The organism is Pseudomonas sp. HMSC065H01 (assembly GCF_001815235.1).
In the GTDB taxonomy this organism is placed as follows: domain Bacteria; phylum Pseudomonadota; class Gammaproteobacteria; order Pseudomonadales; family Pseudomonadaceae; genus Pseudomonas; species Pseudomonas aeruginosa.
On record NZ_KV819858.1, the window covers coordinates 54,061 to 106,210 of the forward strand.

At 66.5% G+C, this 52,150-nt stretch carries 49 protein-coding genes (1 of these 49 cut by a window edge); 25 read left to right on the forward strand and 24 right to left on the reverse strand.

Going from position 1 to position 52,150, the window contains the following annotated elements; translation table 11 throughout:
* On the reverse strand, positions 1-265 hold the 5' portion of the coding sequence (locus tag HMPREF3014_RS07465; RefSeq protein ID WP_003096551.1) for a cupin domain-containing protein. Its footprint begins 98 nt before the window's first position; the window shows 265 of its 363 coding nt (coding positions 1-265); it begins with the start codon at positions 263-265; its stop codon lies off the left edge, out of view.
* 65 nt (positions 266-330) lie between these two features.
* On the reverse strand, positions 331-1,665 hold the full coding sequence (locus HMPREF3014_RS07470) for an omega-aminotransferase AptA (protein ID WP_023087913.1): 1,335 nt from the start codon (positions 1,663-1,665) through the stop codon (positions 331-333).
* Positions 1,666-1,894: 229 nt separating this feature from the next.
* Between HMPREF3014_RS07470 and HMPREF3014_RS07475 the strand changes: the two genes are divergently transcribed.
* Positions 1,895-3,388, forward strand: a complete 1,494-nt coding sequence (locus HMPREF3014_RS07475) for an aldehyde dehydrogenase (RefSeq protein WP_003098285.1) — start codon at positions 1,895-1,897, stop codon at positions 3,386-3,388.
* A 146-nt stretch (positions 3,389-3,534) separates the two neighbouring features.
* A complete protein-coding gene (locus HMPREF3014_RS07480) occupies positions 3,535-4,698 on the forward strand; it encodes an MFS transporter (protein ID WP_003114355.1) in 1,164 nt (387 codons plus the stop codon).
* A 3-nt stretch (positions 4,699-4,701) separates the two neighbouring features.
* Here HMPREF3014_RS07480 and HMPREF3014_RS07485 read toward each other — a convergent pair whose 3' ends face one another.
* The 3 genes from HMPREF3014_RS07485 to dadR all read right to left on the reverse strand — a co-directional run bounded on the left by HMPREF3014_RS07485 (position 4,702) and on the right by dadR (position 8,362).
* Complete coding sequence (locus HMPREF3014_RS07485) at positions 4,702-6,291, reverse strand: phospholipase D family protein (RefSeq protein ID WP_004347289.1); 1,590 nt, start codon at positions 6,289-6,291, stop codon at positions 4,702-4,704.
* Positions 6,292-6,376: 85 nt separating this feature from the next.
* Positions 6,377-7,696: an NAD(P)/FAD-dependent oxidoreductase gene (locus tag HMPREF3014_RS07490; protein WP_003098280.1), complete on the reverse strand. Its 1,320-nt coding sequence runs from the start codon at positions 7,694-7,696 to the stop codon at positions 6,377-6,379.
* Between the two features lie 177 nt (positions 7,697-7,873).
* Entirely contained in the window at positions 7,874-8,362 is a 489-nt protein-coding gene (dadR, locus tag HMPREF3014_RS07495; RefSeq protein ID WP_003096535.1) for a transcriptional regulator DadR, read from the reverse strand.
* Between the two features lie 153 nt (positions 8,363-8,515).
* Between dadR and HMPREF3014_RS07500 the strand changes: the two genes are divergently transcribed.
* The 9 genes from HMPREF3014_RS07500 to HMPREF3014_RS07540 all read left to right on the forward strand — a co-directional run bounded on the left by HMPREF3014_RS07500 (position 8,516) and on the right by HMPREF3014_RS07540 (position 18,199).
* Complete coding sequence (locus HMPREF3014_RS07500; RefSeq protein WP_017001886.1) at positions 8,516-11,083, forward strand: intermembrane phospholipid transport YdbH family protein; 2,568 nt, start codon at positions 8,516-8,518, stop codon at positions 11,081-11,083.
* A 20-nt stretch (positions 11,084-11,103) separates the two neighbouring features.
* Positions 11,104-11,295: a YnbE family lipoprotein gene (locus HMPREF3014_RS07505; protein ID WP_003096523.1), complete on the forward strand. Its 192-nt coding sequence runs from the start codon at positions 11,104-11,106 to the stop codon at positions 11,293-11,295.
* Positions 11,296-11,307: 12 nt separating this feature from the next.
* Complete coding sequence (locus tag HMPREF3014_RS07510; protein ID WP_003098276.1) at positions 11,308-11,652, forward strand: YdbL family probable chaperone protein; 345 nt, start codon at positions 11,308-11,310, stop codon at positions 11,650-11,652.
* A 356-nt stretch (positions 11,653-12,008) separates the two neighbouring features.
* The gene (dadA, locus tag HMPREF3014_RS07515; protein WP_003098274.1) at positions 12,009-13,307 is read left to right on the forward strand and encodes a D-amino acid dehydrogenase; all 1,299 of its coding nucleotides are present in this window, start codon (positions 12,009-12,011) and stop codon (positions 13,305-13,307) included.
* Positions 13,282-13,635, forward strand: a complete 354-nt coding sequence (locus HMPREF3014_RS07520) for a RidA family protein (RefSeq protein ID WP_003098273.1) — start codon at positions 13,282-13,284, stop codon at positions 13,633-13,635. Before dadA ends, HMPREF3014_RS07520 begins: the two co-directional genes overlap by 26 nt.
* Before the next feature lie 90 nt (positions 13,636-13,725).
* The gene (gene alr, locus HMPREF3014_RS07525) at positions 13,726-14,799 is read left to right on the forward strand and encodes an alanine racemase (protein WP_003096515.1); all 1,074 of its coding nucleotides are present in this window, start codon (positions 13,726-13,728) and stop codon (positions 14,797-14,799) included.
* 150 nt (positions 14,800-14,949) lie between these two features.
* Positions 14,950-15,498, forward strand: a complete 549-nt coding sequence (locus tag HMPREF3014_RS07530) for a cupin domain-containing protein (protein WP_003096513.1) — start codon at positions 14,950-14,952, stop codon at positions 15,496-15,498.
* A 203-nt stretch (positions 15,499-15,701) separates the two neighbouring features.
* Positions 15,702-16,130 (forward strand): c-type cytochrome, encoded by a 429-nt coding sequence (locus HMPREF3014_RS07535; protein WP_003096511.1) that lies wholly within the window; start codon positions 15,702-15,704, stop codon positions 16,128-16,130.
* Between the two features lie 209 nt (positions 16,131-16,339).
* A complete protein-coding gene (locus HMPREF3014_RS07540; protein WP_073647833.1) occupies positions 16,340-18,199 on the forward strand; it encodes an acetyl-CoA hydrolase/transferase C-terminal domain-containing protein in 1,860 nt (619 codons plus the stop codon).
* A 7-nt stretch (positions 18,200-18,206) separates the two neighbouring features.
* Here HMPREF3014_RS07540 and HMPREF3014_RS07545 read toward each other — a convergent pair whose 3' ends face one another.
* From HMPREF3014_RS07545 to rep, 3 genes are all read right to left on the reverse strand, one after another.
* The gene (locus tag HMPREF3014_RS07545; protein WP_003096508.1) at positions 18,207-18,779 is read right to left on the reverse strand and encodes a xanthine phosphoribosyltransferase; all 573 of its coding nucleotides are present in this window, start codon (positions 18,777-18,779) and stop codon (positions 18,207-18,209) included.
* 163 nt (positions 18,780-18,942) lie between these two features.
* Complete coding sequence (locus HMPREF3014_RS07550; RefSeq protein WP_003098265.1) at positions 18,943-20,661, reverse strand: thiamine pyrophosphate-dependent enzyme; 1,719 nt, start codon at positions 20,659-20,661, stop codon at positions 18,943-18,945.
* A 133-nt stretch (positions 20,662-20,794) separates the two neighbouring features.
* Positions 20,795-22,804, reverse strand: coding sequence for a DNA helicase Rep (rep, locus tag HMPREF3014_RS07555; RefSeq protein ID WP_003110454.1), 2,010 nt, complete (start codon positions 22,802-22,804; stop codon positions 20,795-20,797).
* A gap of 187 nt (positions 22,805-22,991) precedes the next feature.
* Between rep and HMPREF3014_RS07560 the strand changes: the two genes are divergently transcribed.
* Entirely contained in the window at positions 22,992-24,668 is a 1,677-nt protein-coding gene (locus HMPREF3014_RS07560) for a putative bifunctional diguanylate cyclase/phosphodiesterase (RefSeq protein WP_003121292.1), read from the forward strand.
* Here HMPREF3014_RS07560 and HMPREF3014_RS07565 read toward each other — a convergent pair.
* Entirely contained in the window at positions 24,580-26,046 is a 1,467-nt protein-coding gene (locus HMPREF3014_RS07565; RefSeq protein WP_003098258.1) for a NorM family multidrug efflux MATE transporter, read from the reverse strand. The genes HMPREF3014_RS07560 and HMPREF3014_RS07565 overlap by 89 nt on opposite strands.
* Before the next feature lie 148 nt (positions 26,047-26,194).
* On the opposite strand from HMPREF3014_RS07565, the gene HMPREF3014_RS07570 reads away from it, so the two are divergent.
* Both HMPREF3014_RS07570 and pchP read left to right on the forward strand, forming a co-directional pair.
* Positions 26,195-27,112, forward strand: coding sequence for a LysR substrate-binding domain-containing protein (locus HMPREF3014_RS07570; RefSeq protein WP_003098255.1), 918 nt, complete (start codon positions 26,195-26,197; stop codon positions 27,110-27,112).
* Between the two features lie 150 nt (positions 27,113-27,262).
* Complete coding sequence (gene pchP, locus HMPREF3014_RS07575; RefSeq protein WP_003110458.1) at positions 27,263-28,312, forward strand: phosphorylcholine phosphatase; 1,050 nt, start codon at positions 27,263-27,265, stop codon at positions 28,310-28,312.
* A gap of 42 nt (positions 28,313-28,354) precedes the next feature.
* Here the strand turns inward: pchP and betT are convergent, their stop codons facing one another.
* From betT to HMPREF3014_RS07590, 3 genes are all read right to left on the reverse strand, one after another.
* Positions 28,355-30,340, reverse strand: coding sequence for a choline BCCT transporter BetT (gene betT, locus HMPREF3014_RS07580; RefSeq protein WP_070734467.1), 1,986 nt, complete (start codon positions 30,338-30,340; stop codon positions 28,355-28,357).
* Positions 30,341-30,464: 124 nt separating this feature from the next.
* Positions 30,465-31,958: a YifB family Mg chelatase-like AAA ATPase gene (locus tag HMPREF3014_RS07585; protein WP_003098248.1), complete on the reverse strand. Its 1,494-nt coding sequence runs from the start codon at positions 31,956-31,958 to the stop codon at positions 30,465-30,467.
* 40 nt (positions 31,959-31,998) lie between these two features.
* Positions 31,999-32,259, reverse strand: coding sequence for an accessory factor UbiK family protein (locus HMPREF3014_RS07590; protein WP_003096478.1), 261 nt, complete (start codon positions 32,257-32,259; stop codon positions 31,999-32,001).
* Positions 32,260-32,698: 439 nt separating this feature from the next.
* Here HMPREF3014_RS07590 and glnK point away from each other — a divergent pair, with 439 nt between their 5' ends.
* From glnK to HMPREF3014_RS07615, 5 genes are all read left to right on the forward strand, one after another.
* The gene (glnK, locus tag HMPREF3014_RS07595) at positions 32,699-33,037 is read left to right on the forward strand and encodes a P-II family nitrogen regulator (protein WP_003096476.1); all 339 of its coding nucleotides are present in this window, start codon (positions 32,699-32,701) and stop codon (positions 33,035-33,037) included.
* 39 nt (positions 33,038-33,076) lie between these two features.
* Positions 33,077-34,405 (forward strand): ammonium transporter, encoded by a 1,329-nt coding sequence (locus HMPREF3014_RS07600; protein ID WP_016562483.1) that lies wholly within the window; start codon positions 33,077-33,079, stop codon positions 34,403-34,405.
* Between the two features lie 260 nt (positions 34,406-34,665).
* Complete coding sequence (locus tag HMPREF3014_RS07605) at positions 34,666-35,091, forward strand: secondary thiamine-phosphate synthase enzyme YjbQ (RefSeq protein ID WP_003096441.1); 426 nt, start codon at positions 34,666-34,668, stop codon at positions 35,089-35,091.
* 77 nt (positions 35,092-35,168) lie between these two features.
* Positions 35,169-35,486, forward strand: a complete 318-nt coding sequence (sutA, locus tag HMPREF3014_RS07610) for a transcriptional regulator SutA (protein WP_003098240.1) — start codon at positions 35,169-35,171, stop codon at positions 35,484-35,486.
* Between the two features lie 414 nt (positions 35,487-35,900).
* Entirely contained in the window at positions 35,901-36,815 is a 915-nt protein-coding gene (locus tag HMPREF3014_RS07615) for a fimbrial protein (protein ID WP_003118059.1), read from the forward strand.
* Between the two features lie 24 nt (positions 36,816-36,839).
* Here HMPREF3014_RS07615 and HMPREF3014_RS07620 read toward each other — a convergent pair whose 3' ends face one another.
* A complete protein-coding gene (locus HMPREF3014_RS07620) occupies positions 36,840-38,216 on the reverse strand; it encodes an aminotransferase-like domain-containing protein (protein WP_003098233.1) in 1,377 nt (458 codons plus the stop codon).
* A gap of 162 nt (positions 38,217-38,378) precedes the next feature.
* On the opposite strand from HMPREF3014_RS07620, the gene HMPREF3014_RS07625 reads away from it, so the two are divergent.
* On the forward strand, positions 38,379-39,548 hold the full coding sequence (locus HMPREF3014_RS07625) for an MFS transporter (RefSeq protein ID WP_003118057.1): 1,170 nt from the start codon (positions 38,379-38,381) through the stop codon (positions 39,546-39,548).
* Between the two features lie 29 nt (positions 39,549-39,577).
* Here HMPREF3014_RS07625 and HMPREF3014_RS07630 read toward each other — a convergent pair whose 3' ends face one another.
* Genes HMPREF3014_RS07630 through HMPREF3014_RS07655 form a run of 6 tightly spaced genes read right to left on the reverse strand, consistent with a single transcriptional unit; the run spans position 39,578 to position 44,175 of the window.
* Positions 39,578-40,276: an HAD family hydrolase gene (locus HMPREF3014_RS07630; RefSeq protein WP_003123715.1), complete on the reverse strand. Its 699-nt coding sequence runs from the start codon at positions 40,274-40,276 to the stop codon at positions 39,578-39,580.
* A complete protein-coding gene (gene xerC / locus HMPREF3014_RS07635) occupies positions 40,273-41,184 on the reverse strand; it encodes a tyrosine recombinase XerC (RefSeq protein WP_003096434.1) in 912 nt (303 codons plus the stop codon). The genes HMPREF3014_RS07630 and xerC overlap by 4 nt, the downstream gene beginning before the upstream one ends.
* Before the next feature lie 19 nt (positions 41,185-41,203).
* Positions 41,204-41,905, reverse strand: a complete 702-nt coding sequence (locus HMPREF3014_RS07640) for a DUF484 family protein (protein WP_003096433.1) — start codon at positions 41,903-41,905, stop codon at positions 41,204-41,206.
* A gap of 30 nt (positions 41,906-41,935) precedes the next feature.
* On the reverse strand, positions 41,936-42,766 hold the full coding sequence (gene dapF, locus HMPREF3014_RS07645) for a diaminopimelate epimerase (RefSeq protein WP_003114344.1): 831 nt from the start codon (positions 42,764-42,766) through the stop codon (positions 41,936-41,938).
* Positions 42,767-42,776: 10 nt separating this feature from the next.
* Positions 42,777-44,024 (reverse strand): diaminopimelate decarboxylase, encoded by a 1,248-nt coding sequence (lysA, locus tag HMPREF3014_RS07650; protein WP_003118055.1) that lies wholly within the window; start codon positions 44,022-44,024, stop codon positions 42,777-42,779.
* 10 nt (positions 44,025-44,034) lie between these two features.
* On the reverse strand, positions 44,035-44,175 hold the full coding sequence (locus HMPREF3014_RS07655; protein WP_003096430.1) for an LPS translocon maturation chaperone LptM: 141 nt from the start codon (positions 44,173-44,175) through the stop codon (positions 44,035-44,037).
* A 253-nt stretch (positions 44,176-44,428) separates the two neighbouring features.
* Between HMPREF3014_RS07655 and cyaY the strand changes: the two genes are divergently transcribed.
* From cyaY to rnk, 3 genes are all read left to right on the forward strand, one after another.
* Positions 44,429-44,764, forward strand: a complete 336-nt coding sequence (gene cyaY, locus HMPREF3014_RS07660) for an iron donor protein CyaY (RefSeq protein WP_023087911.1) — start codon at positions 44,429-44,431, stop codon at positions 44,762-44,764.
* A complete protein-coding gene (locus HMPREF3014_RS33195; RefSeq protein WP_003161172.1) occupies positions 44,742-44,951 on the forward strand; it encodes a DUF1289 domain-containing protein in 210 nt (69 codons plus the stop codon). Before cyaY ends, HMPREF3014_RS33195 begins: the two co-directional genes overlap by 23 nt.
* Before the next feature lie 135 nt (positions 44,952-45,086).
* Positions 45,087-45,491 carry a nucleoside diphosphate kinase regulator gene (gene rnk, locus HMPREF3014_RS07665; RefSeq protein ID WP_003096424.1) on the forward strand — a complete coding sequence of 135 codons (405 nt, stop codon included), beginning with the start codon at positions 45,087-45,089 and terminating at the stop codon, positions 45,489-45,491.
* A 43-nt stretch (positions 45,492-45,534) separates the two neighbouring features.
* On the opposite strand, the gene HMPREF3014_RS07670 is transcribed toward rnk, so the two are convergent.
* The 5 genes from HMPREF3014_RS07670 to HMPREF3014_RS07690 all read right to left on the reverse strand — a co-directional run bounded on the left by HMPREF3014_RS07670 (position 45,535) and on the right by HMPREF3014_RS07690 (position 50,726).
* Positions 45,535-46,233, reverse strand: coding sequence for a glycine-rich domain-containing protein (locus tag HMPREF3014_RS07670; protein ID WP_003096422.1), 699 nt, complete (start codon positions 46,231-46,233; stop codon positions 45,535-45,537).
* A 40-nt stretch (positions 46,234-46,273) separates the two neighbouring features.
* The gene (locus HMPREF3014_RS07675; protein ID WP_023086745.1) at positions 46,274-49,126 is read right to left on the reverse strand and encodes a class I adenylate cyclase; all 2,853 of its coding nucleotides are present in this window, start codon (positions 49,124-49,126) and stop codon (positions 46,274-46,276) included.
* A 148-nt stretch (positions 49,127-49,274) separates the two neighbouring features.
* A complete protein-coding gene (locus HMPREF3014_RS07680) occupies positions 49,275-49,508 on the reverse strand; it encodes a TIGR02647 family protein (protein ID WP_003096418.1) in 234 nt (77 codons plus the stop codon).
* 42 nt (positions 49,509-49,550) lie between these two features.
* Positions 49,551-50,318: a substrate-binding periplasmic protein gene (locus HMPREF3014_RS07685; protein ID WP_003096415.1), complete on the reverse strand. Its 768-nt coding sequence runs from the start codon at positions 50,316-50,318 to the stop codon at positions 49,551-49,553.
* Positions 50,319-50,450: 132 nt separating this feature from the next.
* Positions 50,451-50,726, reverse strand: a complete 276-nt coding sequence (locus HMPREF3014_RS07690) for a hypothetical protein (protein WP_003114340.1) — start codon at positions 50,724-50,726, stop codon at positions 50,451-50,453.
* A 101-nt stretch (positions 50,727-50,827) separates the two neighbouring features.
* Here HMPREF3014_RS07690 and HMPREF3014_RS07695 point away from each other — a divergent pair, with 101 nt between their 5' ends.
* A complete protein-coding gene (locus tag HMPREF3014_RS07695; RefSeq protein ID WP_003096411.1) occupies positions 50,828-51,808 on the forward strand; it encodes a magnesium transporter CorA family protein in 981 nt (326 codons plus the stop codon).
* 49 nt (positions 51,809-51,857) lie between these two features.
* Positions 51,858-52,049 carry a hypothetical protein gene (locus HMPREF3014_RS34320; protein WP_124014415.1) on the forward strand — a complete coding sequence of 64 codons (192 nt, stop codon included), beginning with the start codon at positions 51,858-51,860 and terminating at the stop codon, positions 52,047-52,049.
* Positions 52,050-52,150 lie beyond the last annotated feature (101 nt).

Consider the following 52,150-nt stretch of genomic DNA (forward strand, 5'->3'; position numbering starts at 1 on the left):
CGCGCACGGTCTTGGCGTTGCCGTGCCGGTCGCGCAGCACCGAGACGCCCTGGATGATCTCGCAGTACTCGTGTTCGGTGTAGTTCACCGTCCACTGGCCCACGGCGCCTTCCCAGATACCGGCGTTGAACTGCCCGCAGGGGCTGCCATAGTGGTTGCGCACGCTCTGTTTCGGGTCGCCCTTGAGGATTTTCTCCGGCGCCGGGCTGTAGTGCTCCGGGGCGCTGTTGGCCTGGGCGAAGTCGACGATCTGTTCGATGTTCATGCTGACTCTCGGTTCTTGTGGTTCTGGCCAGTTGGGGGCAGGGCGGCGCCAGCCGCCCGCCTGGATCAGACGCTGGCGCGGATGGCCTGGGCCAGGCGCTCGACGATCTGGTCGATGTGGGGCTTGTCGATGATCAGCGGCGGCGACATGGCGATGATGTCGCCGGTCACCCGGACCATCAGGTCGTGCTCCCAGAAGCAGCGCTCGAAGACGTCGTAGCCGCGCTTGCCGGGGCCGTCCGCGTGCGGCGCCAGTTGCACGCCGCCGACCAGGCCTACGGCGCGGATGTCGACCACGTTGGGCAGGTCGCGCAGGCTGAACAGCGCGTCCTGCCAGTAGCCTTCCAGTTCGACGGCCCGCTGGAACAGGTCGTCGCGACGGTAGATGTCCAGGGTCGCCAGGGCGGCGGCGCAGGCTACCGGATGGCCGGAATAGGTATAGCCGTGGAAGAACTCGATGGCGCCCTGCGGGCCTTGCATGAAGGCAGCATGGATCTTCTCGTCGACGAATACGGCGCCCATCGGGATGCTGCCGTTGGTCAGCCCCTTGGCGCAGGTCAGCAGGTCCGGGACGACGCCCCAGCGCTGCGCGGCGAAGGCTTCGCCGACGCGGCCGAAACCGGTGATCACTTCGTCGAAGATCAGCAGGATGCCATGCTTGCGGGTTATCTCGCGCAGCCGCTGAAGGTAGCCCTTGGGCGGCAGCACCACGCCGGCCGAGCCGGACATCGGCTCGACGATCACCGCGGCGATATTCTCGGCGCCGTGCAGGGTCACCAGGCGTTCCAGCTCCTCGGCCTTTTCCACGCCATGCTCGGGCAGGCCGACGGTGAAGGCGTTGCGGGCGACGTCCAGGGTGTGCGGCAGGTGGTCGACCCCCGGCAGCAGGTTGGCGGAGAAGGCCTTGCGGTTGTTGACCATACCGCCTACCGACAGGCCGCCGAAGCCGACCCCGTGGTAGCCCAGTTCGCGGCCGATCAGGCGGGTGCGGGTGCCCTGGCCGATGGCGCGCTGGTAGGCAAGGGCGATCTTCAGCGCGGTGTCCGCCGATTCCGAGCCGGAGTTGGTGAAGAACACTTTGTTCAGGCTCGGCGGGGCGATTTCCGCCAGCCGCGCGGCGAGTTCGAACGGCAGCGGGTGACCCATCTGGAACGGCGGGGCGTAGTCGAGGGTGGCGATCTGCCGGGCCACCGCTTCGCTGATCTCGCGCCGGCCGTGGCCGGCATTGCAGCACCAGAGGCCGGCGGTGCCGTCGAGGATGCGGCGCCCGCCCTGGGCGATATAGTGGATGTCTTCGGCGCTTTCCAGCAGGCGCGGCCGCGCCTTGAACTGGCGGTTGGCGGTGAAGGGCATCCAGAAGTTGTCGAGGCTGCTCGACTGCGGCTCGTTATTCATTGTCATAGGGCCACCCAGGTTGCACGCGAGGGATGAAGACGCTAGTCCGGGCGAGTCTATGTTTAAAATAATGAACGTGACAAGGGAGTTAGAGGGGTTCCTGTCAAATATATTGAAAACAGGCGCTGCTCTGGTTTAGGGTGGCGGACACCACGGGCCGCGCGCCCGCCTTGCAGAATCTGACAGCGCGCCTGTCTCCCAGGCGCCCAGAACACCAATAAGAGGACACGTTGTCATGACCACCCTGACCCGCGCCGACTGGGAAGCCCGCGCCAAAGACCTGAAGATCGAAGGCCGTGCCTTCGTCAACGGCGAATACAGCAACGCCGCCTCCGGCGAGACCTTCGATTGCCTGAGCCCGGTGGATGGCCGCTTCCTGGCCAAGGTCGCCAGTTGCGACCTGGCCGATGCCGAGCAGGCGGTCAAGGTCGCCCGCAATGCCTTCGATTCCGGCGCCTGGTCGCGCCTGGCGCCGGCCAAGCGCAAGCAGACGATGATCCGCTTCGCCGATCTGCTGCTGGAGAACGCCGAGGAGCTGGCCCTGCTGGAAACCCTGGACATGGGCAAGCCGATCAGCGACTCGCTGCACATCGACGTCGCCAGCGCCGCCAACAGCCTGCGCTGGAGCGCCGAGGCGATCGACAAGATCTATGACGAAGTCGCCGCCACTCCCCATGCCGAGCTGGGCCTGGTGACCCGCGAGCCGGTCGGCGTGGTCGCCGCCATCGTGCCGTGGAACTTCCCGCTGCTGATGTCCTGCTGGAAACTCGGTCCGGCCCTGGCCACCGGCAACTCGGTGATCCTCAAGCCCTCCGAGAAGTCGCCGCTGACCGCCATCCGCATCGCCCAGCTGGCCGTCGAGGCCGGTATTCCGAAAGGCGTGTTCAACGTGCTGCCGGGCTATGGCCACACGGTAGGCAAGGCGCTGGCATTGCACATGGATGTCGACACCCTGGTGTTCACCGGTTCGACCAAGATCGCCAAGCAACTGATGGTCTATGCCGGCGAGTCGAACATGAAACGCGTCTGGCTGGAGGCCGGCGGCAAGAGCCCGAACATCGTCTTCGCCGACGCCCCGGACCTGAAGGCCGCCGCCGAAGCCGCTGCCGGCGCCATCGCCTTCAACCAGGGCGAAGTCTGCACCGCCGGTTCGCGCCTGCTGGTGGAGCGCTCCATCAAGGACAAGTTCCTGCCCCTGGTGATCGAGGCCCTCAAGGGCTGGAAGCCGGGCAACCCGCTGGATCCGGAAACCAACGTCGGCGCGCTGGTGGACACCCAGCAGATGAACACCGTGCTGTCCTACATCGAGGCCGGTCACAACGACGGTGCCAAGCTGGTTGCCGGCGGCAAGCGGACCCTGGAAGAAACCGGCGGCACCTACGTCGAGCCGACCATCTTCGACGGCGTGACCAATGCAATGAAGATCGCCCGCGAGGAAATCTTCGGCCCGGTGCTCTCGGTGATCGAGTTCGAGGATGCCGAGGAGGCCGTGCGCATCGCCAACGACACGCCCTATGGGCTGGCGGCGGCGGTCTGGACCAGCAACCTGTCCAAGGCGCACCTGACTGCCAAGGCCCTGCGCGCCGGCAGTGTCTGGGTCAACCAGTACGACGGCGGCGACATGACCGCTCCGTTCGGCGGCTTCAAGCAGTCGGGCAACGGTCGCGACAAGTCGCTGCACGCCTTCGACAAGTACACCGAGCTGAAGGCGACCTGGATCAAGCTCTGATCGCCTAGGTCGGCCCTTCCGGGCCGGCTCTCTCGAGCCACACCCGCGGCCGGGTTTCCTTCTGGAAGCCCGGCCGCTGTGCTTCGTGCGCCGGATATATCCGCTCGCCCCGGCAAGGCTTCCGGGGTGCCAACGGGAGAATCGCAATGCGTTGGGGAAGCTATTTCGCCGTCTGTTCCGCAGTCATCAGCATCGGCCTCGCCCTTGGCCTGACCATGCCGCTGGTCTCGTTGCGCCTGGAGAGCTGGGGCTACGGCAGTTTCGCCATCGGCGTGATGGCCAGCACGCCGGCAGTGGGCGTGCTGCTCGGCGCGATGATCGCCGGGCGCCTCGCCGCGCGCGTCGGCACGCCGCGGCTGATGCAGTTGTGCCTGCTCACCGGGGCAGCCTCCGTCGGCCTGCTGGCGCTGCTGCAGAGCTACCCGGTATGGCTGTTGCTGCGCCTGCTGATCGGCGTGCAGCTCACCGTGGTGTTCATCCTCGGGGAAAGCTGGATCAACCAGTTGGCAGTGGAGAAGTGGCGTGGCCGGCTGGTCGCGCTGTACGGCACCGGCTACGCCCTCAGCCAACTGTCCGGGCCGGTACTGCTGACCTTCATCGGTACCGCCGACGACCGTGGCTTCTGGTTCGGCGTCTGCCTGCTGATTGCTGGCTCGTTGCTGCTGCTGGGCCGCAGCGGTGCGCCCAGGGTCGATCCGCACAGTGCCTCCGGGCGCGGTTTGTGGGCCTTCTGCCGGGGTCTGCCGGCGATCGCCTGGGCGGTGGTGTTGTTCGCTGCCTTCGAGGCGATGATCCTCACCCTGCTGCCGGTATACGGGTTGCGCCAGGGCTTTCCGCAAGCGGTGGCGCTGGCCATGGTCAGTACCGTGGTGGTGGGCGATGCATTGTTGCAGCTGCCGATCGGCTGGCTCGCCGACCGGGTCTCGCGCAGCGGCCTGTTCGGCGGCTGCGGCCTGGTGCTGCTGCTGAGCAGCCTGGCGATTCCCCTGCTGCTGCAGACGCCGTTGATCTGGCCGCTGCTGGTGCTGTTCGGGGCCAGCGCCGGCGGGTTGTTCACCCTGGCGCTGATCCTGATCGGCGAGCGCTACCGAGACGATGCCCTGGTCCGGGCCAATGCCCATGTCGCGCAGCTATGGGGCATCGGCTGCCTGCTCGGCCCGCTGGCCACCGGCGCCGCCAGCCAGTGGATCAGCGGTCACGCCCTGCCGTTGATGATGGCGCTCGGCGCGGCGGGCTTCGTGGTGCTGGTGCGGCTGCGCGGGGCGATTCCGGCGGACGACGAGGCGACAGGCCTGGAAGCCTCCGAGTGACCCTCAGAGCATCTTTTCCAGTCCGATCATTCCCGCGACCCAGGCGTTCAGGCGTCGCCACAGGCTGCCCGGCTCGTGGCGCAGGACCTGGGGCCGGCCGTCGCGTTCGTCGATCCAGACCAGCTTCGGCCGGCTACCGCTGCGGTCGATGCGCACCTGGTAGCTGACGCTCGGCGCCATGCCCTCCAGCGCCAGTTGGCGGACCTGCTCGGCCAGCAGCGGACTGTCGACGATGACCCCGACTTCGGTGTTCCACAGGATCGAGCGCGGATCGAAGTTGAACGAACCGATGAATACCTTGCGCCGGTCGAAGACCATCGCCTTGCTGTGCAGGCTGGCGCTGCTCGATCCGTGCAGGCGCCAGGGCGCGCCGCTCAGCGGCTGGTCGGGATTGGCGCGCAGCTCGTAGAGCTTAACGCCATGCTCAAGCAGCGCCATCCGATAGGGCGCGTAGCCGGCATGCACGGCGGGCACGTCGGTGGCTTCCAGGGAGTTGGTCAGCAGGCGCACGCGGACGCCGCTGTCGGCCTTGCCGGTGAGGTAGTTGAGACCGTCCTTGGCCGGAACGAAATACGCCGAGACCAGGATCAGTTCCTTCTGCACGCCCTTGAACAGGCCCGCCAGGTGCGGACTGAGCAATAGGTGCGGGTCGGGCTCGCCGCGGCTCAATACCTTCAGCGGCGCATCCCAGATCGCCTCGGCGCGGGCCCAGGTGAGATTCTCCAGCCAGTTGCCCAGGCGTGGCTGGTCGCCGCGGTCGAACAGGTGGCGGATGTAGCCGGACTCCTTCACCGACTCCTTGCGCAGGTAGCGCTGCAACTTGCGTCGGGCCGACTCCAGTTCGCCGGGATAGGGCGCGCGCCAGAGGAAATCCTCGATCGGCCGGCTGATGGCGCTGTTCCAGTACTGGTCGAAGCTGTGCGAGAGCTGGTTGGCGATGGGGCCGACGCCGAGCAGGTCGAGGTCGGTGAAGTTCATCTCCGGCTTGGCGTTGAAATACTCGTCGCCGAGGTTGCGTCCGCCTACGATGGCCGCCGTGCCGTCGGCCAGCCACAGCTTGTTGTGCATGCGCCGGTGTTGCTGGGACAGGTTGAACAGGCGGCCGACGCCTCGCGTGATGCCGGTGGCGCGGCCCAGGTGCAACGGGTTGAACAGGCGCACCTGGATGTTCGGATGGGCGGAGAGCACACCGATCTCGTAGTCCCAGCCATCGCTGGCGGTGTCGTCGATGAGGATGCGTACCCGCACGCCACGGTCGGCTGCCTTGAGCAACTCGTAGGCGAGGGCGCGCGTGGTCAGTCCGTCGTGGACGATGTAGTACTGGATGTCGAGGCTGCGCTGGGCTGCGCGAATCAGCGCCGCGCGGGCGACGAAGGCATCCTCGCTGGCGCCCAGGAGGTGGAAGCCGGACTGGCCGGGGTGGTCGCGTCCCTGGATTTCGGCCTGCCTGGCCAGCCAGGTACCCTCGGCGGGCAGTGCCGACGACGGTTGCGGCGGAGGAGTGCTGGCGCAGCCGGAGAGGGCCAGGAGGGCCAGCAGGAGGAATCGGCGAAGCAAGGATATCTCCCGTGGAAACTCGAACGACCGGCTCATCCCGGTCGTGCGAATTCTAGGAGTTTTCCTCGGAAGAGCGATGCCCCGCCTGATTTTTTCAGAATCCACCGAGCCTCGGATGGGCTCAGCTACCGAGTTTTTCCTTCAGCCGGTACCAGGCCATGCCCAGCGCCAGCAGTGGCGAGCGCAGCAGCTTGCCGCCGGGGAAGGTGATGTGCGGCACCTTGGCGAACAGGTCGAAGCCGTCGCTCTGCTGGCCGCCGATGGCTTCGGCGAGCAACTGCCCGGCGAGGTGCGTGGCGTTCACCCCGTGTCCGGAATAGGCCTGGGCGAAGTACACGTTGGGCTGCCCCGGCAGGCGGCCGATCTGTGGCAGGCGATTGGCGCCGATGCCGATCATGCCGCCCCATTGGTAGTCGATGCGGACGTTCGCCAGTTGCGGGAATACCTCCAGCATCTTCGGCCGCATGTAGGCGGCGATGTCGCTGGGGTCGCGGCCGGAATAATGGCAGGCGCCACCGAACAGCAGGCGGTTGTCGGCGGAGAGCCGGTAGTAGTCGAGGGCCACGCGCTGGTCGCACACCGCCATGTTCTGCGGCAGCAGTTGGCGGGCCAGTTTCTCGTCCAGCGGTTCGGTGGCGATCACGTAGCTGCCGGCCGGCAGTACCTTGCCGCCGAGCAGCGGGTTGAGGTCGTTCATGTAGGCGTTGCAGCCCAGCACCAGGGTCTTCGCCCGCACTTTGCCGGTGGCGGTATGCACCTGGACTTCCGTGCCGTAGTCGATCCGCGTCACCGGCGAGCGCTCGAACAGGCGGACGCCCAGCGACTGGGCAGCGGCGGCTTCGCCGAGGACCAGGTTGAGCGGGTGCAGGTGGCCAGAGCCCATGTCCACCAGGCCGCCGACGTAGCGATCGGAGCCGACCACGCTGCGCATCTCCGCGGCCGGCACCAGGCGCATCTCGTGGCGATAGCCGAGGGCCTGGAGTTCCTCCATGTCCTCGCGGAAGCCCTGGTAGTCGCCGGGCTTGTTCGCCAGGTCGCAGTAGCCCCAGCGCAGATCGCAGTCGATGGCGTACTGCTCGACCCGGCGACGGACGATCTCCACCGCCTCCAGGCCCATCAGCTTGAGTGCCTTCACGCCGTCGGCGCCGATCACCGGGAGGAACTGCTCGACGTCATGGCCGACGCCGCGGATCAACTGGCCGCCATTGCGTCCACTGGCGCCCCAGCCGATCCGGTGCGCTTCCAGCAGGACCACGGAGAAGCCGCGCTGGGCCAGTTCCAACGCCGTGTTCACTCCCGAGAAGCCGCCACCGACGACGCACACGTCGGCCTGTTCTTCGCCGGCCAGGGGAGGGCACTCGATGCGTCGGTTGAGCGTGGCGGCGTAGTAGGAGGGGGCGTGTTGGGCGGTATGCACCGGCTGGTGAACGCGGGCGTTCATGTGTGAAATCCTGATTATTATGTGTGGAAAATTTGACGGAGCATAAACGTCAGTCGAGGCGCTCGCCAAGGGCGAAAAAGGAAAAAACTGCGAGGTGTTGCGGGGATCGTGTACAGAAAAGACGGTGTTTCCCGTCTATGCCGGGAGTCCTGGCGGACTCCCGGAAAGTGCCTTGGGTCAATCCGGAACCGGTAGGTCGAGCGATTCCTTGACCTCTTCCATGACGATATAGCTCTTCGACTCGCGTACGTGCGGCAGTTTCAGCAGGATGTCGCCGAGCAGCTTGCGGTAGGACGCCATTTCCGAGATGCGAGCCTTCACCAGGTAGTCGAAGTGGCCGGACACCAGGTGGCATTCCAGCACATGGGGCAGCTTGAGCACCGCCCGGCGAAACTCTTCGAAGGTATCGCCGGACTTGTAGTCCAGGCTGATCTCGACGAACACCAGCAGGCTGGCCTTCAGATGCTGCGGATTGAGCCGGGCGTGATAGCCCATGATCAGGCCTTCGCGCTCCAGGCGGCGCACGCGTTCGGTGCAGGGTGTGGTCGAGAGGCCGACGCGTTCGCCCAGCTCGGTGAAGGAAATGCGACCTTCCTCCTGCAGGATGCGGAGGATGTTGCGGTCGATCTTGTCCAGCTCGCGCTTGCTCTGATGCTGGGTACGCATGGATGGAGGCTCCCCGTCTGGCTCGGAAAATCCGGAAATTTTCCGCCAATATAACGTCGAAAGCAGGGAAAAACACTGGCCAGGGAAAACGCCTTGATCTTGCACGAGGGCCCCGCCACCCTTGGCCGGGTCGGCAACGGACAGAGGTAGGACATGCGTTTGCGCAGAAGGACGACGTTGCTGCTGGTATTTGCAGTGCTGTTGCTGCTGGCGTTCGGCTACGGCTGGCATGCCTGGCGCAGCCTGTTGCGCGAGCAGGGTGTCGAGCGCCTGGAGTGGCAAGGCCTGGGCCTGTCCGCCGAAGGCATCGGGCTGCGACGGCTGGCGCTGGAGCGGCGCGGCGCGGATGGCGCCAGCTTGCGACTGGACGTGGAACACGCGCTGCTGCGCTGGCCCGGGCTGTCGGGTTGGCGTCCGCGTCTACCCGGCCTGCGCGTGGAGCAAGTGGCGCTCGCCTGGCAACCGGCTGCCGCGAGTTCCGACGACGACTCCGCTGCGCTGGACTGGACGTCCCTGCGCGAGACCCTCGCCTGGCTGCCGGAACAGATCCACCTCGAACGCTTCCATCTCGACCTGCCTTGTCCCGCCGGCCGCTGCGAGCAGGACGGCGGGCTGGACATCGGCCGCCCGTCGGGAGCGCTGTTTCCGCTGGCTGCGCAACTGCGCCTGCAACAAGAGGCGCAGCAGGCCCAGCTCGACGCCCAGCTCTTCGAGGAGCCTACCGGTTGGCGCCTGCGGGCGCGCGCGCAACTCGACCGGCAGGCGCTGCTGACGCTGGACAGCCAGCTCGCGCCGTCCGATGGCGACGGCCTCTGGCAGGGGCGCCTGGAGGCGCCCGGCCTGCCGGACACCCGTGGCCTGGTGGTCTGGCTCAATCGCTGGTTGCCGGAAGCCCAGCGCCTGCCCGACGCACCGCAAGCCCTGCGTCTGCAAGCGGACTGGACGATCCGCCTGGCGCCTGGCAGCGACTGGCTGGAGCCGCGCCGGGTGCTCGACGGCGGTGGCTCGGCGGCGCTGCTGGTGCAGGCTCCGCAAGCCTGGCCGCTGCCCGGTCTGGGTAATGTACAGGGCGAACTGCAAGTCCAACTGGATGGAGACGAGGGCGCCTGGTTGCCACGCCAGCTGCGCAGCGACTTGCGCCTGAGCCAGTTGCACGGCGAGTGGTTGCAGGCGCTGCCGGCCGAGTTGCGGCCGAGCGCGCTGGGCTTGCGCAGCGAGCCGCTGGAGCGCGATGCCGATAGCGTCACCGCGTTGCGCCTGGCGTTCACCAGCGAGGGCGCGAGTACGCTGAAGCTGGAGACGCGGCTCGACCTGCTGGGCATCTCGCCGTGGGCCGCCAGGCTGGTGGAGGGTCGCTTGCAGGTGGACGCGCCGCGCCTGCAATACCTGGGCTGGAAAGCCGAGCGACTGGTCGCGGAGATTCCCCTGGAGGGCCGGCTGGACGGGCAGCGCGCCAACCTCTCCTTCGGCAGGGGCGCGCGGTTGCAGGCGGCGTCCCTGGCCGAGCCGTCGACGCTGCACCTTGGCCAGCCCCGCCTCGACCTCGCCGGGGCCGCTCTCGAACTGGCCTACCAGCCGCTGGCGCTGCATTTCGCCGGGCCGCTGCAGGCGCAGGTCGGACAACTCCGCCAGGCCAACCTCAAACCGTTGGCCTGGACCTTCGAGGGGCCGCTCGACACCACCCTCGAGCGCACCAGCCTGAAGGGACGGCTGAGCAACGGCGCGGGGTTGGCGGCGGACATCCAGCTGCAGCGCGACGCGAAGACGCCCCTGGCGCTCTCCGCCAGGCTGGCCGAGGTGTTCTTCCGTACCGGCAATCCGCTGGCCGCGACCCTCGCCGACTGGCCGGGGCTGCTCGAACTGGGCAATGGGCGAGCGACCGCCGCGGCCGGCTGGAAGCTCGATGCGGCGGGCGCCTCGTCCCTCGACCTGGACCTGACCCTGAAAGGCCTCGACGGTATCTACGACCGCAGCGAGCTGAAGGGGCTGGGCGGCAGCCTGGCCTTGCGCCTGCGTGGCGGTCAGTTGAGCCTGGACAGCCCCGGCCTGAGCCTGGCCGAGGCCAATCCCGGCCTGCCGCTGGGGCCGGTGAGTTTCCGCGGGCGCTATGAGGCCCCGCTTTCCGCGCCGGGCAGCGGCCGTTTGAGCTGGCAGACGTTGCAGAGCGGCCTGTTCGGCGGGCAGGCCTCGGTCCCCGCGGGGAGCATCCGCCTGGGTCAGGCTGAGCAGAAGTTCGCCTTGCGTATCCAGGGCATACAACTCGGCGAGATTTTCCGGGTCTATCCGGCGGAGGGCCTGGCCGGCGAAGGCGCCCTGGACGGCGAGCTGCCGCTGATGCTGAACCGCTGGAAGCCCAGCGTCTCCGGCGGCCAGGTCAAGGCCCGCGAGCCCGGTTACCTGCGCTTCCGCTCGGCGAAGATCGAGGCGCTGGGGCGCAGCAACCCGGGGATGAAGCTGGTCGCCGATGCCCTCGACGATTTCCACTACGACGTCCTGCAAAGCAGCGTCGATTATCATGAGAACGGCAAGCTGTTGCTCGGCCTGCGCTTGCAGGGCAGCAACCCGGACCTGGAGAAGGGGCGCCCGGTCAACCTCAACGTCAATCTGGAGGAGGATATCCCGGCACTGCTGACCAGCCTGCAACTGAGCGACCGGGTCAGCGAAACCATTCGCCAACGTGTGCAGGAGCGCATGCAGAAACGCAAGGCTTCGGCGCCATGAGCCATACAGGAGAACCCCCGATGCGCCTCTGCGCTCTATTCGCTGTCCTGCTGCTGGGCAGCCTGACGATGGCCTGCACGCCCACCGTGCAGCTGGCGGCTCCCAGCGAGCCGATCAACATCAATCTCAACGTGAAAATCGAGCACGAGATCTACATCAAGGTCGACAAGGCTCTGGACGGCATCATCAACGAGAACAGCGGCCTGTTCTAAAGGAGCGGATCCATGACAACCCGTAGCAAACTCGGTATCGCCCTGCTGGCCCTCGGCATCAGCCTTTCCGCCATGGCGATGGACCTCGGCCAGGCCATGTCGGCCCTTGGCGGCGCCAAGGCCCAGGGCCTGGTCGGCGAGCAGGCGGACGGCTACCTTGGCGTGGTCAGCAACAGCGGCCAGGCGGCGGACATCGCCGCGCAGATCAATGCCGCGCGGCGTGCCGAATACCAGAAGGTGGCCAACAGCAGCGGCGCTTCGCTGGCCGACGTGGAGGCCATGGCCGGCAAGAAGGCGATGGAGAGAACCCCTGCCGGGCAGTACGTCCAGGTCGGCGGCAAGTGGGTGAAGAAATAGCGCGAAGGCTCCGCGAGCGCTCTGGGACGCTGCTCCGGTCGCAAGGGACGGGCAGTGTCCGCGGAATTTTTCCTGTCGCGAGCGGTTCCTTCAGGGACTCCTGCCGTTTTCCATGGCTTCTGCGACAGGCTTTCCCGAAAAAGCGACTCCCGGCCTGAGTTCGATCATTTAAATATGCGGTATTTTTCCAGTTTTATGGTGGATGCGCCTCGGTAAAACCCCTAATTGTCCGGTTTTTTACCTGAGTAACCGCCTAAAATTGGTGATTATTTCTGCCTGCCTCTTCCTATACTGCGCGCATCTACACGCTCAAAATAACAAACGTCCGCGGTTCCTCCGCGACGTGGGAGGCGACAATGCGAGTTCTGGTCCTTGGCAGCGGTGTCATCGGTACCGCCAGTGCGTATTACCTGGCCCGTGCCGGGTTCGAGGTGGTGGTGGTCGACCGTCAGGACGGTCCCGCGCTGGAAACCAGCTTCGCCAACGCCGGCCAGGTGTCTCCCGGCTACGCTTCGCCCTGGGCAGCCCCGGGCATTCCCCTGAAGGCCATGAAGTGGCTGCTGGAAAAGCACGCGCCGCTGGCCATCAAGCTCACCTCCGATCCCAGCCAGTACGCCTGGATGCTGCAGATGCTGCGCAACTGCACCGCCGAGCGCTACGCCGTGAACAAGGAGCGCATGGTCCGCCTGTCCGAGTACAGCCGCGATTGCCTCGACGAACTGCGCGCCGAGACCGGCATCGCCTACGAGGGCCGCACCCTCGGCACCACCCAACTGTTCCGCACCCAGGCGCAGCTGGACGCCGCCGGCAAGGACATCGCCGTGCTCGAGCGCTCCGGCGTGCCCTACGAGGTTCTCGACCGCGATGGCATCGCCCGCGTAGAGCCGGCCTTGGCCAAGGTCGCCGACAAGCTGGTCGGCGCCTTGCGCCTGCCCAACGACCAGACCGGCGACTGCCAGCTGTTCACCACCCGCCTGGCGGAAATGGCCAAGGGCCTGGGCGTGGAGTTCCGCTTCGGCCAGAACATCGAGCGCCTGGACTTCGCCGGCGACCGCATCAACGGCGTGCTGGTCAACGGCGAATTGCTCACCGCCGACCACTACGTGCTGGCCCTGGGCAGCTACTCGCCGCAACTGCTCAAGCCGCTGGGTATCAAGGCTCCGGTCTATCCGCTGAAGGGTTATTCGCTGACCGTGCCGATCACCAACCCGGAGATGGCGCCGACCTCGACCATCCTCGACGAGACCTACAAGGTGGCGATCACCCGCTTCGACCAGCGCATCCGCGTCGGCGGCATGGCGGAAATCGCCGGCTTCGACCTGTCGCTGAACCCGCGCCGCCGCGAGACCCTGGAAATGATCACCACCGACCTCTATCCCGAGGGCGGCGATATCAGCCAGGCGACCTTCTGGACCGGCCTGCGCCCGGCGACCCCGGATGGCACCCCGATCGTCGGCGCCACCCGCTACCGCAACCTGTTCCTCAATACCGGCCACGGCACCCTGGGTTGGACCATGGCCTGCGGGTCGGGTCGCTACCTGGCCGACCTGATGGCGAAGAAGCGCCCGCAGATCAGTACCGAAGGCCTGGATATTTCCCGCTACAGCAATTCCCCGGAGAACGCCAAGAATGCCCATCCAGCGCCAGCACACTAACGAGCGTATGAGCCAGATCGTCGTCCACAACGGCACCGTCTACCTGGCGGGCCAGGTGGGCGAGGACATGTCCGCGGGCGTCGAGCAGCAGACCCGCGAGACCCTGGCGGCCATCGAGCGTCTGCTGGAAGAGGCCGGCACCGACAAGACTCGGATCCTCTCGGTGACCATCTACCTGAAGGACATCGACGCCGACTTCGAAGGCATGAACCGCGTCTGGGACCAGTGGCTGCCGCGCGGCGTCGCGCCGGCGCGCGCCACCGTCGAAGCCAAGCTCTGCGAGCCGGAGATCCTGGTAGAGATGTCGGTGGTCGCTGCGCTGCCCTGAGTTTTGTCTGGCCCGGCCGGAGAGCCGGGCTTTTTTTCGCCTGATGAAAGGTGCGCGATGCCGCACCTCGCTGAAGAGAGACCCGTCGCCATGCGCCCCGCCCGTGCCCTGATCGACCTGCAAGCCCTTCGTCACAACTATCGGCTGGCCCGCGAGGCCACCGGCGCCCGTGCGCTCGCGGTGATCAAGGCGGACGCATACGGCCACGGCGCGGTGCGCTGTGCCGAAGCGCTGGCGGCCGAGGCCGATGGCTTCGCCGTGGCCTGCATCGAGGAGGGCCTGGAGCTGCGCGAGGCCGGTATCCGCCAGCCGATCCTGCTGCTGGAGGGCTTCTTCGAGGCGTCCGAGCTGGAGCTGATCGTCGCCCACGACTTCTGGTGCGTGGTGCATTGCGCCTGGCAATTGGAGGCGATCGAACGCGCCAGCCTGGCCCGCCCGCTGAACGTCTGGCTGAAGATGGATTCGGGCATGCACCGCGTCGGCTTCTTCCCCGAGGACTTCCGCGCCGCCCACGAGCGCCTGCGGGCCAGCGGCAAGGTGGCGAAGATCGTGATGATGAGTCACTTCTCCCGCGCCGACGAACTGGATTGCCCGCGCACCGAGGAACAGCTCGCCGCCTTCGCGGCCGCTAGCCAGGGCCTGGAAGGCGAGATCAGCCTGCGCAATTCGCCAGCCGTGCTCGGCTGGCCGAAGGTGCCCAGCGATTGGGTACGTCCGGGCATCCTGCTCTACGGAGCCACGCCGTTCGAGCGCGCACATCCGCTGGCCGACCGCTTGCGCCCGGTGATGACCCTGGAATCGAAGGTGATCAGCGTCCGCGACCTGCCGGCCGGCGAACCGGTCGGCTACGGCGCGCGCTACAGCACCGAGCGTAGCCAGCGCATCGGCGTGGTCGCCATGGGCTACGCCGATGGCTATCCGCGCCACGCCGCCGACGGCACCCTTGTGTTCATCGACGGCAAGCCGGGGCGCCTGGTTGGCCGGGTATCGATGGACATGCTCACCGTCGACCTTACCGACCATCCCCAGGCCGGGCTGGGCAGCCGGGTCGAACTATGGGGCCCGAACGTGCCGGTCGGCGCCCTGGCGGCGCAGTTCGGCAGCATTCCCTACCAGCTGCTGTGCAACCTGAAAAGGGTGCCGCGCGTCTATTCCGGGGCTTGAGAAAAACTTTCCGAATTCTTTGCGCAGGCATGTCGACCGATCTGTTGTAAATACTGAACAGTGTTGCCATGATACGGCCGACTTGGGGTCGCCAGCCGTGTGCGGCCTCGTTTTGCCTTGCCTGCCAGAAGAATAAGGAGGACTCCACCCTTGGACGTCGGTGCTCGTCTGCAAACCATCCGAAAGCTCAAAGGTCTTTCCCAGCGCGAACTCGCCAAACGGGCGGGTGTCACCAACAGCACTATCTCGATGATCGAGAAAAACAGCGTGAGCCCTTCCATCAGTTCGCTGAAGAAGGTGCTGGGCGGTATCCCCATGTCCCTGGTGGAGTTCTTCTCCCTGGACCTGGAGCAGGACAGCCATACCCAGGTTGTCTACAAGGCAGACGAACTGATCGACATTTCCAGCGGCGCGGTGTCCATGCGCCTGGTGGGCAAGGCGCACCCGAGCCGGGCGATCGCCTTCCTCGACGAAACCTACCCGCCGGGCTCCGACACCGGCGAGGAAATGCTCAACCACGAAGGCGAGGAGGCCGGCGTGCTGGTCGACGGGCGCCTGGAACTGACCGTCGGCAGCGAGACCTATGTGCTCGAGCGCGGCGACAGCTACTATTTCGAGAGCAACAAGCCGCACCGTTTTCGCAATCCCTACGATGTGCCGGCACGCTTGATCAGTGCCACCACGCCCGCAAATTTCTGACCTGAAGCACAAGACCCCGCCGGGCCCGAAGGGCGCCGGCCGACAAGGGGCATGCGGGGCTGCGACCTAATGCCGCAAGGCTTTGCGAGGGTGTGCAATTGTTTCTGCCGGGCTTTCTTTGCCGTTATACTTGCGCCCGCCCGCGCGGCCCGCAGTGATCGGTATCGTGCCCGGGTGTGATAAGCCACGATGAGGGTGTAAGGGTGAACCTGATTAAAAAAATGCTGGCGGCCCAAGCTGCCGTGTTGGCCCTGTGGGCTGTAAGCGCTCAGGCTACGACCACTGACGATGCGATCGCCAAGCGCCTCGAGCCGGTAGGCAAGGTCTGCGTACAAGGCAAGGAATGCGAAGGCGTCGGCGCCGTCGCGGCAGCCGCCGGTGGCGGCGGTGCGCGTTCCGGCGAAGACATCGTCGGCAAGACCTGCAACACCTGCCACGGCACCGGCCTGCTGGGCGCGCCGAAGGTTGGCGACAAGGCCGAGTGGGGCAAGCGCGCCAAGGAGCAGGGCGGCCTCGATGGCCTGCTGGCCAAGGCGATTTCCGGTATCAACGCCATGCCGCCGAAAGGCACCTGCGCCGATTGCTCGGACGACGAGCTGAAAGCCGCGATCAAGCATATGTCCGGTCTGTAACAACGCCGGAACCGTGTCGCGAAAAGCCGCCTCCTGGCGGCTTTTTCGTATCCGCGGTGCGGGTTTTTCCCGCTGGCGGATCGTCCCGCCGGCAAACAGGGTCCAAACTTCCGGCTACCCATTCGCCGGAGGGCATCGTCTTGAGCCGAACCTGTTCCATCGACGCCGCAGTCGATCACTTGCTGCAGACCATCGAGGGCCCGATTCGCATGGGCCTGCCCCTCGGGCTGGGCAAGCCCAACCGACTGGTCAATGCGTTGTACCAGCGCCTGCGGACCCTGCCGGAGCGCCAACTGACGCTGTATACCGCGCTTTCCCTGGGGCGTCCCGCCGCTGGCGGCGACCTGCAACGGCGTTTCCTCGAGCCTTTCGCCGAACGGGTCTTCGCCGACTACCCGGAGCTGGATTACCTGCACGCCCTGCGCCGCGACGAACTGCCGGCGAACATCCGCGTCGAGGAGTTCTACCTGCAGCCCGGCAGCCTGCTGGACAGCGCGCCGGCGCAGCAGCACTACATCAGTTGCAACTACAGCCACGTCGCCCGCGACATCAATGCCAAGGGCGTCAACGCGGTGGCCCAGCTGGTGGCGCGGCATCCCGAGCGGCCGGGCAAGCTGAGCCTGGCCTGCAACCCGGATATCACCCTGGACCTCCTGCCGATGCTGGAGAAGCGTCGCGCCGCTGACGAGACCATCGTCGCCATCGGCGTGGTCCACGATGACCTGCCCTACCTGCCGGGCGACGCCGAGGTCGAGGAGTCGGTATTCGACCTGCTGATCGACGCGCCGGCGGAAAGCAGCCGGCTGTTCTCCACGCCGAACATGCCGGTCAACCTGCAGGATCACTGTATCGGTCTCCACGCCAGCGCGCTGGTGCGCGACGGCGGCACCCTGCAGATCGGCATCGGCTCGATGGGCGACGCGCTGACCGCCGCCCTGCTGCTGCGCCAGCGCGACAACGCCACCTACCGGGCGTTGATCGACGAGCTGGGTGTGCGTGCGCGCTGGGCCGAGACGATCGAGCGCGACGGTGGCCTGGAGCCGTTCCGCCGGGGGCTTTACGGTTGCAGCGAGATGTTCGTGCCGGGTCTGCTGGCGCTGGCCGAGGCCGGCGTGCTGAGCCGCCGGGTCTACCCCGACGAAGCGCGGCAGCGTGCCGCCGAGCGCGGTGAGGCGCCGGTGGAGGGCGGGGTGTGGCTGCACGGCGGCTTTTTCCTCGGTCCGTTGGCGTTCTACCGGCGCCTGCGCGAGATGTCGCTGGAAGAGCGCGCCGGGATCGGCATGACCGGCATCGGCTTCGTCAACAACCTGTACCGCCAGGAAGAGCTGAAGCGTCTGCAGCGGCGCGACGCGCGCTTCATCAACAGCGCCTTCACCGTGACCCTGCTCGGCGCCGGGGTCGCCGACCAGCTGGAGGACGGCCGGGTGCTCAGTGGCGTCGGCGGGCAGTACAACTTCGTCGCCCAGGCCCACGAGCTGGAGGGCGCACGTTCGATCCTGATGCTGCGTAGCTGGCGCGAATCCGGCGGGGAAGTCAGTTCGAACATCGTCTGGCAGTACGCCCACACCACCATTCCCCGGCACTTGCGTGACATGGTGGTGACCGAGTACGGGATCGCCGACCTGCGCGGCAAGAATGACGCGGAAGTGATCGCCGCGCTGCTGGCCATCGCCGACTCGCGCTTCCAGCAGGCGCTGGCCGAGCAGGCCCAGTCGGCCGGCAAGCTGCCGAAGGATTTCGTCCTGCCCGAACGCTATCGCAACAATACCCCGGAGCGCCTGCAGGCCTTGCACCAGGCCCACGCAGCGGCGCTGCCGGAGTTTCCCCTGGGCAGCGATTTCGACGAGGTCGAGCAGGACCTGCTGCGGGCGCTGGGTTGGCTCAAGCGCAAGCTGAAGCTGAGCGAGATCCTCGAACTGGGCAAGGCGACCCTGGATGCGCCGGAGCCAGAAGCCTACCCGGCGCATCTGCGGCGCATGGACCTGGACGATCCGCAGGGGCTTCGCGAGGAACTCTACCAGCGCTTGCTGCTGGCCGGCCTGCGAGCCAGCCAGGAAGAGCGGGGCTGAGTGGCGCTCAGTCGAGGAACTCGACCTGACCGCCGGCCAGCGATTTCACCCGGGCCAGGGACTCGACCCGGTAGCCTTCGCTTTCCAGCAGGGCGCGGCCATCCTGGAAGGATTTCTCGATGACGATGCCGAGCCCGGCGATGCTCGCGCCGGCCTGGCCGATCAGGTCGATCAGCGCCTTGGCGGCATGGCCGTTGGCGAGGAAGTCGTCGATCACCAGCACGTGGTCGTGGGCGTTCAGGTGCTTGGCCGAGATGGCGATGGTGCTCTCGGTCTGCTTGGTGAAGGAGAACACCTTGGAGATGTACAGGTTGTCCTTCAGGGTCAGCGACTGGTACTTGCGGGCGAAGATCACCGGGACGCCCAGCTCCAGGCCGGCCATGACCGCCGGGGCGATGCCGGAAGCCTCGATGGTGACGATCTTGGTGATGCCCTGGTCGCGGAAGCGCATGGCGAACGCGTGACCGACCTGCTGCATCAGCTGCGGGTCGATCTGGTGGTTGAGAAAGGCGTCGACCTTGAGTACGTGCTCGGAAAGGACGATGCCTTCCGAGCGGATTTTGTCTTTGAGAATGTCCACGGGTGGCTTCCTGCGAAGCGGCTGTCGCTGATGAAGCGCGGCATTGTACCGCCAGCCGGCGCCGCGCGCGACGTTCTCTCGGACGAGCGAACATGATCGAGCGGTCAGGAATCCGCGCCTGCCCGGCGCGGCCCCGTGGCAGGCGGGCCGCGCCGCTGCCGGCTCATTTCAGCAGGTTGTTCACCAGTAGCGTCTCGACGTCCTTGAAGCGCCCGCTGAGCACGGCCTTGGCGGCGTAGAGCGCGGTGTCGGCGACCTGGCCGAACTCGATCTTCGGCGGCATCACCAGCTCCGCAGGGTTGGTATGCACGTCCAGCAGCGCCGGACCGGGCTGGGCGAGGAACTCCTGCACCGCCGCCTCGAGCTCCTCGGAGCGCGTCACCTTGCGTCCGTGGAAGCCGATCACTTCGGCGAGACGGGCGAAGTCCGGGTTGAGCAGGTCGGTGTAGTTGTCCAGCAGGCCCTCGACCTTCTGTTCCAGCTCGACGAAGTTCAGCGAGGCATTGTTCAGCACCACTACCTTGATCGGCAGTTTTTCCTGGATGGCCGTCAGCAGGTCGCCGAGCAGCATGGCCAGGCCGCCGTCGCCGGAGATCGAGATCACCTGGCGCTCGGGGTAGGCCTTCTTCAGTCCCAGCGCCTGGGGCATGGCGTTGGCCATGGTGCCGTGGACCAGGCTGGTGAGGGTGCGGCGCTTGCCGTTGCTGTGGATGTGACGCAACAGCCAGACCATCGCCGAGCCGCCGTCGGCGGTGAACAGGGCGTCCTCGCTGGCGTGCTGGTCGAGCAGGCTGACCAGGTGCTGCGGATGGATCAGCTCGCCCTTGCCGGCTTGCTCCTCTTTTTCCAGCGTCCGCAGCGAGCGCTCGCGGTGCTCCAGGCATTCGTCGAGGAAGCTGCGCTCCTCGCGGGCTTCGAGCAACGGCAAGAGCGCCTCGAGGGTGGGGATCACGTCGCCGACCACGCCGAGATCGATGGGGTGGCGGCGGCCCAGGTGGCTGCCATCGCGGTCGACCTGGATCAGGGTGGCCTTCTGCGGATAGAACTGCGCCCAGGCGAAGTCGGCGCCGAGCAGCAGGAGGGTGTCGCACTCGGTCATCATGTGGAAGCCGGACTCGATCCCGAGCATACCGGTCATGCCCATGTTGAAGGGGTTGTCGTACTCGACGAAGTCCTTGGCCCGCGACGTGTGCGCGATGGGCGCCTTGAGGCGGTCGGCGAGGGCCACCAGCAGGTCGTGGGCGCCCTGGCAGCCGGAGCCGGCGTAGATGCCGATCTTCTTGCCGTGGGCCAGCAGGCGGGCGACGTCCTGCAGTTCGGCGTCGCTGGGGCGCAGCACCGGTTGCGGGAAATGCACCGAGAACGGCAGGTCGTCCTTCACCGTGGCCTGGCTGATGTCGGCCGGCAGGATCACCACCGCTACGCCGCGCCGGTTGAGCGCCGCCTGGCAGGCCAGGGCCACCACCCGGCGCGCCTGTTCCGGGCTGTGCACCTGCTCGCAGAACACCGAGCAGCTGGCGTAGACCGCCTTGAAGTCGACCTCCTGGGGAAACTCCATGCCCAGTTGCGGGGTGACGATCTGGCTGGCGATCAGCACCATCGGCGCGCGGTTGCGCTGGGCCTCGTAGACGCCGTTGATGAAGTGCAGGCTGCCCGGTCCGCAGGAGCCGGCGCAGGCGGTCAGGCGTCCGCTGATGTAGGACTCGGCGCCCGCGGCGAAGGCCGCCGCTTCTTCGTGGCGCACGTGGACCCACTGGATCTGGCTGCGATGGATGGCGTCGGTGACATGGTTGAGGGTGTCGCCGACGATGCCATAGCAATGGCGGACGCCGGCGGCTTCCAGGGTTTCCACGACGATCTCGGCGACTTTCTTGCTCGACATGAAGCTGTCCTCGAATGGAATTCGTTAGCTAGCTAATTTTGGTCGCGCGTGGAGCGGCAAAAGTTCCTCGCCCGAGGCTAGGCATCGGGCAAGACACTTTTGTGAAAATCGAGACAGTCGAGGCGCGGCGGGCTCAGCGCTTGAGCATGGCGCGGATGTCGGCGAGGGCGGCGTTGCCCTTGGCCGCCTTGACCTCTTGCGGGGCGTCTTCCATGCCTTCCCATTCGAGGTCTTCGGGGGGCAGTTCGTCGAGGAAGCGGCTCGGTGAGCAGTCGATGATCTCGCCGTATTGCTTGCGCTTGGCGGCGAAGGTCATCGCCAGGTTCTGCCGCGCGCGGGTGATGCCGACGTAGGCCAGGCGGCGCTCCTCTTCCACCGTGTCGGCCTCGATGCTGGAACGGTGGGGCAGGATCTCTTCCTCCATGCCCATGATGAACACGTAGGGGAACTCCAGCCCCTTCGACGCGTGCAGGGTCATCATCTGCACGCCTTCGGCGCCTTCCTCTTCTTCCTGCTGGCGCTCCAGCATGTCGCGCAGGACCAGCTTGGCGATGGCCTGCTCGATGGTCATGTCGCCTTCCTCGTCGCGCTCGAGGGTGTTCTTCAGTGCCTCGATGAGGAACCAGACGTTGCTCATGCGGAATTCGGCGACCTTGTCGCTGGAGGCGTTCTGCCGCAGCCAGTTCTCGTAGTCGATGTCCATCACCATGCTGCGTAGCACGGCGATCGGCTCGTTCTCCGCGCACTGTCGGCGGATACCGTCCATCCAGCGCTTGAAGCGTTGCAGGCGTTCGTGGAAACGGCTGTCGAGGTGCTCGGCCAGGCCCATCTCGTCGCAGGCGGCGTACATCGAGATCTTGCGCTGGGTGGCGTAGTTGCCGAGCTTCTCCAGGGTCGCCGAACCGATTTCCCGGCGCGGCACGTTGATCACCCTGAGGAAGGCGTTGTCGTCGTCGGGGTTCACCAGCAGGCGGAAGTAGGACATCAGGTCCTTCACTTCCTGGCGCCCGAAGAAGCTGGTGCCGCCAGAGAGCCGATAGGGAATCTGGTGGTGCTGGAGCTTCAGCTCCATCAGCTTGGCCTGGTGGTTGCCACGGTAGAGGATGGCGAACTCGCTGTACGGCCGCTCGGTGCGCAGGTGCAGGGTGAGGATCTCCATGGCGATGCGCTCGGCTTCGGCGTCCTCGTTGCGGCAGCGGATCACCCGGATCGGATCGCCGTGGCCCATCTCGCTCCACAACTGCTTCTCGAATACGTGCGGGTTGTTGGCGATGAGGACGTTCGCGCACTTGAGGATGCGGCTGGTGGAGCGGTAGTTCTGCTCCAGCATCACCACCTTCAGCGAAGGGAAGTCTTCCTTCAGCTGCATGAGGTTTTCCGGGCGCGCGCCGCGCCAGGCGTAGATCGACTGGTCGTCGTCGCCGACCACGGTGAACTGGGCGCGGTCCTTCACCAGCAGCTTGACCAGCAGGTACTGGCTGGCGTTGGTGTCCTGGTACTCGTCCACCAGCATGTAGCGCACCTTGTTCTGCCACTTCTGGAGGACGTCCGGATGTTCCTGGAACAGCTTCACCGGTTGCAGGATCAGGTCGTCGAAGTCCACCGCGTTGTAGGCGCGCAGGGTGCGCTGGTAATGCAGGTAGACGATCGCGGCGGTCTGCTCCTTGGGATTGCGGGCCTTTTCCAGCGCCTCCTCCGGAAGGATCAGGTCGTTCTTCCAGGCACCGATGTAGTTCTTGATCTCGTCGACGCCGTCGTCCCCGGAATACTCCTTCTGCATGATGTCGGTCAGCAGCGCCTTGATGTCCGACTCGTCGAAGATCGAGAAACCGGGCTTGTAGCCGAGCCGTTCGTGTTCCTTGCGGATGATGTTCAGGCCGAGGTTGTGGAAGGTCGAGACGGTCAGGCCCTTGCCCTCGCCGCCGCGCAGCAGGGTGCCGACGCGCTCCTTCATCTCCCGCGCGGCCTTGTTGGTGAAGGTCACGGCGACGATGTACTGGGCGCGGATACCGCACTGCTGGACGAGATAGGCGATCTTGCGGGTGATCACGCTGGTCTTGCCGGAGCCGGCGCCAGCCAGGACCAGCAGGGGACCGCCGACGTAGTTCACGGCTTCTTGCTGCCGGGGATTGAGTCGGGACATAGGAACAGGCCGGAAGAGAGGGTTGAAGCGGGGGCGTATTCTAACAGGCTGGCTGGCATCCGCGAGAATTAGCGTGCAAGCTGTGACCGATCCCGAGATCGTTCACGCCATTTTGCTGTAGATTCCCTACCGCATTAGGATGATGCCGTTCGTTCTTTACGAAGATTCTTAAAACTTTGGAGGTTGCTTGTCAGCGCCCGCAGAACCCTTGCGCCTGCTCCTTCTGGCGGATACGCCGGACTGGGCGCCACTGCTAGGTGAACGCCTGAGAGCGTTGGGGCCTGCCTTTTCGCTGAGCATCGTCACCACCTGGGAGGGCGCGGCCACCCTGTTCGCCGCCGAGCCCCGGGGGCTGCTCCTGGCCACGCCGGCCTGCCTGCCGCTGGGGACTCCCTGTCCCTGGCCGGTGATCCTGCTGTTGCAGCAGGAGCCGGCGCAGGCGCCGGTTGGGGTGGTCGACTGGCTGGCCGCCGAACAGCTCTCCGAGGACAGCCTGCGCCGCTGCCTGCGCTACGCGCGCGAGCGCCTGGGTTTGCAGGCGACCCTGCAACTGCTCGCCGAGCAGGATCCGCTGACCGGCATCGCCAACCGCCAGGGCTTCCAGACCCTGCTCGCGGCGCGCCTCAGCGAATTCGACGGGCGTGGCCTGGTGCTCGGCCACCTCGACCTGGACAACTTCCGTCACGTCAACGATTCCCTCGGCCACCAGGGCGGCGACCGCCTGATCCTGCAGGTGGTCAACCGCCTGCGCGGCTTCATGGAGAACGGCGACAGCCTGGCGCGCCTGGGCAGCGACGAGTTCGCCCTGCTGCTGGACACCCGTCGCGATCCGCAACGCGCCGAGCGGGTCGCCGAACGCATCGTCGAATGCCTCGGCGAGCCCTACTGGATCGATGGCGAGAGCCTGTTGCTGGGTTGCAGCCTGGGACTCGCCCACGCCCGTGCCGACGAAGGCGCCGACCCGCTGATGTGGCATGCGCACATCGCCATGCAGCAGGCCAAGAGCCGCCAGGGTTGCACCTTCCATGTCTTCGACGAACGCATCAACCGTGGCGTGCGCAGCCTCGCCGACCTCGAAGCCGAACTGCGCCGGGCGCTGCGTCGCGACGAGCTGGAGCTGCACTACCAGCCGCGACTGTGCCTGGACAGCGGGCGCATCGTCGGCCTGGAGGCGCTGGTGCGCTGGCGCCACGGCGAGCGGGGCCTGCTCACGCCCAGCGAGTTCGTCCCGCTGGCCGAGGAGAGCGGGCTGATCGTGCCGCTCGGCTACTGGGTCATCGCCCGCGCCCTGCGCGACATGCAGTGGCTCAACGGGCGCGGCCTGGAGCCGTTGCACATGGCGGTGAACCTGTCGTTCCGCCAGTTCCAGGACAGCCAGTTGCTGCCGACCCTGCAACGGTTGATCGAAGAGCACGGCGTCGACGCGCGCTGGCTCGAGTTCGAACTGACCGAGACCGCCGTGATGCGGCGCAGCGACCAGGTGCTGCAGACCATGCAGGCGCTCGGCCAACTGGGCGTGCGCTTTTCGCTGGACGACTTCGGCACCGGTTTCTCGTCCTTCGTCCACCTCAATAGCCTGCCGATCACCCTGTTGAAGATCGACCGCAGCTTCGTCGGCGGCATGGACCAGCGGGCGGAAAACTTCCAACTGGTGCGGGCGATGATCAACCTGGCGCACAACCTCAACCTGGAAGTGGTTGCCGAAGGCGTGGAGACCCTGCGCCAGCAGGAGCAGTTGCGCGATTTCGGTTGCGACCAGGTGCAGGGCTACTGGATCAGTCCGCCGCTGCCGTTGGCGGAACTGGCGCGTTTCCTGGGCATCGGCGAGCGCTCGGCGCACCGCGGCCAGCCGCTCGGCAATTGAGCGCCGACGCCTCGCTGGCCGTGGCTTTCGGCAGCAACCGCGCGGTCTTCCACTCGAAGGCCAGGGTCAGGCCAATGGCCGCGCAGGCCAGGCCGCCGGCCAGCCCCCACCAGACGCCCGCGGCGCCCCAGCCGGCCGCGAACGCCAGCAGGCAGGCCAGCGGCACGCCGACCAGCCAGTAGCAGGCCAGGCCGACCAGGAAGGTGGTGCGGGCGTCCTTGAGACCGCGGATCGCGCCCATGGCGACGTTCTGGGTGCCGTCGAACAGCTCGAACCAGGCGGCGATCGCCAGCAGCGAGACGGCCATCGCGGCCACCTCCCGGTTGGCCGGGGCGTCGCGGTCGAGGAACAGGCCGATGATGGCCTCCGGCATCCACCAGAAGAGCCCGGCGAAGAGCAGCATGCACAGCGCGCCGAAGCCGATGCCGACACGCCCGGCGCGGCGTGCTTCGAGCAGGCGGCCGGCGCCGAAATGCTGGCCGATGCGGTAGGTGGTGGCGTACGACAACCCCACCGGCACCATGAACGCCACGTATACCGCCTGGATGGCGATCTGGTGCGCGGCCAGGGCGTGATCGCCGATGATGCCCATGCACAGGGTGGCGACCGTGAACATCCCCGACTCCACCGCGTAGGTGCCACCGATGGGCAGCCCCAGGCGCAGTATCTCCTCGACCATCGCCCGCTGCGGCCGTCCCAGTCCGCGCAGCAGCGAGTACTCGGCATAGGCCGGCTGCAGGCGGATATACAGGGCCAGCAGCAGCGGCATGCAGTTCATGACGAGGGCGGTGACCAGGCCGATACCGGCCAGGCCCAGGCGCGGCAGGCCGAACAGGCCTTCTATGAAGGAATAGTTGAGAGCCAGGTTGGCCAGCGCGCCGAGCACGCTGATCGCCATCACCGGGCCGGCGCGGTCGATGGCGCTGGTGAAGCCGCGCAGGACCATGAAGGCCATGTAGCCGGGCAGGGCGAATGTCAGGCTGTGGAGGAACTGCATGGCGCCGTCCACCGTCTGCGGCGCCTGGCCGAAGACCAGGAGCAGCGGCCGCAGGTTCCATAGCAGCAGGCCGGCGGCCAGGGCCAGCGCGGCGCCGACCCAGAGTCCGGAGCGAGCGGCCGCGGCGGCGCCAGCGGCGTCGTCGCAGCCGTGACGGATCGCCACCAGGTTGCCGACCGCTGCCACCACGCCGACACAGAACGTCGAGACGAAGGCGTAGCTGACCGCGCCCAGGCCGCCGGCGGCCAGCGCGTCGGGGCCGAGCTTGCCCATCATCACGGTGTCGGTGAAGACCATGGCGACATAGGCCAGCTGGGCGGCGATCAACGGGCCCGCCAGGCGCAGGATGGCTTTGAGTTCGACGAGGGATGGCGAGGACATGGATGAGTAAGGCTCAGGAGGAGATGGTTGCCGCGATGGCCTGTCGGCGTTGAGAATGCGGCTATTCTCGGTGCGACTGGCATGGCTCCACAAAAGGAAAAACAAGATGCCAGGCATGAGTAAAAGTCATGAAAGAGGTAATTCTCCAATGACCCGTCGCCTGCCCCCGCTGTATGCCCTGCGCGCCTTCGAGGCTGCCGCCCGGCACGCCTCTTTCACCCGCGCCGGCGAGGAACTGGCGATAACCCAGAGCGCGGTGAGCCGGCACATCCGTACCCTGGAGGAGCACTTCGGTTGTCGTCTGTTCGAGCGCCATGGCCGCCAGTTGCAGCTGACCGAGCCGGCACGCCTGCTGCTGCCCGGGCTGCGCGACGGCTTCGATGCGCTGGAACGGGCCTGCACCGCCCTGCGTGTGGACGACGCCACCCTGCGCCTGAAGGCGCCTTCCACCCTTACCCTGCGCTGGCTGCTACCGCGCCTGAGCCGCTTCCGCCACCTGAACCCGGATATCGAGGTGCAGCTCACCAGTGCCTGGATGGATGTGGACTCGGTGGACTTCCAGCGCGAGCCTTTTGACTGCGCGGTGTTGCTGGGCAGCGGCCAGTTCAGCCCGGAATGGGAAACGGCAGCGCTGTTCGCCGAATGGCTGGTGCCGGTCTGCGATCCCGACGAGGCCGTGGAGCCCTGGACCCTCCAACGCCTGCGTGACAGCGAGTTGCTGCACCCCACGCCGGATCGTCGCGACTGGCGACGCTGGCTGCAACGGACCGGGCTGGGGGAGGAGGTGTCGCTCAAGGGCGGCCAGGTGTTCGACACGCTGGAACTGGGCATCGTCGCCGCCGCGCGAGGCTATGGCGTGTCCATCGGCGACCTGGTGATGGTCGCCGAGGATGTCGCCCAGGGCCGCATCGGCCTGCCCTGGCCGGTGGCGGTGGCCAGCGGCGAAAGCTATCACCTGGTCTGGCCTCGTGCCCGCAGGGGACAGGAACGCTTCCAGCGATTGCGCGACTTCCTCCTCGCGGAGGTGGCGGCGATGCGTCTGCCCGTCGTCGAGCGGCTGGCGTGACGCCGCCGGACAACTCCTGGCGCTGACGCGACGTTACAGGTCGCTGCCGTCGCTGGGCCGGGCGCAGGGTTTGCGCTAGGGTCGTTGGTCGTTGCCTGTCGGGAGCGGCAGGGGACGGAGCTTCCTTCCAACCGCCCAAAGGAACCCGCCATGACCTTCGCCAAAGGAATACTCGCCGCGCTGGCGCTCGCCGCCGCAGTCGGCCAGGCCAGCGCCACCGAACTCGAGCACTGGCCGGCCCCCGCCGCCAGGCAACTGAATGCACTGATCGAGGCCAACGCGAACAAGGGCGCCTATGCCGTGTTCGACATGGACAACACCAGCTATCGCTACGACCTGGAAGAATCGCTGCTGCCCTATCTGGAAATGAAGGGCGTGCTGACCCGCGACAGGCTCGACCCTTCGCTGAAACTGATCCCGTTCAAGGACCAGGCCGGGCACAAGGAGAGCCTGTTCAGCTACTACTACCGGCTTTGCGAGATCGACGACATGGTCTGCTATCCCTGGGTCGCCCAGGTGTTCTCAGGCTTCACCCTCAGGGAACTGAAGGGCTATGTCGACGAACTGATGGCCTACGGCAAGCCGATCCCCGCCACCTATTACGACGGCGACAAGCTCGCCACGCTCGACGTCGAGCCGCCGCGCGTGTTCAGCGGCCAGCGCGAGCTGTACAACAAGCTGATGGAAAACGGCATCGAGGTCTACGTGATCAGCGCGGCCCATGAGGAACTGGTGCGGATGGTCGCGGCGGACCCCAGGTATGGCTACAACGCCAAGCCGGAGAACGTCATCGGCGTCACCACCCTGCTGAAGAACCGCAAGACCGGCGAGCTGACCACTGCGCGCAAGCAGATCGCCGAGGGCAAGTACGATCCCAAGGCCAACCTCGACCTGGAGGTGACCCCCTACCTGTGGACCCCGGCGACCTGGATGGCCGGCAAGCAGGCTGCGATCCTCACCTACATCGACCGTTGGAAGCGGCCGATCCTGGTCGCCGGCGATACCCCGGACAGCGACGGTTACATGCTGTTCAACGGCACCGCGGAAAACGGCGTGCACCTGTGGGTCAACCGCAAGGCCAAGTACATGGAGCAGATCAACGGCATGATCAAGCAGCATTCCGCCGCACAGGCCAAGGCCGGCCTGCCGGTGACGGCGGACAGGAACTGGGTGATCGTCACTCCGGAGCAGATCCAGTAGGCGAAACGGCGAGGGGCCGGCATTGGCCGGCCCCCGCATCCCTCAGCGCACCACGTGCAGGAAGTGCATGTGCCGCTCGTACTGGTCGAGGATGTCGCCGATCACGCCGTCGCGGCTCCAGCCCATGATGTCGTAGTCCTGGCCGCCTTCCTGGAGATGGACCTCGGCGCGGAAATACTTGCGCGACTCGCTGCTGTCCTCGGTGTCGCGCATCACGAAGCTCGGCGTGGTGAAGGCGCGCGGACGCACCTCGTAGATGAAATCGACCTCGCCGCCGTGGCTGACTTCCAGCCGAACCCGGCCGTCCTCGCCGTCCTGCACCTGGACTTCGTAGCCCTGCTTGCGCAGTTCGGCGGCGACGTCCTCGCAGGCCGGTCGCGCCACATCGGTGATGAAGCGGTTGACGTGGCTGCGCCTTGGGAACATGGCGATGTTGCGCAGGCGGCGCTGCCAACCGTCGCCCTCGCTTGCGCCGCTGCGCGTGGTGGGGCGGGAGAAGGTCAGCGCCTGGTAGCGGATGCCGCGCTTGGTGGCATCCAGGTGCAGCGCCTTGAACAGGCCCCAGATCGACGCCAGGAGCACGATGGAGAATGGCAGCGCGCTGGCGATGGTCGCGGTTTGCAGCGCCTTGAGGCCATCGGCGAGGAGCAGGGCGATGGCCACCACGCCCATCAGCACCGACCAGAATATCCGCTGCCAGAGCGGCGAGTGGTCCTTGCCGCTGGAGGCTAGCATGTCCACCACCAGCGCGCCGGAGTCGGCCGAGGTGACGAAGAACACCACCACCATCAGCACCGCCACCAGCGAGATCACGCTGCCCAGCGGGAAGTGCTCGAGGAAGGCGAACAGCGCCACCGAACTGTCCTGGTTGACCACTTCGGCCAACTGGGTGAAGCCCTCCTGCAGGACCATGTGGATGGCGGTATCGCCGAACACCGTCATCCACAGCAGGGTGAAGCCGGCCGGGACGAACAGCACGCCGCAGACGAACTCGCGGATCGTGCGGCCGCGCGAGATACGGGCGATGAACAGGCCGACGAAGGGCGACCAGGACAGCCACCAGCCCCAGTACAGCAGGGTCCAGCCGCCGATCCAGTCGGTGGGCTCGTAGGCGTACAGGTTGAAGGTCTTGTTGACGATGTCGGACAGGTAGGCCCCGGTGTTCTGCACGTAGGTCTGCAGGAGGAACACGGTCGGCCCGAGGACCAGCACGAAGAGCAGCAGGATCACCGCCAGGCTCAGGTTCAGCTCGGACAGGATGCGGATGCCGCGGTCCAGTCCGCTGGCCACCGAGAGCGTGGCGAGGCCGCAGGTGGCGGCGATCAGGGCGATCTGCACGGTCTGGTTCACCGGCCAGCCGAACAGGTGGTGCAGGCCGCTGTTGATCTGCAGCACGCCGTAGCCGAGCGAAGTCGCCACGCCGAACACGGTGCCGATGATCGCGAAGATATCCACCGCGTGGCCGATGGGGCCGTAGATACGTTCGCCGATCAGCGGATACAGCGCCGAGCGCAGGGTCAGCGGCAGGCCGTGGCGATAGCTGAAGAAGGCCAGGATCAGCGCGACGATGGCGTAGATCGCCCAGGCATGCAGGCCCCAGTGGAAGAAGGTCAGCTTCATCTCTTCCTTCGCCGCCTGCACGGTATTCGGCTCGCCTACCGGTGGGGTGGTGAAGTGCATCACCGGTTCGGCAACGCCGAAGAACATCAGACCGATGCCCATGCCGGCGGAGAACAGCATGGCGAACCAGGTGGTGTTGCGGTAGTCGGGACGACTGTGGTCGGGGCCGAGCTTGATGTCGCCGTAGCGGCTGACGGCGAGGAACACCACGCTGATCAGGATCAGCGCCACGGCCAGTACGTAGAACCAGCTGGCGTTGGTGATGATCCATTGCTGGACGTGGTTGAACAGCGATTGCGCTTCTTCCTGGAGGAGGACGGTAAACAGCACCAGGGCCAGGATCAGGGCGGCGGAGGTATAGAAGACCGGAGGATTCAGGGTGCTCCGGGGGGTAGTGGGTGTCTCCATGTAAGCTAGCTCTCCTTGTGATCGGATTGCCCGCCGAAGGCGGAAGACGAAACAGCCTAACACATCGTGATAGCTAATTTGATTCGAAAAGCCTTAATCGATAGCTTTGCTGAATTATTACGCTTCACGTGGAGGTCATTGCCCGATACTGCAGGGCTTCCGCCAGGTGCCGGCGTTCGATGGCATCGATGCGCTCCAGGTCGGCCAGCGTCCGGGCCACCTTGAGTATGCGATGCAAGGCGCGCAAGGAAAGTTCCAGGCGCTCTCCGGCAGCCTCCAGCCAGCGGCGGTCCGCTTCGGCGAGTGCACAATTGCGGTGCATCGCCTGGAGATCGAGATGGGCATTGGCGCAGCCCTGGCGGGCCAGTTGCCGTTGCCGTGCGGCGCCCACCCGTTCGCTGACCTCGGCGGTAGCGGTTTCGCCGTGTCCTGGCTGCAGGCTGGTGCTTTCGCGGAGCACGCTGACGTGCAGGTCGATGCGATCGAGCAGCGGTCCGGACAGCTTGCCCCGGTAGCGCTGGACCTGTTCCGGGGTGCAGCGGCAGCGGCCACTGGGATCGCCGAGGTAGCCACAGGGACAGGGATTCATCGCCGCCACCAGTTGGAAGCGCGCCGGGAAACGTACCCGGCCGTTGGCCCGGGCAATGACGATCTCGCCGCTTTCCAGCGGCTCGCGCAGGACCTCCAGGACCTTGCGCTCGAACTCCGGCAGTTCGTCGAGGAACAGCACGCCCTGGTGCGCCAGGGTGATCTCGCCCGGCTGCGGGCGGCTGCCGCCGCCGACCAGGGCCGGCGCGGAGGCGGAGTGGTGCGGCTGGCGGAACGGTCGCTGCGGCCAGTGCCTGAGGGGGACGTGGCTGGCCACCGAATGGATCGCCGCGACCTCCAGGGCTTCGTCCTCGTCGAGCGCCGGCAGCAGGCCGGGCAGGCGGCTGGCCAGGAGGGTCTTGCCGGTGCCCGGCGGGCCGCTGAGCAACAGGTTGTGCGCGCCGGCGGCGGCTACCAGCAGGGCGCGCTTGGCGGCGGCCTGGCCCTGGACCTCGGCCAGGTCTGGATAAGGGAAGGGCGCGCGGAGCAGGCCGCGGGCCTGGTAGGGCGGCAGCGGGGCCTGGCCGGAGAGGTGTCCGGCGATCTCCAGCAGGTGGTCCACGGCGAACACCGTCAGCCCGCTGGCCAGGCTGGCCTCTTCGGCATTTTCCTTCGGTACCACCAGAACGCGCCTTGCGTCGCGCGCCGCCAGCGCGGCCGGCAATACGCCTCGCACTGGCCGGATCGCCCCGGACAGGGCCAGTTCGCCGAGGCACTCCAGGCCGTCGAGGGCGGTGCCGGGCAACTGGCCGCTGGCGGCGAGGATGCCGAGTGCGATGGCCAGGTCGAAGCGACCGCCGTCCTTGGGTAGGTCGGCGGGGGCGAGGTTGAGGGTGATGCGCCGCGCGGGGAAGTCGAAACCGGCATTGAGCAGGGCGCTGCGCACGCGGTCCTTGCTCTCGCGCACCGCGGTTTCCGGCAGGCCGACCAGGGTCAGCGAAGGCAGGCCGTTGGCCAGGTGCGCCTCGACGCTGACGCAGGGGGCTTCGACGCCGACCTGGGCTCGGCTGTGGACAATCGCCAGGGACATGGATCGCTCCTTGATCTCACGCCGCTCGCAGGGGGGAGGATCAGTCGGCGGGCGGCGTCAGCTTGCTTTCGAGTTCCGCCACCTTGGCCTCCAGGGCTTCCAGCCGTGCGCGAGTGCGGGCGAGGACCAGCATCTGGCTGTCGAACTCCTCGCGGCTGACCAGGTCGAGCTTGCTGAAGGCGCTCTGCATCAGGGCGCGGAACTGCGACTCCAGCTCGGCCTTGGGCAACGGCGATTCGCCGGCGAACAGGCGGCTGGCTTGTTGGCTGAGGGCTTCGAAGACGGCTTTGGGCGGCAGCATGGCGAGGGTTCCGGTAACGAGTGGGCGGCAGTCTAGCACGATGTCGGCGGCGCTCGCGGGAGGGCCATTGCACACTTTTTGCGCAACTGTCGGAGCGCGTCTGCGCCTATTTGGTGCGCCGCCCGGAGCCCGGCGTTCCGCACTATCCCCGGGTTGGCGGCTAAGAGCTTGAAATCCGGCGGATTTGCCGGAGCTGGCAAGCTTTCTGCTTTGGCCGGGGTGAGGCGTGCACTGAAGCAGTACCGGTGCGGCAGATGAGGCGGTTGCGGGAGGCCGGCAGGTTGCGGCATCGAACGGCCGCAGCAGGGCCAGGTCGGGGCGGAGGGTCCCGATCATGCTTCCCAGAGGGACCGGCGCGTTACAAAGCCAGACACTGCGCTTAGACTGTCCTCGGGTTCGTTTTCCTGGGGCGAGTCCACCAAACACGGGAGAGAGTTTCATGAAGCTAGTCACTGCCATCATCAAGCCGTTCAAGTTGGACGACGTCCGCGAGTCGTTGTCCGAGATCGGTGTGCAGGGCATCACGGTGACCGAGGTCAAGGGTTTCGGCCGGCAAAAGGGCCACACCGAGCTGTATCGCGGCGCCGAGTACGTCGTCGACTTCCTGCCCAAGGTGAAGATCGACGTGGCGATCGCCGACGACCAGCTGGACCGCGTCATCGAGGCGATCACCAAGGCGGCCAATACCGGCAAGATCGGTGACGGCAAGATCTTCGTGGTGAACCTGGAACAGGCCATCCGCATCCGTACCGGCGAAACCGATACCGACGCGATCTAAGCCCAACCGAACCCCCAAAAGCCCCAGGAGAATACCAACATGACTCTGCGTAAGATCGCAGGGCTAGGAGCCCTATTGTCCCTCGCTTTGCCGGGCGTCGCCCTGGCCGCCGAGGAGCCCGTCCTGAACAGCGGCGACACCGCCTGGATGCTGATCTCCACTGCGCTCGTCCTGCTCATGACCATCCCCGGCCTGGCGCTGTTCTACGGCGGCATGGTGCGAGCGAAGAACGTGCTGTCGATCATGATGCAGTGCTTCGCCATCACCGGCCTGATCACCATTCTCTGGGTGGTCTATGGCTACAGCCTGGCGTTCGATACCACCGGGATGGAGAAGGGCGTCCTCAACTTCAATTCCTTCGTCGGCGGACTGGACAAGGCCTTCCTCAGCGGTCTCACCGCCGACGGGCTGACTTCCGCCACCGCGCTGTTCCCGGAAAGCGTGTTCATCACCTTCCAGATGACCTTCGCGATCATCACTCCGGCGCTGATCGTCGGCGCCTTCGCCGAGCGCATGAAGTTCTCGGCGATGCTGATCTTCATGGCGGTCTGGTTCACCGTGGTCTACGCGCCGATCGCGCACATGGTCTGGAGCGGTGACGGCGCCCTGATGTGGGACTGGGGCGTGCTGGACTTCGCCGGCGGCACCGTGGTGCACATCAACGCCGGTATCGCCGGCCTGGTCGCCTGCCTGGTGCTGGGCAAGCGCAAGGGCTACCCGACCACGCCGATGGCGCCGCACAACCTCGGCTACACCTTGGTCGGGGCGGCCATGCTGTGGATCGGCTGGTTCGGTTTCAACGCCGGTTCCGCCGCCGCCGCCAACGGCACCGCCGGGATGGCCATGCTGGTGACCCAGATCGCCACCGCCGCCGCGGCCCTGGCCTGGATGTTCGCCGAGTGGATCACCCACGGCAAGCCGAGCGCCCTGGGCATCGCGTCCGGTGTGGTCGCCGGTCTGGTGGCCATCACCCCGGCCGCCGGCACCGCCGGTCCGATGGGCGCGCTGGTGATCGGCCTGGCCTCCGGGGTGATCTGTTTCTTCGCCGCCACCAGTCTCAAGCGCGCGCTGAAATACGACGATTCCCTCGACGCCTTCGGCGTACATGCGGTCGGCGGTATCGTCGGCGCGCTGCTCACCGGGATTTTCGCGGCGCCGTCGCTGGGCGGCTTCGGCAGCGTGGAGGACATCGGCGCGCAGTTCTTCGTGCAATTCAAGGGCGTGGTCTTCACCGTGGTCTACACCGCCGTGGTGACCTTCGTGATCCTCAAGGTGCTGGACCTGGTCATGGGCCTGCGGGTCACCGAGGAAGAGGAAGCGGTCGGCCTCGACCTGGCGCTGCACAACGAGCGCGGCTACAACCTGTAATACCTGCCGGCGCCCGGCTTTCCGCCGGGCGTCGGTTTGCCTCCCGCGCTCGCCTTCGCCGAACGCCATGCCCTTGTGCGTCGAAAGTCCTGGGCGCTTCCCGCGACTGCCACCACCTTTCCGCAACCGGTCTTTCAGTGACTGCCAGCGGACTGCGCCACCATCAGCTTTCACAGGTCTGCCTCTTACGCTCTTTGCTTTTTCAAATGCCGCGCTAGAATGCGCGGCGCGACGGATCGGAGCCGATTTGGAACAGCAGCATGTGGCAGCAGACCCTGATCACCTTGCGCCCGCGTCCGCGGGGCTTTCACCTCGTCACCGAGGAGATACTCGACGCCTTGCCGGAGCTTCGGCGGTGCCGGGTCGGCCTGCTGCACCTGCTTTTGCAACATACGTCGGCTTCACTGACCCTGAATGAAAATGCCGATCCTGCCGTACGCCGGGATTTCGAGCGTTTTTTCGAGCGGCTGGCGCCACGCGGCGAAGTCGGCTATGAACACAACGACGAAGGTCCGGACGACCTTCCGGCGCATTTCAAGGCCAGCCTGCTGGGCTGCCAACTGACCCTGCCGATACAGTCGGGAGGGTTGGCACTGGGCACCTGGCAGGGGATCTATCTCGGTGAACACCGGGACAGGGGCGGGGCACGGCGCGTGCTCGCCACCTGGCAGGGCGAGTCAGTATGAATTTTTTCCGGCGGCGCTCATCAAAACGCGCGGCTGGGCTATAACTAACCTGCTTTTGCAGCACCGAGAGGTTGACCATGAGCGAAGAAGAACTGGAACAGGACGAGCTGGACGGCGCTGACGAGGACGACGGCGAAGAGCTGGCCGCGGCCGACGACGGCGAAGCGGACAGCGGCGACGGCGACGAGGCCCCCGCCCCCGGGAAGAAGGCGAAAGCCGCCGTGGTGGAAGAGGAGCTGCCCTCGGTCGAAGCCAAGCAGAAAGAGCGTGACGCCCTCGCCAAGGCGATGGAGGAGTTCCTTTCCCGCGGTGGAAAGGTGCAGGAGATCGAACCCAACGTGGTGGCCGATCCGCCGAAGAAGCCGGACAGCAAGTACGGCAGCCGCCCCATCTGATTTCGCGCCATCCCAAGGCCCGCCTCCCGCAAGGGATGGCGGGCCTTGTGCTATGGCGCCGGTCACTTTGACAGGCCGCCGCATCCCGGTTGGCGAGCCGATCTTTCGCCTGTTCAGGCACGGCTGGCGACGGGCCAAGGCCTTTTCCTTTCCGGTGGCAGCGCTACCGTTCCACATCGTCAACCGAAGCTGCTTGCCATCCAGGCGCTCCAAGCGGCGTCCGGGGTTGCCGGAGAGCGAGCTGTAGAGCTTGCTTAAGAATTTTCCTAGCGATTCTTAGGCGGATTCGCGGAGCCGTGTAGGTCCTGTCTTATGGCTCCTTTCCAGGTGTTCTGAAAAGATTATCCACCCATCAAGTTCACTCCGGTTCCGGCGGATTTTCCCGGACATGCCGGACACATCGGTTGTCATCCCATGGAGTTCAAGACGTTCCGTCGAACCCTGCTGCTTGCGGCAGTCCTGTTCGTTCCCGCCGGCACCAGCATGGCTGCCAATCTGTACGCTTTCGGCGGCCGCGATATCGCCGTGCCCTCGATCCTTCCCGAGGGAAGTGTCATGTCGCGCTACACGTTCACTCCCATGCAACTGTGCGGCAAGCCCAGCTGCGATCTCATCGGCGTCTCTCTGTACAACAAGGGAAGTGTCTGGGACCCGATCGATGGTCCGGACCTGAATACCAACGTGCCGGGCCTCTCGGTGCGCCTGCTGCTGGATGGCATACCGGCGAGCAGCCGTTTCAAGGGCACTTTTTCGCAAATCGCGGAGATCCAGTTGTTCCGCAACTCGACGCCGCTCTCCGACGGCCAGTTCGCGAGCGGAGCCTTCAACTCGTACTTCCTCATTACCTACAAGGACGGGCTTATTGCGTCTGGCACCTCCTCCATCAGGTTGACCGGGAGCGTCACCACGATCAATGCGACCTGCCAGGTCGCCGACCAGACCGTGAAGCTGCAGTCGATCGCTGCCGCCCGGCTGAACGGCGTCGGCACCTACGCGGCCGTTACCCCGTTCAATCTCGTAGTGGCCGGCTGTCCTCGCGGGTACAACCGCGTCGGCTACAGCCTTCAAGCGGTGGGGGGCGCGGTGGCCGAAGGCTCGGGTGTGCTGCCGCGCCTGGCGGGCAGCACCGCGACCGGCGTATCGATCCGGGTCACCGACGAGGCCGGCGTGCCGCTACGGATGGGACTCTCGTTGCCGGTGACCGCGTATGACAAGAACACCGGCGGGGCGTACTGGATCCCGATGAAAGCGTCCTATGTGCAGACCGCCGAGAAAATCACGCCCGGCTCGGTCCTGGCCGCGATGGTGATCCTGCTCGACTACCAGTGAGGCAGGGGAGGGCAAGAGCGCGCCTCACCCGAACGCCTCGAAGAACGCCAGGGCCCGCGGGTCGCTGGCATAGGCGATGTTGATACGCAGCCAGTCGCTCTCCTCGCCTTCCGGGCTGAAGCCGCTGCCCGGCGACAGCAGCACGTCCAGGCGTGTCGCCACGGCCTGCAATTCGGCGAACGGGTAGTCGCCGATACGGGCCCAGACGAACATCCCGCCGACCGGTTCGGCGAACACCTCCCAGCCGTTGTCCCCAAGCACCCGCAGGGTCGCCGCCATCTGCCGGGTCAGGCGCTGGCGCAGGCGTTGCACCAGCTTGCGGTAACTGCCGTTGGCGAGCATGGTCGAGACCACGCATTCGGCGAAGCGCTGGCTGCCGATGCTGGTGTACATCTTCACATCCGCCAGGCGCCGGATCAGCTCGGGGCCGGCGATCAGGTAGCCGACCCGTAGCGAGCAACTGAGGGTCTTCGAAAAGCTCGCCAGGTAGATCACCCGGCGCAGCGAATCGAGGGTTGCCAGGCGGGTGCTGGGGCCGTTCTGGAAGTCGGCGTAGATGTCATCCTCGACGATGTGGAAATCATGCTGCTCGGCCAGTTGCAGCACGCGGTGGGCCACTGAGGGGCTGAGGCTGGTGCCGGTGGGGTTGTGGTACATGCTGTTGGTGAAAAGGAACTTCGGCTTGTGCGCGCGGAGGATCGTCTCCAGCGCGGCGGTGTCCGGGCCGTGGCGGGTGCGCGGCACGCCGAGCATCTTCACCCCGTGGAACTTCAGCAGGTTGAACAGGTTGTAGTAGCCGGGGTTCTCCACCACCACCACGTCGCCCGGCTTGAGCAGCGTGCGTACCAACAGGTCGAGGGCATGGCTGGCGCCGGTGGTGGTGAGGATCTGCTCCGGGTCGACATGGATATCGATCAGCCGCAGGCGTTTCTGGATGTGCTGGCGCAGCGCCGGCAGGCCCAGCGGAGTGCTGTAGTCGAACAGCCCGGCGAGTTCGCTGCGGGCGACCTGGCGGATCGCGTAGCTGAGTTCCTCGACTTCCCGCCAACTGTCCGGAATCCAGCCGCAGCCGAGCTTGAGTTTCGTCGAGCTGCCGCTGAACTGGCCCCATGCGTTTTCCGCGCCTTCGTGCCATTCGCTGTCGAGGTCGGTAGTGGCGGCGGGCGCCTCGGCGACGAAGAACCCCGAGCCGTGCCGCGATTCCAGCATCCCCAGGGCGACCAGGCGGTCGTAGGCCTCGATCACGCTGGACTGGCTGAGCTGGTTTTCCCTGGCCAACTGGCGTATCGACGGAATCCGCGTGCCGGCGCGGACGCGATTGCCGCGGATCCAGCCGCTGACCCCTGCGACGATCTGCTGCACCAGCGGCTCGCTGGCATTGCGGTCGATCCGGAGGTGCATGTCTGACTCACTGTTCGGTTTTTTCAGGCGAACAGTTAAGCACAAATCCGAACAGCTGTTACTTGTTCCGTAGCGCCGCCGCGCCGGATAGTCGACGCCTCTTCTCGCGGGCTAGCCAATGCCCACCGCTCTGCCGCGGCAGGCCCTTGAACGGAGAAACGCATGAGCAATACCCGTCGCCACGCCGCATGCCTGGCCTTCGGCCTGTGCCTGATCACCTTGGCGGTGAACCTCCAGGCGCCGCTGTACACCGCCTACGCGGAGCTTTCCGGCTACGGCGCGGCAGCTACCGCCAGCGCTTTCTCCGGCTATGTGCTCGGCGTACTGCCGGTGCTGCTGGTACTCGGCGGGTTGTCCGATCGGATCGGGCGCAAGCCGCCGATCGTCGTCGCGCTGCTGCTGTCGATGGTGGCCACCCTGGTGATGGCGCTCTGGCCGCGCCTGGAGGCGCTCGGCGTGGCGCGCCTGTTGCTCGGCGTCGGCACGGCCCTGGCATCGGCCACCGGGACGGCCTACATGAGCGAACTGATCGCGGGCGGGGATTCCCGCACCTCGGCCAACTGGGTGACCGCCAGCACCTCGCTCGGCTTCGGCCTCGGCGCGGCACTGACCAGTCTGTTCCTGCTGTTCCGGGAGAGCCTGGTGCCCGGCAGCTTCTGGGTCCAGTTGGGACTGGCCTGCGTGGCCCTGGCGGCGGTGGCGGGCCTGCCGGACGAGGCGCCGCGCGGGCGCGATACGCCGATGCTGCGGCTGCCGTTCTTTCCCGCCGGCAGCCTGCCGTACGGTCTCTCGATCCTGCTGGCATGGGCCACTGTGGGTCTGGTCATCGCGGTCCTGCCTTCGCTGCTGGCGGCCCACGGGCTGGCGCGCTGGTCGGGCTTCTCGACCTTCACCGTGATCAGCTGCGGCCTGCTGTTCCAGCCGCTGGCGCGGCGGATGGCGCCGGCCTCGGCGACCTGCCTGGGGTTGGTGATCCTGCCGCCGAGCTATGCCCTGCTGGCCTGGGGCGCGATCCACGGCTCATTGGCTGCGGTGCTGTTCGGTGCGCTGGGCGCGAGCAGTTCCTGCTACGGCTTCACCTACCTGGGCGGGCTGTCGGCGGTGAATGTCCTGGCCGGTGCGGAAAAGCCGCGGGCCAGCGCGGGCTACTTCCTGTTGGCCTACCTCGGCTTCAGCCTGCCGGTGATCTTCACCGGGTTGATCGCGGATCGCTTCGGTGCGTCGACGGCGTTGCTGCTTTTCGGCGTGTCGCTGACGTTGGCTGCCGTTGCGGTGGCGTTTTCCATCTTGCGCGGGGTCGGGCGCTTAAAGGCCAGCGCTTCGCGTGCCTAGGCGCTACCCGCGACCGGGGGCCCGGTCCGTCATTGCAGGCGGGCGAGCAGGGCCGGCAGCTCGGCGAGGCTGCGGATCTCCGCGCTCGGCTCTTCCTCCCCGGCCCAGGGCTTGCCGTTTGGGTTGAACCAGATGGCACGCATGCCGGCGCGGCGCGCTCCGGCGATGTCGTCGCTGGGGTGGTCGCCGATGTGTACCGCTGCCGAGGCCTCGACGCCGGCGCGCTTCAGGGCTTCGCGGAATGGCGTCGGGTCGGGCTTGCCGACGCCCAGTTCCTCGGCGCAGAGGGCGAACCGGAAGTAGTCGGCCAGGCCCAGGCGGCGCACGTCGGCGTTGCCGTTGGTGAGCACGCCGAGGGTGAAGCGGTCGGCGAGGATCTCCAGGGTCGGGTGGACCTCGGGAAACAGAGTGACCCGGTGGCGCGCTTCGAGGAATACCTGGAAACCGGCCTCAGCCAGGCTTTCCGCCTCCGCCTGTGGATAACCGGCGTCGAGCAGGGCATGGAACAGGATGCGCCGGCGCAGCTCGCTGAGACGGTGGCGCAGCATCGGTTCGCGATCCAGCAGGCGGGTGCGGATCGCCCACAGGTGCTCGATGGGCACCGGACCCAGGCGCGCCGCGTTGCTCGCCAGCCATTCGCGGAGCAGGGCCTCGGCGTTGTTCATCACCGGGGCGACGTCCCACAGGGTGTCGTCGAGGTCGAAGGTGATCAGTCGCAGGCTGCTCATGGGTCGTTGCCTCCATCGGCGTTGCCCTTGCGCTTGGCGCGGGGATGGGCGCGGTCGTAGACCGAGGCCAGGTGCTGGAAGTCCAGGTGGGTATAGATCTGGGTCGTGGCGATGTCGGCGTGGCCGAGCAGTTCCTGCACGGCGCGCAGGTCGCCGGACGACTCCAGCAGATGGCTGGCGAAGGAGTGCCGCAGCATGTGCGGGTGCAGGTGCTGGCCCAGCTCGCGGACGCCGGCCTGGCGCACTCGCAGTTGGATCGCCCGTGGCGTCAGGCGCTTGCCGCCGCGGCCGATGAACACCGCTCCGTCTTCCGGAGCGGCCTGGGCGCGCAGCGGCAGCCAGGCTTCGAGCGCCTGGCGCGCGGCCTTGCCGACCGGCAGCTCGCGGACCTTGTTGCCCTTGCCGCGCACTCGCACCAGGCCTTCCTTGAGGTCCAGCCATTCGAGATCGAGGCCGACCAGTTCCGAGAGGCGCAGCCCGGAGGAATAGAACAGCTCCAGCAGGGCCTGGTCGCGGCGGGCGATGAAGTCATCCTCCACGGCACCGTCGAGCAATTGCAGGGCGCGGTCGGCGTCGAGGGTCCTGGGCAGCTTGCGCGGACTCTTTGGCGCGCTCAGGCCGTTGGCAGGGTCGTGCCGGCAGCGCCCTTCGCGTAGCAGGTACTGGTAGAGGCCGCGCGTCGCCGAGAGCAGCCGTGCCAGGCTGCGGCTGGATTGGCCCTGCTGGTGCAGGCGGGCGACGAAGGTGCGCAGGCTGCGGGTGTCGAGGGCGTTCCAGTCGGAGAGCCCGGCCTTTTCGGCGAGGGCGAGGATCTTCAGCAGGTCGCGGCGGTAGCCGTCGAGGGTGTGCGCGGAGACCTGGCGCTCGCTGCGCAGATGTTCGAGGAAGGCATCCAGGTCGGCGCGCATCTCGGACCGCCCGCCGCGCTCAGCGGACCGAGCGCAGCGGCGAGGAGAAACGCGGCAGCACGCGGGCCAGGACCTCGGCGACGTAGCCGAGGAACAGGGTGCCGAGGGAACTCTTGTAATGCTGCGGATCGGGACTGCCGATGGCGAGCACGCCGTGCAGGCCCTGGAAACTCAGGGAGACCACCGCTGCGGAGCCGATCTCGTCGCGGTCGCTCTCGCCGAAGAGAAACGCCAGTTCGTGCGGACGCAGCACGCCGCAGACGGTCTTGCCGCCGGAGAGCAGGCCGCCGATGGCCTGGTGCGCCTCCGCGCTGCTCACCGAGCGGCCCACCGAGACGCTACTGTCGCTGAACAGGATCAGGCTCACGTAGGGCACCTGGAACTCGTGGCGCAGGCTGTCTTCGACGGTACTGACCACGTCTTCCAGGCTGGTGGCGTCGAGCAGGTCGAGGACCAGGCGGCGGGTCTTGTCGAACAGGCGGTCGTTCTCGCGGGCCACGTCCATCAGTTGCGAGAGCCGGTGGCGCATCTCGATGTTGCGCTCGCGCAGCAGGCGTACCTGGCGCTCCACCAGCGACACTGCGTCGCCGGGCTGGTGTGGGATGCGCAACTCGGGGATCAGCTCGTCATGCTCGACGAAGAACTCCGGGTGCTGGCTCAGATAGGCGGCCACCTGCTCGGCGTCCAGCGCTGCTGTCGGTTCCTGGCTTTTCTCGGTCATAAGCGTCTCGGTTCTCGCGGGCGACGGCCCTTACAGGCGGACCTGGCCTTCATACACGCGGACGGCAGGCCCGGTCATCATAACGGGCTGGCCGGGACCTGCCCACTCGATGTGCAGGCGGCCGCCGGGGAGGTCGATCTGCACCGGCGATTGCAGCCAGCCCTGGCGAATCCCGGCAACCGCCGCGGCGCAGGCGCCGGTGCCGCAGGCTTGGGTCTCGCCGACGCCGCGCTCCCAGACGCGCAGGCGCGCATGGTGCGGATCGAGCACCTGGAGGAAGCCGATGTTGGCCTTCTTCGGGAAGCGCGGATGGACTTCCAGTTGCGGACCGAGGCTGTGTACCGGTGCGCTGTCGACGTTCTCGACGCGCAGCACGCCATGGGGATTGCCCATGGATACCGCGGCCAGTTCGACGCGCTGGCCATTCACCTCTATCTCATAGGACAAGGCTTCGCGCTCGGCCTGGAACGGTATCTCGGCCGGGGCCAGGCGCGGCGGACCCATGTCCACCGTGACCTGGCCGTCCGGGCGGATATTCAGCTCGATGATGCCGCCCTTGGTTTCTACGCGGATGCTCTTCTTCACCGTCAGGCGCTTGTCCTGAACGAAGCGGGCGAAGCAGCGAGCGCCGTTGCCGCACTGCTCGACCTCGGAGCCGTCGGCGTTGAAGATCCGGTAGCGGAAGTCGACGTCGGGGCTGCTCGGGGCTTCGACGATCAGCAACTGGTCGAAGCCGATTCCGGTGTTGCGGTCGCCCCAGAGCTTGACGTGCTTGGGCTGCACATGGGCGTGCTGGCTGACCAGGTCGAGGACCATGAAGTCGTTGCCCAGGCCATGCATCTTGGTGAAGCGCAAAAGCATGGTCTGGGCCTCACTGCGGCAGCAGGCTTTCGCCGGCGTAGAGCTCTTGGACGGTCTCGCGGCGACGGACCTCGTGGGTCTGCTCGCCATCCACCAGCACCTCGGCGGCGCGGCCGCGGGTGTTGTAGTTCGAGCTCATGACGAAGCCGTAGGCGCCGGCCGAGCGCACCGCCAGGAGGTCGCCTTCGGCGAGCGCCAGGTCGCGATCCTTGGCGAGGAAGTCACCGGTCTCGCAGATCGGCCCGACCAGGTCGTAGCGGCGCGGCGCGGCGTCGCGCGGGCGTACCGCCTGCACGTCCATCCAGGCCTGGTAGAGAGCCGGGCGGATCAGGTCGTTCATCGCCGCGTCGACGATGGCGAAATCCTTGTGCTCGGTGTGCTTGAGGTACTCGACACGGGTCAGCAGCACGCCGGCGTTGGCGACGATGGACCGGCCCGGCTCGAACACCAGGGTCAGGTCGCGGCCGTGCAGGCGCTCGCGGATGGCGCGGATGTAGTCGCCGGCCAGCGGCGGCTGTTCGTCGCGGTAGCGCACCCCGAGGCCACCACCGAGGTCCAGGTGGCGAATGCCGATGCCTTTGCCGGCCAGGCGGTCGACCAGCCCGAGCAGGCGCTCGAGGGCGTCGAGGAAGGGCTCCAGCTGGGTCAACTGCGAGCCGATGTGGCAGTCGACGCCGATCACCTCCAGGTGGTCAAGCTCGGCGGCGCGGGCGTAGACCGCCTCGGCCTCGTCGATGGCGATGCCGAACTTGTTCTCTTTCAGGCCGGTGGAGATATAGGGGTGGGTCTGGGCGTCGACGTCCGGGTTGACCCGCAGCGATACCGGCGCTTTCACGCCGAGTTCCGCAGCTACCCGTTGCAGGCGCTCCAGCTCTTCGCCGGACTCGACGTTGAAGCAGTGCACGCCGACTTCCAGGGCGCGGCGCATGTCGTCGCGGGTCTTGCCGACGCCGGAGAACACCACCTTGGCCGGATCGCCGCCGGCGGCCAGGACACGCTCCAGCTCACCGCGGGAAACGATGTCGAAACCGGCGCCGAGGCGCGCCAGCACATTCAGCACCCCGAGGTTGGAGTTGGCCTTGACCGCGAAGCAGACCAGATGCGGCATGCCGGCGAGGGCATCGGCATAGGCGCGGTACTGGGCCTCGATGTGTGCGCGGGAATAGACGTAGGTGGGCGTGCCGAAACGCTCGGCGATGCGGGAAAGCGCCACCCCTTCCGCGAACAGCTCACCGTCGCGGTAACTGAATGTGTCCATGGGCGCTCTCTCAGAAACCGTAGCGGTCTTTGCTGTGTTCTTTCTTGGCTTTTTCGTCGTCCGGCAGGTACAGCGGGCCTTTCTGGCCGCAGGCGGCGATGGAGCCGGCGAGGAGGGCGAGCGCGACGAAGGACAGGAACAGCCGCTTCATGACGGAATCCTTGTAGAAAACGTGAATTGTTCCGGAGTATACCGACCCCCCGGCGCCTTGCCTATGCGAGCCGGATCAGGTGTGCCGGGGCTTGCAGAGGAATGGCCTGCGGCAGAGGGGATGCCGGCGTTTTCCGCGAGCGTCGCGGCAAAACAGCGCGGACTACGGCAATACCAGCGTAGAATTGTCGGAATAGGGCAAGACGAAGGTAGTCGCCCGCCTTTTTTCCCGTTAGCGAATGCCGAGGCAATGCATGAGTACGATGAATGAAGCGCGTTTCCACGACCTGGTCGATGCGCTCCAGCAGCAGGTGGAAGACGCCTTCGATGACAGCGACCTGGATCTCGACCTGGAGAGCGCCGGCGGCGTGCTCACCGTACGCTTCGAGAACGGCTCGCAGCTGATCCTCAGCCGCCAGGCGCCGTTGCGCCAGCTGTGGGTGGCGGCGAAGTCGGGCGGCTTCCACTTCGATTACGACGAGGCCAGCGGTCTCTGGCGCCACGATGGCAGCCAGGAACCGCTGGGCGCGCTGCTCAACCGGGCGACCCTGGAGCAGGGGGGCGAGGATGTCGAGTTCCCCGGCCTCTGAGGCTTCGCCGCCGGCGGTGGCCTCGCCTTGCCGGCGCCTGTGCTGCCTCGACGATGCGGACGTTTGCGTCGGCTGCGGACGTTCCCTGGCGGAAATCCGCGAGTGGGGCAAGGCCGACGATTCCCGCCGCTTGCAGATCAGGTCACAGGCCGCTCGACGCCAGTCGCTGGCTGGCCGTCTCTCCTGATAGGGGGGATGTTGCTAATTCCTGCGACTGTGTTAGTGTCCGGGAAAACCCCGCCTTCGGGCGGGGTTTTTGCTTTTTTGCGATTCCTGCTTTTCATCGATCAACCGAACCGGACCAAGGAGCACGCCTGCGATCATGAGCACGCCGCCGATCACCATCACTCGTCTGGACCTGCAGCGCCTGGAGCGCCTGCTGGATGGCCTGGACGAATTCGGACCCGCCGCCGAGGCGCTGGAGGCCGAACTGTCGCGCGCCCAGGTGGTGGGGCATGACGAGATTCCGCCGGGCGTCGTGACCATGAACTCCACCGTGCGTTGCCGCGAGGAAAGCAGCGGCAAGGAGTACACCCTGACCCTGGTCTATCCCGAAGACGTGGCCGGCGAAGGCAAGGTCTCGATCCTCGCGCCGGTGGGCACCGCGCTGCTGGGCCTGACCATCGGCCAGACCATCGACTGGCCGGCGCCGAGCGGCAAGACGCTGAAGCTGACCCTGCTGGAAATCGAATACCAGCCGGAAGCCGCCGGCGACTACGCGCGCTGATCGGTTTTCGCCCGTCGCCTCCCGGCGACGGGCTTCGCGACCCTCAGTCGCCCCCACCGCCCCCGCAACCGCTGCCGCCGTCCCCACCGCTATCGCCGCCGCAGCCGTGGCGCGAATCCTGTCCGTCCGAACCGAAGGTACTGCCGCTATCGCTGGCGCAGCCGCTGCTGCAACCGATATGGCTGGCGCAATACACCGCTGCGCCGCCGTCTTGCCGCTGCGCGCAGTTCAGGGTGTAGCGGAAGCCGTCGGCGATCGCCAGTTCCGTGTCGAGAGCGAACAGCAGCGGTAGGCGCGTGGGGTTCTGGGGGTCGATGCCTTCGCGGCGACAAGCCAGCTTCCAGGCGCGCCGAATGCCTTCCTGGGCCTGTCGGGGGCTGCGCATCGCCTGCGCCGGCGTATGGTGGAGGAAGCGCCCGAGTCCCTTGCGGCAGACGTGCTGGTAGAGCCGGGTATGCAGGATCAACTCGTGCCAGGCGACATCCACCACCTGGGACGGCATCGCGACCATCCGCTTGCCGGCGGCGCGGCATAGCAGCAAGTATTCGCGCAGGCCGCCGAGCACTCGTTGGACCTGTTCCTCGCTGAGCTGCGGATAGCGCTCGCGGACCGCCTGGGCGACCCGCGGCGGCAGGCGGAATTGCTGGATGAAGCGGTAGCGCCGGCGATCCAGGCCGCGGCGGTAGAGATAGCCGCCCACGAATGCGGCGCCAGCGAGCAGGGTAATACCGAGGAGTGCCATCCGTACGTCCTTGTCGAGCCCCGCGCGGTGCGGCGCTGGGTCATTGTTCCAGCAGCGCCTGGTTCAGCGCCGTTTCCAGGACGCTTTTATAACGCAGATAGTGCAGCGTTTGCGGCTGTTCGTCGGCGAACAGCCGCGACAGGTCGAGGTCGGTCAGGTAGCAGGGGTAGGGTTCGCTTTCCGCGCGATGCGCCAGGATATGCCGGGCGACCGCCTTGAACAGGCCGGCGCCGTACTCCAGTTCGGAAAACTCCTGGTGGTCGCAGTACAGGGTGACCTGCACGCGCCTGCGTTCGCCGCGTTCGAGTAGCGCCTGTAGCTCGTACAACGCGGGTCCGGCCAGGGCCTCCGGCGCTTCGCGAGGCTCGACGTGCAATCTGCCGTCGTTGGAGAGCAACTCGTAGTAGCGGATATCCAGCGAGGCCGGCACCTGTTCCGCCAGCGACAGGGCGTTGCGCCGGTACAGCAGCGATTGCAGGAAGCGCTGCAGCGGTGCGAGCAGGCTGCGTTCGTCACGCAACGCCTGGCGCTGGCGCCAGAGCGCGTTGCGTTCGTCGAGCAGGCTGATCTCGGCGCTGTCGAAGTCGCGCCGGTAGAACACCTGGATGCAGTCCGGCCGCCCCATGGACAGGATCAGCCCGAGGTCCTCGCCTTCCAAGGCGTGGCGATCCAGCTTCAGGGCGCTGTAGCCATCGCGCTCGCGGCCCAGGTGCTGGAGCAGGCTCGGCAGGTCGGGCAGGCTCTCGTGGCTGACCGCCTCCGGCGACATTTCCAGCAGGTGGTACTGCTGGCGGATCTGCAGCAGGTAGCGGCTCGGCTGGCCGCCAAGCAGTTGCCCGTAGGTTTCGCGGAACAGCTCTTCGACCCGCACGGCGATGGCGGCGGCCCGGTTGCGACAGAAGCAGCGCACCATCAGTTCGGGTGGCTGCGGCGGGCTTCCGGGCTTTTCGCGGACGGCGTCGAGGAACTCGGCAAGGCACTCGGGCAGCGCCTGGGGGCCTGCGTAATGGCGCACCGTCAGTTCGTTCCAGCTGTTGAGGCTGAGCTGGTCGAGGGTCAGCACCAGGTTGTCGCGCACCCCGGCATAACCGAGCACGTCGGTACGCCCGGTAGCCATGTGCAGGTTCATCTGGCTGTGGTGGCGCAGCGGGTCGACACCGACGTTGACCAGCAGCAGGACGCTCTTGAGCCGACGCGGTTGCAGCAGGTCGGCGTCGTCCACGGTCGCCAGGGGGACCGGCAGGAACTGCCGCAGGCTGCCCAGGAGATTGTCCAGTTCGGCATCGCCGAGGTCGCTCTGGCCGGGATGCAGGGACAGCCGGGTGGCGCTGTCGATGACGCCGTTGCGATGGCACCAGGCGAGCAGCTCGACCAGCCTGAGGCTGCGTTTCAGCGGCGCGTAGTCAGGCCACTGGTGAGCGCCCAGGGCACCGGGGAAGATCGCCCACTGCGCCTGCTCGCGGTCGTCGTCGGCGGGCAGCTGGACCAGGGTCAGGACGTCTTCGCCGAGATCCGGGGCGATCCCCGGGTTGATGTTCTCCACCTTGCCTGCCTTGCGCTCGAAGGCGGCATACAGGCGGCGGCCGAGCAGGCCCAGGTCGCGGCTGTCGATGCCGCTGTCAGCGCCTTGCTGGCGGGCGATCTGGAACAGCAGGCGGTAGCTGTAGGTCAGTTCGTTGACCACCGTGCGACGCTCTTCCATCACCTGGCGCATCTTCCACTGGCTGCGGCTGTCGAGCAGGGCCAAGCGGCGAGGCTCCCATTGCCATTCCGCGACGAGCCGCTCCATCGACAGGTGCTGCCAGCCCTTCTGCGCCTGGCGCTGGCGACCGCCGAGCTTGCGCCCGACCTTGAGGTACAGGCAGCGCCGCACGAGTTCCAGGCGTTCCGGCGCCTGCTGTTCCCGCAGGTAGCGTTCGAGATGGCGATAGACCAGGACGTAGGGGTCCAGTTCGTCGAGATCGAGCTGGCCGGCGAATACCTGCTCCTTGAAGCGCAGGGCGACGCAGCGGACCCGCGGGTGCTCGCTGGCGTAGGCTTCGGTGAGCAGCAGCTTGAGCAGCGACTTGTAGGGCGAATCGATGGCCTTGGACAACTGCCAGAGGCCGGCGCCGATGAACTCCCGGGCGGGGATGTGCGCCAGGTGGCCGAGGTCGAGCACCTCTTCGGCGCGGATGAAGCGTTTGCCGAGCAGGGTCCGGCAGTATTCGTCGTAGCGCCGTTCATGGGCCGGCGGCACCAGCCACCATAGAGGGGTGCGTCCGCCGAGCCAGATCGCGCTACGGTAGAACTCGTCGAGCAGCAGGAAGTGCTGGGTATTGCCGTCGCCGCCGGACTCTTTCCAGTCTTTGCGTTCGTCCTGGCCGAAACGGGCGACGTCGATCAGGAAACAGTGCACCTCGCTGCCCTGGCTGCGCGCCCAGTCCTCGATCAACGCGCACTTGCGGCGCAGCTCCTGGCGCGCGCCGGGCTCCAGTTCTGGGGCATGGCAGACCCAGAGGTCGAGATCGCTCTGTTCCTCCTGGGCCAGGCTCCCCAGGCTGCCCATCAGGAACAGGCCGTGGATTGGCTGCTGTGCGGGTTCTTGCCTGCGTGGCTTGTAGACAAACGAGCGGGCCAGGCGCTGGGCTTCGGCGAGTACTTCGTCGTCCGCCTCGAAACCGCTCAGGCCCGCTGGCGTGCTGGCCGACAGGTAGCCCGGCAGCAGCGGATGGTTGATGTGGAACAGCAGCGGTAGCAGGCGCAGGACCCGCTCCTGGCGGCTGGACAACGCCTGCCGGGCGCGTTGCAGGCGACCGGCATTGACCGCCAGGAAGCGTTGGCGCAACTGGCCGAGGACCTTGCGGTCGATGCCATCGTCGAGATCGAGGCTGAGTGCGGGGTGTCGGTTCATGGGCGTCCGGGCACAGGCAAGGCCAGGCGCCGTGCCTGGCTCCGGTCATGCCATTGTATCGCCCGGAAGCGCGGCGGCTTGAGCGCCGCACCGCGAACCGGGGCAACCGTCGCGGCCTGTCGGGAGCAGGTCGCGATGGCCGCTTCCGTCAACCCTTGAGGATGGTCAGCAGGCCCTGTGCCTGCTCCGCGGCGTCCAGCCCCAGACTGGTCAGGTAGCCGCCGTCGGGCTGGTCGATCAGCCCCTTGTCGTGCAGGCGTCGGGCGGCGGCGACGGCCTTGCCGTCGGCGGTGTGATGGACCTTAAGTCCTTCCTGGGTGTTGTTCAGGTTGAAGAGCGCCAGCAGTTCCAGTTCGTCGATCAGCTCGGGAGTGAAGGCCATGTCGGCTCCTTGCGGTGTTGAGCACCGGTGAGTGTAGTTGGACTAGGGCGTAGCGTCGGCGGCCTGGCTCCAGCCGTCGAGGATCTTCTGGTACTCGCCGCTGGCGAGGATGCGCTGCATGCCGAGGTCGAAGCGTTCGAGCAGATGCTCGGCCTGCGGGTGGCGGCGCGAGAACGACAGGTACAGCTCCGGGCGGTGGACCGTGGCCACCGGCTGGAACTGGCCTTCCAGTTCGGGATGTTCGCTGAACAACTGGCGAGCCGTATTGCGGTAGGCCAGGGCGTAGTCGACGCGGCCGCGCTGGAGCATGAGGAAACCGTAGTAGTCCTTGCGCACCGGGATGCGCACCAGGTCGTGGCGGCGATCGAAGCCGTCGCCGTATTCATAACCGAGGGTCACCGCGACTTTCCGTCCGCTCAGCGCCTGCTCCGCATTCACCGGCCGCGCTTCGTCGCGTCGCGCCCAGAGCTGGATCTCCGCGCGGAACAACGGATGCCGGGGCAGACGGTAGTCGGCGAGGATGTGCGGGTTCGGCGAGGTGTTGAAGCAGCCGGCGATCAAGCCTTTCAGGGCCAGCTTCATGCAGCGGGAGTAGGGGTAGGGATTGAGCTGGACCGGCGTGTCCGCAGCCCTGAAGGCGGCCCGCACGATGTCCGCGCTCATGCCCTGGATGCGGCCGTCCTTGTAGGCGGTATAGGGATACCAGTCGTCTTCGGCGCCGAGCACCAGGGGTTCTGTCGGGACGGCCGCTGCCGGGCCGGAAAGGGCCAGCAGCAGGCAGATGGGCAGGAAGTGGAACCAGGATCGCATCCGGTATCGCTCCGCGAAAGCAGGTGGCACGGAGAGTGGGCGCCACCTTTCTACCAGAGCGGCAGGCGTTTGGCGAAACAAAACCGCATGGATACGAGGGGCATTCGCCGGCACCAGTCGGCCCGGCTCCGCTCATTCGTCGTCCGGCAACGTCGGCAGGGCACGCAGCGCATGCTCGTAGCCGGCGCTGTCGAAAGCGCGGTCGGCGGCGAGCATGGCGTTGATCTCGTGGGCCAGCACGTAGGCCATCATGCCCAGCGCCTCGTCGCGCTCGTAGCCGACCAGGGTCAGCTTGTTGAACACGGCGCGCGCCGCCGGCGGATTCTCGCTTTCGATCTGGTTCTCGATGGCCTGGATCAGTTTTTCCTCGGCGAAGCCGTCTTCCTGGTTGTCGTCCTGTTCGCTCATCGGGCGTTCCTCGTTCTGGCGCAAAGTACCGCTTGTGCGGCGGCGGGAAGTTGTCCACCCTGCTTGGCCAACGGATGGCCGCGAAGGTAGCGATACCCGACATGATCACCTATTACATCCTTTCCGGCGACCGCCTGGAGCGACGCCAGCACGACGATGCCCAGCGGGGGTTGCCGCCGGGCACCCTGTGGATCGACCTGCATCACCCGACCCCCGAAGAGGAGCGCCTGCTCGAATCCCACCTGCAGGTGAACATCCCGACCCGCGAGGAGATGGCCGAGATCGAGGATTCGTCGCGCTTCTACGAGGACGGCAACGTCCTCTACATGACCACTTCGGTGGTCGGCGGGATCACCGAGCACCGGCCGAGCACAGAGGAAGTGACCTTCGTCCTCAGCGAGAAATGGCTGATTACCGTGCGCTACGCCGACCTGCGTTCGTTCCGCGAGTTCGAGAACCGCTGCATCCGCCAGCTCGACGCCAACCGCAGCAGCACCCAGTTGTTCGCCCTGATGATGGACAGCCTGGTGGACCGCATCGCCGACGTGTTGGAGGCCGTACAGGGGCAACTGAGCAGCATGTCGCGGGAGATCTTCGCCGAGTCCACCGCCCAGACCCGCAAGCCGAAGACCGACCTGCAGCAGATCATCAAGCACCTCGGGCGCAGCAGCTCGCTGCTGTCCAAGCTCAACGACAGCCTGCTCAGCATCAATCGGATGAACAGCTATTTCCGCCAGGGTTGCAACGGCTGGCTTTCCGAGCCGGCCAAGGTGCTGGCGAAGACCGTGGAGCGCGATGTGCGCTCGCTGGACGAGTACCTGGCGAAGATGTCCACCGAGATCAACTTCCTCCTCGACGCGACCCTTGGCCTGATCAACATCGAGCAGAACAGCATCATCAAGGTGTTCTCCATCGCCGCCGTACTGTTCCTGCCGCCGACCCTGGTGGGCACCGTCTACGGCATGAACTTCAAGGACATGCCCGAGCTGGACTGGTCCATCGGCTATCCGATGGCGCTGGGGATGATGGTGGTATCGGCGATCCTTCCGTACCTCTGGTTCAAGTTCAAGAACTGGCTCTGAGGCACTCGGCAGGTGTGCAACTTTTTGCTGGATAACTTCGGGAAAAGCTGTGGATACCACGCTGGGGCCAAGGCCTGACGGGGTCTTCGATGAACTGAGCAAGTTCTTGCATAGCACTGTGCAACAACTTGCTCACTTTTTCGGGGTAAACCCAGGGGAAAGTGTTCGTGCGGGCCGGGAGATTCTTCAAGAATTTGATTTAAAAGGTAAATATTTTATTGGCACGAAGCTTGTTGGGTAGCTGCCGCACCAGGACATGTCGTCCCGGCTACCACTGACAAGGAATGCATCCATGGCAACCCCCGCCTATATGTCCATCACCGGCACCAAGCAGGGCCTGAT

Bases quoted from the DNA above. Each gene is read 5' to 3' on its own strand.
- dadA (WP_003098274.1), top strand. From the start codon at position 12,009: ATGCGAGTTCTGGTCCTTGGCAGCGGTGTCATCGGTACCGCCAGTGCG.
- HMPREF3014_RS07505 (WP_003096523.1), top strand. From the start codon at position 11,104: ATGCGCCTCTGCGCTCTATTCGCTGTCCTGCTGCTGGGCAGCCTGACG.
- dadR (WP_003096535.1), bottom strand. From the start codon at position 8,362: ATGCGTACCCAGCATCAGAGCAAGCGCGAGCTGGACAAGATCGACCGC.
- HMPREF3014_RS07670 (WP_003096422.1), bottom strand. From the start codon at position 46,233: ATGGCACTCCTCGGTATTACCCTGCTCGCTGGCGCCGCATTCGTGGGC.
- HMPREF3014_RS07640 (WP_003096433.1), bottom strand. From the start codon at position 41,905: ATGACCGAGAAAAGCCAGGAACCGACAGCAGCGCTGGACGCCGAGCAG.
- HMPREF3014_RS07500 (WP_017001886.1), top strand. From the start codon at position 8,516: ATGCGTTTGCGCAGAAGGACGACGTTGCTGCTGGTATTTGCAGTGCTG.
- dapF (WP_003114344.1), bottom strand. From the start codon at position 42,766: ATGCTTTTGCGCTTCACCAAGATGCATGGCCTGGGCAACGACTTCATG.
- cyaY (WP_023087911.1), top strand. From the start codon at position 44,429: ATGAGTACGATGAATGAAGCGCGTTTCCACGACCTGGTCGATGCGCTC.
- HMPREF3014_RS07485 (WP_004347289.1), bottom strand. From the start codon at position 6,291: ATGAGCCGGTCGTTCGAGTTTCCACGGGAGATATCCTTGCTTCGCCGA.
- HMPREF3014_RS07470 (WP_023087913.1), bottom strand. From the start codon at position 1,665: ATGACAATGAATAACGAGCCGCAGTCGAGCAGCCTCGACAACTTCTGG.
- HMPREF3014_RS07685 (WP_003096415.1), bottom strand. From the start codon at position 50,318: ATGCGATCCTGGTTCCACTTCCTGCCCATCTGCCTGCTGCTGGCCCTT.
- xerC (WP_003096434.1), bottom strand. From the start codon at position 41,184: ATGCGCGCCGACCTGGATGCCTTCCTCGAACATCTGCGCAGCGAGCGC.
- HMPREF3014_RS07680 (WP_003096418.1), bottom strand. From the start codon at position 49,508: ATGGCCTTCACTCCCGAGCTGATCGACGAACTGGAACTGCTGGCGCTC.
- HMPREF3014_RS07590 (WP_003096478.1), bottom strand. From the start codon at position 32,259: ATGCTGCCGCCCAAAGCCGTCTTCGAAGCCCTCAGCCAACAAGCCAGC.
- HMPREF3014_RS07620 (WP_003098233.1), bottom strand. From the start codon at position 38,216: ATGCACCTCCGGATCGACCGCAATGCCAGCGAGCCGCTGGTGCAGCAG.
- HMPREF3014_RS07690 (WP_003114340.1), bottom strand. From the start codon at position 50,726: ATGAGCGAACAGGACGACAACCAGGAAGACGGCTTCGCCGAGGAAAAA.
- HMPREF3014_RS07615 (WP_003118059.1), top strand. From the start codon at position 35,901: ATGGAGTTCAAGACGTTCCGTCGAACCCTGCTGCTTGCGGCAGTCCTG.
- rep (WP_003110454.1), bottom strand. From the start codon at position 22,804: ATGTCCCGACTCAATCCCCGGCAGCAAGAAGCCGTGAACTACGTCGGC.
- HMPREF3014_RS07490 (WP_003098280.1), bottom strand. From the start codon at position 7,696: ATGAACGCCCGCGTTCACCAGCCGGTGCATACCGCCCAACACGCCCCC.
- HMPREF3014_RS33195 (WP_003161172.1), top strand. From the start codon at position 44,742: ATGTCGAGTTCCCCGGCCTCTGAGGCTTCGCCGCCGGCGGTGGCCTCG.
- alr (WP_003096515.1), top strand. From the start codon at position 13,726: ATGCGCCCCGCCCGTGCCCTGATCGACCTGCAAGCCCTTCGTCACAAC.
- HMPREF3014_RS07600 (WP_016562483.1), top strand. From the start codon at position 33,077: ATGACTCTGCGTAAGATCGCAGGGCTAGGAGCCCTATTGTCCCTCGCT.
- HMPREF3014_RS07520 (WP_003098273.1), top strand. From the start codon at position 13,282: ATGCCCATCCAGCGCCAGCACACTAACGAGCGTATGAGCCAGATCGTC.
- lysA (WP_003118055.1), bottom strand. From the start codon at position 44,024: ATGGACACATTCAGTTACCGCGACGGTGAGCTGTTCGCGGAAGGGGTG.
- pchP (WP_003110458.1), top strand. From the start codon at position 27,263: ATGACCTTCGCCAAAGGAATACTCGCCGCGCTGGCGCTCGCCGCCGCA.
- HMPREF3014_RS07510 (WP_003098276.1), top strand. From the start codon at position 11,308: ATGACAACCCGTAGCAAACTCGGTATCGCCCTGCTGGCCCTCGGCATC.
- HMPREF3014_RS07570 (WP_003098255.1), top strand. From the start codon at position 26,195: ATGACCCGTCGCCTGCCCCCGCTGTATGCCCTGCGCGCCTTCGAGGCT.
- HMPREF3014_RS07480 (WP_003114355.1), top strand. From the start codon at position 3,535: ATGCGTTGGGGAAGCTATTTCGCCGTCTGTTCCGCAGTCATCAGCATC.
- HMPREF3014_RS07630 (WP_003123715.1), bottom strand. From the start codon at position 40,276: ATGAGCAGCCTGCGACTGATCACCTTCGACCTCGACGACACCCTGTGG.
- HMPREF3014_RS07655 (WP_003096430.1), bottom strand. From the start codon at position 44,175: ATGAAGCGGCTGTTCCTGTCCTTCGTCGCGCTCGCCCTCCTCGCCGGC.
- HMPREF3014_RS07475 (WP_003098285.1), top strand. From the start codon at position 1,895: ATGACCACCCTGACCCGCGCCGACTGGGAAGCCCGCGCCAAAGACCTG.
- HMPREF3014_RS07565 (WP_003098258.1), bottom strand. From the start codon at position 26,046: ATGTCCTCGCCATCCCTCGTCGAACTCAAAGCCATCCTGCGCCTGGCG.
- HMPREF3014_RS07625 (WP_003118057.1), top strand. From the start codon at position 38,379: ATGAGCAATACCCGTCGCCACGCCGCATGCCTGGCCTTCGGCCTGTGC.
- HMPREF3014_RS07695 (WP_003096411.1), top strand. From the start codon at position 50,828: ATGATCACCTATTACATCCTTTCCGGCGACCGCCTGGAGCGACGCCAG.
- HMPREF3014_RS07550 (WP_003098265.1), bottom strand. From the start codon at position 20,661: ATGTCGAGCAAGAAAGTCGCCGAGATCGTCGTGGAAACCCTGGAAGCC.
- HMPREF3014_RS07605 (WP_003096441.1), top strand. From the start codon at position 34,666: ATGTGGCAGCAGACCCTGATCACCTTGCGCCCGCGTCCGCGGGGCTTT.
- sutA (WP_003098240.1), top strand. From the start codon at position 35,169: ATGAGCGAAGAAGAACTGGAACAGGACGAGCTGGACGGCGCTGACGAG.
- HMPREF3014_RS07585 (WP_003098248.1), bottom strand. From the start codon at position 31,958: ATGTCCCTGGCGATTGTCCACAGCCGAGCCCAGGTCGGCGTCGAAGCC.
- betT (WP_070734467.1), bottom strand. From the start codon at position 30,340: ATGGAGACACCCACTACCCCCCGGAGCACCCTGAATCCTCCGGTCTTC.
- rnk (WP_003096424.1), top strand. From the start codon at position 45,087: ATGAGCACGCCGCCGATCACCATCACTCGTCTGGACCTGCAGCGCCTG.
- HMPREF3014_RS07675 (WP_023086745.1), bottom strand. From the start codon at position 49,126: ATGAACCGACACCCCGCACTCAGCCTCGATCTCGACGATGGCATCGAC.
- HMPREF3014_RS07540 (WP_073647833.1), top strand. From the start codon at position 16,340: ATGGGCCTGCCCCTCGGGCTGGGCAAGCCCAACCGACTGGTCAATGCG.
- glnK (WP_003096476.1), top strand. From the start codon at position 32,699: ATGAAGCTAGTCACTGCCATCATCAAGCCGTTCAAGTTGGACGACGTC.